The 55676-nt window shown below is 70.3% G+C and carries 56 protein-coding genes and 2 pseudogenes (2 of these 58 running past the window's edge); 30 read left to right on the plus strand and 28 right to left on the minus strand.

Annotated elements, in window-relative coordinates; genetic code table 11:
* The 3 genes from R3F55_03860 to R3F55_03870 all read left to right on the plus strand — a co-directional run.
* A protein-coding gene (locus R3F55_03860; GenBank protein ID MEZ5666567.1) for a TRAP transporter substrate-binding protein crosses the window boundary here: on the plus strand, window positions 1-91 show its 3' end. 917 nt of this gene lie to the left of the window's left edge; the window shows 91 of its 1008 coding nt (coding positions 918-1008); the start codon falls outside the window, past its left edge; it ends in the stop codon at window positions 89-91.
* Between the two features lie 101 nt (window positions 92-192).
* The gene (locus tag R3F55_03865) at window positions 193-687 is read left to right on the plus strand and encodes a TRAP transporter small permease (GenBank protein ID MEZ5666568.1); all 495 of its coding nucleotides are present in this window, start codon (window positions 193-195) and stop codon (window positions 685-687) included.
* Window positions 684-1988 (plus strand): TRAP transporter large permease, encoded by a 1305-nt coding sequence (locus R3F55_03870; GenBank protein MEZ5666569.1) that lies wholly within the window; start codon window positions 684-686, stop codon window positions 1986-1988. The genes R3F55_03865 and R3F55_03870 overlap by 4 nt, the downstream gene beginning before the upstream one ends.
* Before the next feature lie 8 nt (window positions 1989-1996).
* Here the strand turns inward: R3F55_03870 and R3F55_03875 are convergent, their stop codons facing one another.
* Window positions 1997-2659 (minus strand): RraA family protein, encoded by a 663-nt coding sequence (locus R3F55_03875; GenBank protein ID MEZ5666570.1) that lies wholly within the window; start codon window positions 2657-2659, stop codon window positions 1997-1999.
* A gap of 236 nt (window positions 2660-2895) precedes the next feature.
* On the opposite strand from R3F55_03875, the gene R3F55_03880 reads away from it, so the two are divergent.
* From R3F55_03880 to R3F55_03895, 4 genes are all read left to right on the plus strand, one after another.
* Window positions 2896-3936, plus strand: coding sequence for a substrate-binding domain-containing protein (locus tag R3F55_03880; protein MEZ5666571.1), 1041 nt, complete (start codon window positions 2896-2898; stop codon window positions 3934-3936).
* Window positions 3937-4099: 163 nt separating this feature from the next.
* Window positions 4100-5341 (plus strand): sugar ABC transporter permease, encoded by a 1242-nt coding sequence (locus R3F55_03885; protein MEZ5666572.1) that lies wholly within the window; start codon window positions 4100-4102, stop codon window positions 5339-5341.
* Window positions 5342-5358: 17 nt separating this feature from the next.
* Window positions 5359-6114, plus strand: a complete 756-nt coding sequence (locus R3F55_03890) for an ATP-binding cassette domain-containing protein (GenBank protein MEZ5666573.1) — start codon at window positions 5359-5361, stop codon at window positions 6112-6114.
* On the plus strand, window positions 6107-6952 hold the full coding sequence (locus R3F55_03895) for an amidohydrolase family protein (GenBank protein MEZ5666574.1): 846 nt from the start codon (window positions 6107-6109) through the stop codon (window positions 6950-6952). Before R3F55_03890 ends, R3F55_03895 begins: the two co-directional genes overlap by 8 nt.
* 12 nt (window positions 6953-6964) lie before the next feature.
* Here the strand turns inward: R3F55_03895 and R3F55_03900 are convergent, their stop codons facing one another.
* From R3F55_03900 to R3F55_03925, 6 genes are all read right to left on the minus strand, one after another.
* Complete coding sequence (locus R3F55_03900) at window positions 6965-8032, minus strand: malate/lactate/ureidoglycolate dehydrogenase (GenBank protein MEZ5666575.1); 1068 nt, start codon at window positions 8030-8032, stop codon at window positions 6965-6967.
* A complete protein-coding gene (locus R3F55_03905) occupies window positions 8032-8955 on the minus strand; it encodes a phytanoyl-CoA dioxygenase family protein (protein MEZ5666576.1) in 924 nt (307 codons plus the stop codon). The genes R3F55_03900 and R3F55_03905 overlap by 1 nt, the downstream gene beginning before the upstream one ends.
* Before the next feature lie 102 nt (window positions 8956-9057).
* Complete coding sequence (locus tag R3F55_03910) at window positions 9058-9969, minus strand: NAD(P)-dependent oxidoreductase (GenBank protein ID MEZ5666577.1); 912 nt, start codon at window positions 9967-9969, stop codon at window positions 9058-9060.
* A 68-nt stretch (window positions 9970-10037) separates the two neighbouring features.
* A complete protein-coding gene (locus R3F55_03915) occupies window positions 10038-11489 on the minus strand; it encodes a S41 family peptidase (protein MEZ5666578.1) in 1452 nt (483 codons plus the stop codon).
* A 12-nt stretch (window positions 11490-11501) separates the two neighbouring features.
* Entirely contained in the window at window positions 11502-11939 is a 438-nt protein-coding gene (locus tag R3F55_03920) for a hypothetical protein (protein MEZ5666579.1), read from the minus strand.
* Window positions 11940-12082: 143 nt separating this feature from the next.
* Window positions 12083-13216, minus strand: a complete 1134-nt coding sequence (locus tag R3F55_03925) for a type III PLP-dependent enzyme (GenBank protein MEZ5666580.1) — start codon at window positions 13214-13216, stop codon at window positions 12083-12085.
* A gap of 552 nt (window positions 13217-13768) precedes the next feature.
* Here R3F55_03925 and R3F55_03930 point away from each other — a divergent pair.
* The 6 genes from R3F55_03930 (at window position 13769) to R3F55_03955 (ending at window position 19903) form a co-directional block, all read left to right on the plus strand.
* Complete coding sequence (locus R3F55_03930) at window positions 13769-14830, plus strand: sugar ABC transporter substrate-binding protein (protein MEZ5666581.1); 1062 nt, start codon at window positions 13769-13771, stop codon at window positions 14828-14830.
* Window positions 14831-15065: 235 nt separating this feature from the next.
* Window positions 15066-16076, plus strand: a complete 1011-nt coding sequence (locus tag R3F55_03935; protein MEZ5666582.1) for an ABC transporter permease — start codon at window positions 15066-15068, stop codon at window positions 16074-16076.
* On the plus strand, window positions 16073-17044 hold the full coding sequence (locus tag R3F55_03940; GenBank protein ID MEZ5666583.1) for an ABC transporter permease: 972 nt from the start codon (window positions 16073-16075) through the stop codon (window positions 17042-17044). Before R3F55_03935 ends, R3F55_03940 begins: the two co-directional genes overlap by 4 nt.
* A complete protein-coding gene (locus R3F55_03945) occupies window positions 17041-18573 on the plus strand; it encodes a sugar ABC transporter ATP-binding protein (GenBank protein MEZ5666584.1) in 1533 nt (510 codons plus the stop codon). Before R3F55_03940 ends, R3F55_03945 begins: the two co-directional genes overlap by 4 nt.
* Window positions 18574-18625: 52 nt before the next feature.
* Entirely contained in the window at window positions 18626-19384 is a 759-nt protein-coding gene (locus R3F55_03950) for an SDR family oxidoreductase (protein ID MEZ5666585.1), read from the plus strand.
* Between the two features lie 84 nt (window positions 19385-19468).
* On the plus strand, window positions 19469-19903 hold the full coding sequence (locus R3F55_03955) for an NUDIX hydrolase (protein MEZ5666586.1): 435 nt from the start codon (window positions 19469-19471) through the stop codon (window positions 19901-19903).
* Window positions 19904-19930: 27 nt separating this feature from the next.
* Here R3F55_03955 and R3F55_03960 read toward each other — a convergent pair whose 3' ends face one another.
* Window positions 19931-20782, minus strand: a complete 852-nt coding sequence (locus R3F55_03960; protein ID MEZ5666587.1) for an NAD(P)-dependent oxidoreductase — start codon at window positions 20780-20782, stop codon at window positions 19931-19933.
* 179 nt (window positions 20783-20961) lie between these two features.
* Window positions 20962-21210: a ParB N-terminal domain-containing protein gene (locus tag R3F55_03965; GenBank protein ID MEZ5666588.1), complete on the minus strand. Its 249-nt coding sequence runs from the start codon at window positions 21208-21210 to the stop codon at window positions 20962-20964.
* Between the two features lie 184 nt (window positions 21211-21394).
* Here R3F55_03965 and R3F55_03970 point away from each other — a divergent pair, with 184 nt between their 5' ends.
* From R3F55_03970 to R3F55_04010, 9 genes and pseudogenes are all read left to right on the plus strand, one after another.
* Window positions 21395-22369: an ABC transporter substrate-binding protein gene (locus R3F55_03970; GenBank protein MEZ5666589.1), complete on the plus strand. Its 975-nt coding sequence runs from the start codon at window positions 21395-21397 to the stop codon at window positions 22367-22369.
* Window positions 22370-22480: 111 nt separating this feature from the next.
* Window positions 22481-22867, plus strand: a complete 387-nt coding sequence (locus tag R3F55_03975) for an ATP-binding cassette domain-containing protein (protein MEZ5666590.1) — start codon at window positions 22481-22483, stop codon at window positions 22865-22867.
* On the plus strand, window positions 22810-23016 hold the full coding sequence (locus R3F55_03980) for an ATP-binding cassette domain-containing protein (GenBank protein ID MEZ5666591.1): 207 nt from the start codon (window positions 22810-22812) through the stop codon (window positions 23014-23016). The genes R3F55_03975 and R3F55_03980 overlap by 58 nt, the downstream gene beginning before the upstream one ends.
* A gap of 137 nt (window positions 23017-23153) precedes the next feature.
* Window positions 23154-23930: an ABC transporter permease gene (locus tag R3F55_03985; GenBank protein ID MEZ5666592.1), complete on the plus strand. Its 777-nt coding sequence runs from the start codon at window positions 23154-23156 to the stop codon at window positions 23928-23930.
* Window positions 23931-23941: 11 nt separating this feature from the next.
* On the plus strand, window positions 23942-24613 hold the full coding sequence (locus R3F55_03990) for a VOC family protein (protein MEZ5666593.1): 672 nt from the start codon (window positions 23942-23944) through the stop codon (window positions 24611-24613).
* Window positions 24568-25607, plus strand: a pseudogene (gene mgrA, locus R3F55_03995) (L-glyceraldehyde 3-phosphate reductase). The gene R3F55_03990 and the pseudogene mgrA overlap by 46 nt, the downstream one beginning before the upstream one ends.
* Window positions 25608-25741: 134 nt before the next feature.
* Window positions 25742-25861: an SAM domain-containing protein gene (locus R3F55_04000; GenBank protein ID MEZ5666594.1), complete on the plus strand. Its 120-nt coding sequence runs from the start codon at window positions 25742-25744 to the stop codon at window positions 25859-25861.
* A 1318-nt stretch (window positions 25862-27179) separates the two neighbouring features.
* A complete protein-coding gene (locus R3F55_04005) occupies window positions 27180-27431 on the plus strand; it encodes a hypothetical protein (GenBank protein ID MEZ5666595.1) in 252 nt (83 codons plus the stop codon).
* A 32-nt stretch (window positions 27432-27463) separates the two neighbouring features.
* Complete coding sequence (locus R3F55_04010; GenBank protein ID MEZ5666596.1) at window positions 27464-28948, plus strand: tetratricopeptide repeat protein; 1485 nt, start codon at window positions 27464-27466, stop codon at window positions 28946-28948.
* Window positions 28949-28958: 10 nt separating this feature from the next.
* On the opposite strand, the gene R3F55_04015 is transcribed toward R3F55_04010, so the two are convergent.
* Together R3F55_04015 and R3F55_04020 are read right to left on the minus strand one after the other, a co-directional pair.
* Window positions 28959-30029, minus strand: coding sequence for an SDR family oxidoreductase (locus tag R3F55_04015; protein ID MEZ5666597.1), 1071 nt, complete (start codon window positions 30027-30029; stop codon window positions 28959-28961).
* Window positions 30030-30066: 37 nt separating this feature from the next.
* Entirely contained in the window at window positions 30067-31089 is a 1023-nt protein-coding gene (locus tag R3F55_04020; protein ID MEZ5666598.1) for a trypsin-like serine protease, read from the minus strand.
* A 168-nt stretch (window positions 31090-31257) separates the two neighbouring features.
* Between R3F55_04020 and R3F55_04025 the strand changes: the two genes are divergently transcribed.
* Both R3F55_04025 and R3F55_04030 read left to right on the plus strand, forming a co-directional pair.
* Window positions 31258-32046 carry an aldolase/citrate lyase family protein gene (locus R3F55_04025; protein MEZ5666599.1) on the plus strand — a complete coding sequence of 263 codons (789 nt, stop codon included), beginning with the start codon at window positions 31258-31260 and terminating at the stop codon, window positions 32044-32046.
* Window positions 32047-32085: 39 nt separating this feature from the next.
* Complete coding sequence (locus tag R3F55_04030) at window positions 32086-32835, plus strand: glucose 1-dehydrogenase (GenBank protein MEZ5666600.1); 750 nt, start codon at window positions 32086-32088, stop codon at window positions 32833-32835.
* 8 nt (window positions 32836-32843) lie between these two features.
* On the opposite strand, the gene R3F55_04035 is transcribed toward R3F55_04030, so the two are convergent.
* Window positions 32844-33203, minus strand: a complete 360-nt coding sequence (locus R3F55_04035) for a hypothetical protein (protein ID MEZ5666601.1) — start codon at window positions 33201-33203, stop codon at window positions 32844-32846.
* A gap of 263 nt (window positions 33204-33466) precedes the next feature.
* On the opposite strand from R3F55_04035, the gene R3F55_04040 reads away from it, so the two are divergent.
* From R3F55_04040 to phnE (R3F55_04060), 5 genes are all read left to right on the plus strand, one after another.
* Window positions 33467-35437 carry a response regulator gene (locus R3F55_04040; protein MEZ5666602.1) on the plus strand — a complete coding sequence of 657 codons (1971 nt, stop codon included), beginning with the start codon at window positions 33467-33469 and terminating at the stop codon, window positions 35435-35437.
* Between the two features lie 133 nt (window positions 35438-35570).
* Complete coding sequence (phnC, locus tag R3F55_04045) at window positions 35571-36395, plus strand: phosphonate ABC transporter ATP-binding protein (GenBank protein ID MEZ5666603.1); 825 nt, start codon at window positions 35571-35573, stop codon at window positions 36393-36395.
* Window positions 36396-36457: 62 nt separating this feature from the next.
* Window positions 36458-37381, plus strand: a complete 924-nt coding sequence (phnD, locus tag R3F55_04050) for a phosphonate ABC transporter substrate-binding protein (GenBank protein ID MEZ5666604.1) — start codon at window positions 36458-36460, stop codon at window positions 37379-37381.
* A gap of 56 nt (window positions 37382-37437) precedes the next feature.
* On the plus strand, window positions 37438-38397 hold the full coding sequence (phnE, locus tag R3F55_04055; protein ID MEZ5666605.1) for a phosphonate ABC transporter, permease protein PhnE: 960 nt from the start codon (window positions 37438-37440) through the stop codon (window positions 38395-38397).
* Window positions 38398-38432: 35 nt separating this feature from the next.
* On the plus strand, window positions 38433-39383 hold the full coding sequence (phnE, locus tag R3F55_04060) for a phosphonate ABC transporter, permease protein PhnE (GenBank protein ID MEZ5666606.1): 951 nt from the start codon (window positions 38433-38435) through the stop codon (window positions 39381-39383).
* A gap of 12 nt (window positions 39384-39395) precedes the next feature.
* Here the strand turns inward: phnE (R3F55_04060) and R3F55_04065 are convergent, their stop codons facing one another.
* From R3F55_04065 to R3F55_04110, 10 genes are read right to left on the minus strand one after another with little or no spacing between them, the layout of a single operon-like run.
* Window positions 39396-41471 carry a 3-hydroxyacyl-CoA dehydrogenase NAD-binding domain-containing protein gene (locus R3F55_04065; GenBank protein ID MEZ5666607.1) on the minus strand — a complete coding sequence of 692 codons (2076 nt, stop codon included), beginning with the start codon at window positions 41469-41471 and terminating at the stop codon, window positions 39396-39398.
* A gap of 32 nt (window positions 41472-41503) precedes the next feature.
* A complete protein-coding gene (gene ureG / locus R3F55_04070) occupies window positions 41504-42163 on the minus strand; it encodes an urease accessory protein UreG (GenBank protein ID MEZ5666608.1) in 660 nt (219 codons plus the stop codon).
* Window positions 42160-42861, minus strand: a complete 702-nt coding sequence (locus tag R3F55_04075; GenBank protein ID MEZ5666609.1) for an urease accessory protein UreF — start codon at window positions 42859-42861, stop codon at window positions 42160-42162. The genes ureG and R3F55_04075 overlap by 4 nt, the downstream gene beginning before the upstream one ends.
* Window positions 42845-43393: an urease accessory protein UreE gene (gene ureE, locus R3F55_04080; protein ID MEZ5666610.1), complete on the minus strand. Its 549-nt coding sequence runs from the start codon at window positions 43391-43393 to the stop codon at window positions 42845-42847. The genes R3F55_04075 and ureE overlap by 17 nt, the downstream gene beginning before the upstream one ends.
* A gap of 40 nt (window positions 43394-43433) precedes the next feature.
* On the minus strand, window positions 43434-43937 hold the full coding sequence (locus tag R3F55_04085; protein ID MEZ5666611.1) for a hypothetical protein: 504 nt from the start codon (window positions 43935-43937) through the stop codon (window positions 43434-43436).
* Between the two features lie 23 nt (window positions 43938-43960).
* Complete coding sequence (ureC, locus tag R3F55_04090) at window positions 43961-45673, minus strand: urease subunit alpha (GenBank protein ID MEZ5666612.1); 1713 nt, start codon at window positions 45671-45673, stop codon at window positions 43961-43963.
* 1 nt (window position 45674) lies between these two features.
* Window positions 45675-45992, minus strand: coding sequence for an urease subunit beta (locus R3F55_04095; GenBank protein ID MEZ5666613.1), 318 nt, complete (start codon window positions 45990-45992; stop codon window positions 45675-45677).
* Between the two features lie 10 nt (window positions 45993-46002).
* A complete protein-coding gene (locus R3F55_04100; protein ID MEZ5666614.1) occupies window positions 46003-46581 on the minus strand; it encodes a HupE/UreJ family protein in 579 nt (192 codons plus the stop codon).
* A gap of 19 nt (window positions 46582-46600) precedes the next feature.
* Window positions 46601-46903 (minus strand): urease subunit gamma, encoded by a 303-nt coding sequence (locus R3F55_04105; protein ID MEZ5666615.1) that lies wholly within the window; start codon window positions 46901-46903, stop codon window positions 46601-46603.
* Window positions 46904-46928: 25 nt separating this feature from the next.
* Window positions 46929-47744: an urease accessory protein UreD gene (locus R3F55_04110; protein ID MEZ5666616.1), complete on the minus strand. Its 816-nt coding sequence runs from the start codon at window positions 47742-47744 to the stop codon at window positions 46929-46931.
* A 159-nt stretch (window positions 47745-47903) separates the two neighbouring features.
* On the opposite strand from R3F55_04110, the gene R3F55_04115 reads away from it, so the two are divergent.
* On the plus strand, window positions 47904-48803 hold the full coding sequence (locus R3F55_04115) for a hydroxymethylglutaryl-CoA lyase (GenBank protein MEZ5666617.1): 900 nt from the start codon (window positions 47904-47906) through the stop codon (window positions 48801-48803).
* A gap of 4 nt (window positions 48804-48807) precedes the next feature.
* Here R3F55_04115 and R3F55_04120 read toward each other — a convergent pair whose 3' ends face one another.
* From R3F55_04120 to R3F55_04145, 6 genes and pseudogenes are all read right to left on the minus strand, one after another.
* Window positions 48808-49740, minus strand: a complete 933-nt coding sequence (locus R3F55_04120) for a DmsC/YnfH family molybdoenzyme membrane anchor subunit (protein MEZ5666618.1) — start codon at window positions 49738-49740, stop codon at window positions 48808-48810.
* 2 nt (window positions 49741-49742) lie between these two features.
* The gene (locus R3F55_04125) at window positions 49743-50483 is read right to left on the minus strand and encodes a 4Fe-4S dicluster domain-containing protein (protein MEZ5666619.1); all 741 of its coding nucleotides are present in this window, start codon (window positions 50481-50483) and stop codon (window positions 49743-49745) included.
* Window positions 50480-53300 (minus strand): annotated as a pseudogene (locus R3F55_04130) (molybdopterin oxidoreductase family protein). Before R3F55_04130 ends, R3F55_04125 begins: the two are co-directional and overlap by 4 nt.
* A gap of 148 nt (window positions 53301-53448) precedes the next feature.
* Window positions 53449-54375 carry a phytanoyl-CoA dioxygenase family protein gene (locus R3F55_04135; GenBank protein ID MEZ5666620.1) on the minus strand — a complete coding sequence of 309 codons (927 nt, stop codon included), beginning with the start codon at window positions 54373-54375 and terminating at the stop codon, window positions 53449-53451.
* Window positions 54375-55370 (minus strand): NAD(P)-dependent oxidoreductase, encoded by a 996-nt coding sequence (locus R3F55_04140; GenBank protein ID MEZ5666621.1) that lies wholly within the window; start codon window positions 55368-55370, stop codon window positions 54375-54377. The genes R3F55_04135 and R3F55_04140 overlap by 1 nt, the downstream gene beginning before the upstream one ends.
* Before the next feature lie 5 nt (window positions 55371-55375).
* Window positions 55376-55676 carry the end of a crotonobetainyl-CoA--carnitine CoA-transferase gene (locus R3F55_04145; GenBank protein ID MEZ5666622.1) on the minus strand. Its footprint extends 467 nt past the window's final position, so only the last 301 of its 768 coding nucleotides appear in the window; its start codon lies beyond the right edge, outside the window — the gene reads right to left on this strand; the stop codon is at window positions 55376-55378.

The raw sequence follows: 55676 nt of genomic DNA on the forward strand, positions 1-55676 counted from the left end.
GTCGCTGGCCGAGCCGGTGAAGGAGGAATACGCCGCCTCGCTGGGCGCCACCGAGGTCCTGCACGCGATCAACGCCGTCCAGGCCGACTGAGCGCCATTCCCGCCTGAACGCTTCGACCCGTCCGTCGCCGGCCGCGCCATCTGCGCGCGGCCGGTGGCGTGTCGGGCCGACGCGTGTGCCGGATCGCCGCCGTGAGCGCACTGACCAAGATCCTCGACGCCTATTACCGGCTGCTGAAACTGCTGCTGACGCTGTTGATGGGCGGACTGATCGTCCCGATCCTGATGCAGGTGCTGTCGCGCCATGTCGGCATCATCCCGCGCTTCATCTGGACCGAAGAGATCGCCCGCTTCTGCTTCGTCTGGGTGATCATGCTCGGCGCCATGGTCGCTGTGCGCGACGGCACCCACTTCGACGTCGACCTGCTGCCGGACCGGATTCCGCGCTGGCTCAACGCGGCCATCACACTGTTCGCGCATCTGGCGGTGTTCTGCGTCGCCATCACCTTCATCTACTACGGCTACGACTTCGCGGTGCTGGGGTCGCGCCAGCAGTCCGAGATTTCCGGCCTGCCGATGCTGACGATCTACATCGCCTGGCCGATCGCCGGCGTGACCTGGGTGCTGTTCCTGTTCGAGCGCATCGCTGCCGATATTCGCCGCTTCCGCACGGAGCAGCCGGCATGAGCGCCGGCGAGGTCGCCGCCATCCTGTTCTCGGTGTTCGGCGTGCTGATCGTGCTGCGCGTCCCGGTGGCCTTCGCGCTGGGTCTCGCCTGCGTGCCGGTGTTCTTCATCGAGGATCGCCTGACCCCGGTGATGCTGGCGCGCGAGATGTTCAAGTCGTACAACTCGTTCGTGCTGCTGGCGGTGCCGTTCTTCCTGCTGGCGGCCAACCTGATGAACTCGGCCGGCATCACCGAACGGCTGATCAACCTGTCCAAGGCGATGGTCGGGCACCTGCCGGGCGGGCTCGGCCACATCAACGTGGTCGTCTCGATGCTGTTCGCCGGCATCTCCGGCTCGTCGACCGCGGATGCGGCCGGCATCGGCTCGCTGCTGATCCCGGCGATGCAGAAGCAGGGCTACGACACCCGCTTCTCCGTTGCGGTCACCGCCTGCTCGTCGGTGATGGGCGTGATCATCCCGCCGTCGATCCTGATGGTGGTGTGGGGCGGGCTGATGTCGGTCTCGGTCGGCGGGCTGTTCCTCGCCGGCGTCATCCCTGGCGTGCTGATCGCGCTGTCGATGATGGCGACGGTGTACGTCTACGCCCGGGTCTACAACTATCCGGTCTATTCGCGCGCCTCGCTGCGCGACTTCGGCCAGGCGCTGGCCCGCGCGCTGCTGGCGCTGGCCACCCCCGCCATCATCGTCGGCGGCATCGTGCTCGGCTGGTTCACGCCCACCGAGGCCTCGGTGATCGCGGTGATCTATTCGCTGACACTGGGGCTGCTGATCTACCGCTCGATCCGGCCGCGCGAGGTGCCGAAGGTCCTTTACGACTCCGGCCGCTTCGCCGCGATCTCGCTGTTCTGCATCGGCACCGCGTCGGCCTTCGGCTGGATCCTGGCCTATTTCCGCATCCCGCAGGCGCTGGTCGACGTGATCGTCGGCTGGGGGCTCAGCGGCATCGGCATCGGGCTGGCCATCGCCGGGGCGTTCCTGGTGATCGGCATGTTCATCGACGCGATCCCGGCGATCATCATTCTCGGCACCGTGCTGCGCCCGGTGGCGGAGGCCGGCGGCATCCACCCGATCCACTTCGCCATCATCGGCGTGGTCAGCCTGGCCTTCGGGCTGGTGACCCCGCCCTACGGGTTGTGCCTGCTGATCGCCTGCTCGCTGGGCAAGATCAAGGTGGTGCAGGCGCTGCGCGACGTGTGCGTGCTGCTGATCCCGATGCTGCTGGTGCTGGTGCTGATCGTCGTGCTGCCGGACGTGATCATGGCGCTGCCGCGCTGGTTGATGCCGCAGTTCGTCAACTGAGCCCCGGCTCAGAGGATCCCGTACTTCGCGAAGACGTCCTTCAGCGGCTGGCCGGCGGCGAGGTCCTCGCGCATGGCGTTCTCGCTCGATACCTTCTGCAGTGCCAGGTCGATGGCCCGTTCCGCGACCGCGGCAGGCAGCACCACCACGCCGTCGACGTCGCCGAACACCCAGTCGCCCGGGTTGACGCGCACGCCGCCGCAGCGCACCGGCACGTCGATGCGCATGATCGTGCCGCGGCCCTTGCTGTCGAGCGGACCGATCCCGCCGGCGAACACCGGGAACTTCATGCCGCGGATCAGGCGCACGTCGCGGACCAGCCCGTCGGTGACGCAGCCGGCAGCCCGGCGCGCCACCGAAGCGGTCGACAGCAGTTCGCCCCAGGGCGCCACCCGCTCGCCGCGCGGGCAGGCGAGCACGGCGACGTCGTCCGGCTTCAGGTCGTCGACCAGCGCGATCTCCAGCTCATACGGGTTCTCGCCCGGCGTCTCGGCATAGACCTCCATGTAGAGCCCGGTGCGGGCGCGGCCGAACAGGACGAGGCTCTCGTCGAGTGGGCGCAGCGAGGGGTGCATCGCCTGCTCGGTGTGGCCCAGCCCATCCAGCGTGTCCGACAGCACGGCCGAATAGAGCCGCGCACGCACCGTTTCGATCAACGCCTGGTCGATCATCCCGAACTCTCCTTCCCAACCGTCCGGACGGGCCGGTCCGGCCTGCGTCCGCGCGCGACGATGCCACGCACGCCGCGGCGTGTGAATTCCCGCGGACCGGCCCGCAAGATGATTCCGGCCAAAACGTTTCGGATGATCCATTGTGTCGCACCGCACATGACTGTAAGCTTTGCGTAGGCGTGCGAAGACCGGTCTTCAGGCCGGCTGGCGCCTTGTGTTTGGGGAGGAGACGAACGATGACATCACAGCGGACGCTGGCCCTTTGCCTGTTGACCGGCAGCATGCTGGTCCCGGTTAGCGCGGCATTGGCCCAGGACAAGGTGATCGGGGTCAGCTGGCGCCACTTCCAGGAAGAGCGCTGGCGCATCGACGAGCGCGGCATTCTCGACGCGCTGGAAGGTCCCGGTTGGGAGTATGTCAGCGCCGACGCGCAGGCCGACCCGCAGAAGCAGATCACCGACATCGAGGGCCTGATCTCCAGCGGCGCCGACGTGCTGATCGTGCTGGCGCAGGACAGCTTCGCGGTGGTGCCGGCGATCCAGTCGGCGCAGGCCGCCGGCATCCCGGTCATCGCCTATGACGTGCCGGTGGACATGACCGACATCCTGTTCATCAGCTTCGACAACATCGCCGTCGGCCGGCTGATGGGCGAGGCGCTGGTTGCCGCCCAGCCCGGCGGCAACTGGGCGATCCTGAACGGCGACCCGTCGATGTCGATCGTCAACCTGTTCAAGGAAGGCCAGATGCAGGCGGTGCAGCCGCTGATCGACAGCGGCGCCATCACCGTCGTCGCCGAGCAGTTCATCGAGAACTGGAAGCCGGACGTCGCGCAGACCGCGATGGACCAGATCCTGACCATGAGCGGCAACGAGATCGACGCAGTGCTGGCGATGAACGACGGCATGGCCGGCGGCGCTGCCGCGGCGATGGCCGCCCAGGGCATGCACGGGGTGGCGCTGTCCGGGCAGGACGGCGACATCGCCGCGCTCAACCGCATCGCGCGCGGCGACCAGACCGTCTCGGTCTGGAAGAACTCCTATTCGCTCGGCCAGACCGCCGCCGTCGCCGCCGTCGCACTCGGCGAGGGCACGCCGATGGCGGAGGTTGCCGGCGCCCAGCCCTACGAGACGCCGTCAGGCCAGATGCAGAGCGCGATCCTGCTGGAGCCGATCGCCATCACCCGCGACAACCTCAATCTGGTCGTCGATTCCGACTGGATCAGCAAGGAAGACCTGTGCCAGGGCGTGACCGAGAACGCGCCCGCGGCTTGCCAATAGGGGGCGACCGGGGCCATGGGAGGCATGCGGCGTCCAGCCGGCGCCGCATGCTGACCGGGCGGCCGGTCCCGGCGGATGGCCGGGGCGGACCGGGGCGGGGCGGACTGGGCCGCGCCGACGGTCCCCCCGTCGCCGGCGACGCCGGTCACGCTCGTAACGCGCCATGACCATGACCCTGTCCGGCGGACCGGCCGGCGTGCAAACGCTGCAGCAGCGTGCGCGGCAGATCGCGCTCGCCACGGGTATCGACACGCGCCTGATCGCGCTGATGTCGATCATGGCGGTCGTCTGGGTCGCGCTCGATGCCGCCACCGGCGGCGTGTTCCTCAGCGCCCGCAACCTGTTCAACCTGTCGGTGCAGTTCGCTGTCGTCGGCATCATGGCGACCGGCATGGTGCTGGTGATCGTCACCCGCAACATCGACATCTCGGTCGGCTCGCTGCTCGGCTTCATCGGCGTGTGCGGCGCGTTGCTGCAGGTGCGCAGCCTCGGCCTCGACGACCCGAACGCCTGGTGGATCACCACGGTCGCGATGGTCGCCGGCGGCGTGCTGCTCGGCCTGATCAACGGCCTGGTCGTCGCCTATCTGCGGGTGCCGGCGCTGATCGTGACCCTGGCCGGACTGATGTTCTACCGCAATGCCGCCTATCAGGTGACCGAGGGCGTCACCATCGCGCCGCTGGACGAGACCTTCCAGATCATCGGCGGCGGCCTGAACGGCACCATCGGCGAGACCTGGAGCTGGATCGTCGGCGCCGCCGCGGTGGCCGCCATCGCCTGGGGCACGCTCGCCACCCGGCGCCGGCGCAGGAAATACGGCTTCCCGCTGCGCCACCCGGCGATGGAGGCGGCGATGATCGCCTTCTGGTCGCTGGTGGTGCTGGTGTTCGTCAACACCATGAACAACTACAACAAGCCGAACACCGAGGAGCCGATGGGCATCGCCGTGCCGGTGCTGATCCTGTTCGGCGTGGCGGCGACGATGTCGTTCATTGCCAAGCGCACCCGTTTCGGCCGTTACATCTATGCCATCGGCGGCAACCCGGACAGCGCCGAGCTGGTCGGCATCGACACCCGCAAGGTCGTCGTCTCGACCTTCACCCTGATGGGCTTCCTCGCCGGGCTGGCCGCCGTTGTAGTGACCGCGCGGCTGAACGCGGCCACAAACGCGACCGGCATCATGACCGAGCTGCAGGTGATCGCGGCCGCCGTGGTCGGCGGCACCTCGCTGGCCGGCGGGCTCGGCACCATCTTCGGCGCCGTACTCGGTGCGCTGTTCATCCAGAGCCTGGAGAGCGGGATGGTGCTGCTGCGGCTCGATTCCCCGGTGCAGAAGATGGTGATCGCCGTGGTGCTGGTCAGCGCGGTGGTGATCGACATGGCGTTCCGGAGGAAGCGGTCGTGAGCACCCCGCTGGTCGAGATGCGGCGCATCTACAAGACCTTCGGCGGCGTACACGCGGTCGAGGACGTCACCATCGATGTGCAGCCGGGCGAGGTGGTCGGCCTGCTCGGTCACAACGGTGCCGGCAAGACCACGCTGATCAAGATCCTGGCCGGGGTCTACACCGCCGATGCGGGCGACATCCTGCTCGACGGCCGCCGGGTCGAGATCCGCTCGCCGCGCGACGCCCGCGCGCTCGGCATCGAGACCATCCACCAGAGCCTGGCGCTGGCCGACAACCTCGACGCCACCGCCAACCTGTTCCTCGGCCGCGAGACCACCCGCTTCGGCATCCTCGACGAGGAGGCGATGGAGCACCAGGCGCGCCAGGTGCTGGACCGGTTGCGGCTGCGGCTGCCGTCGCTGCACGAGATCGTCGCCAACCTGTCCGGCGGCCAGCGCCAGGCGGTGGCGATCGGCCGTGCGATCCACTTCAATGCCCGGGTGCTGATCATGGACGAGCCGACCGCGGCGCTGGGACCGGAGGAGACGGCCAAGGTCGGCGATCTGATCAAGGCGCTGGCCGACGAGGGCATCGGCATCTTCCTGATCAGCCACGACATCCACGACGTGTTCGCGCTGTCGCATCGGCTGAGCGTGCTGAAGAACGGCCGGCTGGTCGGCACCGTCCGCACCGAGGACGTCAGCAAGGACGACGTGCTGGCGATGATCATCGCCGGCGAGCGGCGGGGCAGGGCGGCGGACGCGGTGCTGGCCGCCGAGGGCCATGGCTGAAGCCGCCGAACGGCGCATCGACGCCCACATCCATTTCTGGCAGCTCGCCCGCGGCGACTACACCGCGCTGACGCCGGCGATGCCGACGCTGCTGCGCGACCATTTGCCGGTCGACCTGGCCCCGCATCTCGAAGCCCACGACATCGGCGCCATCGTCGTCGTGCAGGCGGCGGAAACGGTGGCGGAAACCCGGTTCACACTGGGGCTCGGCAAGCGGTGGCCGTTCATCGCCGGCGTGGTCGGCTGGGTCGACCCGGCCGCGCCGGACCTGGCCGCGACGCTCGACGGCTTTTGCGGCGATCCGCGCTACAAGGGCGTGCGCCCGGTCCGCGACGACAACCGGTCGATGGCGTGGCTGGCCGACCCGGCCTTGGCGCCCGGCCTCGCCATGTTGGCGGCGCGCGGCCTCAGCCTCGACATCCTGGTGCAGCACCCCGACGAGCTGCCGCACGCCACCGCGATCGCGGCGCGGCACCCGGATCTCGCCATCGTGCTCGACCACTGCGGCAAGCCCGACATCGCCGGCGGCCGCTTCCGGCCCTGGGCCGACGACATCGCGGCCCTGGCCCGTCATGGCAACGTCGCCTGCAAGCTCTCGGGCCTGCTCAACTGCGCGCGCCCGGGCGCCGGCGCCGACGATCTGCATCCCTATGCCGCGCATGTGCTGGCCTGCTTCGGCGCGGACCGGGTGATGTGGGCCAGCGACTGGCCGCCGCTGACGCTGGCTGCCGACTATGGCCGCTGGTGCGACGTCAGCGACACCCTGCAGGCAGGCCTGTCGCCCGTGGATCGCGCCGCGGTGCGCGGCGGCACGGCGGCCCGCGTCTACCGCCTCTGACGCACAGACGCTTCAGCCCGCCAGTGCCGCGGGGTCGGCCCCGAAGCCTTCGGCCAGGCGGCGCAGTTCCGCCGCGGTGTTGGCGTCCAGCGGGATTCCCTCGGCACTTCGCCGGGCCGCGGTCTCGCGCTCGACGTCGCCGGGCATCAGCACCCGGTCGCCGGTGCCGGCCGGCGGTGCGCCGGTGACCCATGCGGTCAGCCGCTCCGCCTCGGCGATGTAGGCGTCGCCGGTGCCGAGCAGGTCCGGCGCCAGGTAGATCGACAGCATGTTGTTGAGCAGATAACGCGCATCGTCGCGGCCGGGATCGGTAGTACCGCCGCCGGTCAGCGCGCCGGCCAGCAGCTCGATCATCACCGACAGGCCGTGGCCCTTGTGGCCGCCGAACGGCAGGATGGCACCGCGCGGCGGGCCGTAGAACGCGGCCGGGTCGGTGGTCGGCCGCCCGTCGCCGTCGAGCACGAGGCCGGCCGGCAGCGCCTTGCCGGCGGCGCGCGCAACCTTGATCTTGCCCTCGGCGATGGCCGCAGTGGAGATGTCGAGAATGATCGGCGGGGCACCGCGCCGCGGCGCGCCGAAGGCCATCGGGTTGGCGGACAGCCGCGCCTCGGTGCTGCCGAACGGCGCCACCAGCATGCCGAATCCGGTGGTGTTGACATAGTGCATCGACACCAGCCCGGCCTCGGCCGCGCGCTCGGCCCAGTGCCCGATGCGGCCGAGATGGCCGGTGTTGCGCACCGCCACGACGGCAATCCCGCGTGTGCGCGCCTTGTCGATGCCGACCCGCACCGCCTCCTCGCCGATCGCCTGACCAAGGCCGCGGTCGCCGTCGACGACCGCGCCGACCTCGGTCTCGTGCGTGACCTTCGCCTTGCGGCCGGCGCGCACCATGCCGTCGGCGAGCCAGGGCACATAGGTGACCAGCCGGATCACGCCGTGGGAATCGTGGCCGGCCAGGTTGGCGCCGACCAGATGATCGGCCACCACCTTCGCCTCGTCCGGCGGGCAGCCGGCGCCCTGCAGGACGGCGGCTGCGACTGCGCGCAGGGGCTGCGGCGCGACGGCGATCGGCCGCGCCATCAGTAGCGCCGCGCCGCAGCGACCTCGTGGTGCGCGCCGTCGGCGCCGATGGCGAGCCAGGTCTCGGCCTTGTCCGGCAGCGGCGGATAGCCGAACACCACCGGTTCCGCGCCTTCGATGTCGAGCAGATAGCGGATCGCCGCATTGCTGCGGTCGTACAGGTCCTTGCCCAGGTGCTTGCGCTCCACCGTCTGTTGCGGCACGTCCCGGCGGCCGATCGCCAGGTGCAGCACCCGGCGCGGCTTGCCCGAGGTGTTGACGGTGCCGCCGTGCCAGCAGCAGCCGTTGATGACGGCAACCGATCCGGCCTTGCCGGTCACGTGGAACTCGCCGGGATAGGGGGCGAGCGGATCCTGCGGAATGCGCGGGCGCGTCGCCTCGTCGATCACCTGCTCGGTGACCTCGGCCAGGTTCACCTCGGGCACGTTCAGCGGCGACCATTTGTGCGAGCCCGGCACCACCCGGGTCGGCCCGTTGTCCTCGGTCATGTCGTCGAGCATGACCATCGAGTTGACCGCGCGCCAGTCGGTCGGGTGCACGCGGGGCACATCGGAGTGCAGCGGCTGTTGGCCTTCGCCCTTCAGCGGGTTGCGCGCGTTCAACGAGTAGGTGTGGATCTCGCCGAGCAGATAGTGGGCGGCGACCAGCGTCGGCCGGCAGGTCAGGCAGCGGTCGAACTCGGCAGACTTGTTGAACAGGTTGGACAGCCGCGGCGCGCCGGGTTCGATGTGCACCTCGTGCCCGCCCATCTCGCCCTCGATGCCGCGCAGGCGGTCGAACTCCGCCTTCATGGTGGCGACCTCTTCGGGGGTGAACACGTTCTCGGCGATGAAGAAGCCGTCGCGGTCGAACGCTTCCTTCTCCTCCGGTCGCAGTTCGAGATCGGTGATGCCGAGCGCCCGCAACGCCTGCGCCGTGTTCATGGCGGTTTCCTCCCGTTCGCGCGGTTGATCGAAACGTTTCGTTTTGAAAAGCTTAGCGCCGCGCGCGCCCGCGCGCAATCGAAGCGGCGCGCCGCGTGAGCCTCAGTCCTCGATATCGCGAATATGGGCGCCGTAACGCGAGGCGATCACCTGCGGCAGCACCGGGATGAACCGGTCGCCGTGGCCGAGCGCATTGGCCAGCGTGAAACTCTGCGCGGCGTGGGCGATGATCGGGGTCGGGACGTCGTCGGCCGCCGTCATGCGCAGGAAGGCACGCATGTCCTTGGCGCCGACCCACAGCGTGCCGCGATGCAGGCTGTCGTCGCCGTCCAGCACCCAGCGCATGGTGGAGCGGAACACCCGGCTGTCGCCGCCGCCGGTGGTGATGACGTCGTGCAGCATGTCCAGGTCGATGCCCAGCTTGGCGGCGGCGGCGATCGCCTCGGCATTGGCCGCGGCGATGGCCATGCAGATCGCGTTGTTGAACAGCTTGATGCGGTGGCCCATGCCGGGGCCGCCGATATGGAAGATGTTCTCGGTGAAGGTCTCCAGCACCGGCCTGACGCGCGCCAGCGCCTCGTCGCTGGCCCCGACCAACACGTTCAGGCGGCCCTCCTCGGCCTCCTTCGGCGTGCGGGTGAACGGGGCGTCGACCAGCGTCGCACCGACCTCGGCCAGCGCCGCACCGACGCGCAGCGTCTCGTCCGGCTCGGCCGTGGTGCAGTCGACCACGATCGAGCCGGGGCGGATCGCCGAGGCGACACCGTCGGCGCCGAGCACGACCCGGTCCACCTCGCGCGACGACGGCAGGCAAAGGAAGGTCACGTCGCAGGCTTCGGCCACCGCGGCCGGCGTCGCCGCCTCGGCGGCGCCGCGGCCGACCAGGTCATCGACCGGCTGGCGGTTGCGGTGGGCCATCACCGTCAGCGGAAAGCCCTTCTCCAGGATGTTGCGCGCCGCGCCGTGTCCCATCAGCCCGACGCCGATCCATCCCACTTTCGTCGTGTTCGCCATGCTCGCCTCCGTCCTCTGCGTTGCGCCGGATTCAGCACGGCGGCGGCGGCATGGCAACCGGGATCGGCTCAGCGGCCTTCGGCGAGCCCGTGGATCCAGGCCTGCAGCGCCGGCGTGTCGCCTATCTCGCCGTCCCACGGGATCTGGGGCACGATGGCCAGGTCGGCCTCGACGCCGCGTCCCATGAACGCCTTGGTCGAGAAGGCGAGGCTGGCCCAGCCGGACGGCAGCCGCACCTGGCGCAGCTCGCCATAGAGGCCGTGCGCGCGGGTCGGCCAGCCGACCAGCACCGCGTCGGGGTAGCCGAGCACGGTATCGATGAACAGCAGCGTCGAACTGAATGCAGCGCCGTCGGTCAGCAGGAACACCTGTCCGGCATAGGGCGCCGGCGGCATGTCGATGCCGGCCTCGGGCGTCGGGCCGCCCAGCGCGGCGACCGGCTCGCCGGCGGCCAGCGCGGCGTCGATCGCGGCGACCAGAATCTCGAAATAGGCGCGCGCTCCCGGGTCGTCATCCGTGCCGGCGCCGGCGAAGTAGGCGCGGTTGCCCGGCGAGGCGCGAACAAGGTCGGGCGCGCGTCCGCCCGATTCGATGCGTTGCCATGTGCGCACGTAGTCCTCGCCGAACAGGGCCATCGCGAACCCGTCGGCGAAGAAGCTGCTGCCGCCGCCGTTGCCGCGCAGATCGAACACCACATAGGGCGCATCGCGGCCGTCCCGCAGCATCGCCTGCACCGCCGCGGCATCCTCCGCGGCGATCTGGCCGGCGACGAAGGTCGGCAGCGCGATCCACAGCCCGCCGTCGCCGAGCCGGGTGGCGCCGAAGGGCGGCGGCGTGCCGAACGTCGCGTCGGCATAGGCCTGGCCGATTTCGCGGAACGAGGTCTCGCGCCAACGCAGCGCCGCCGTGACAGTGCGGCCGGCGTCGTCGAACGAGCAGCGCTCGGGCCGGACGAAACCGGGCTGGCCCTGGTCGACGAACAGCAGCGGCGCGAAGCGCATCGGGTCGGCCGGCTGCTCCGCGCGGCCCTGGAAGCGAAAGATGTTGGCTGCCGCCAGCGCATCCGCCGTCCTGCCGTCGCAGGAAACCACGGCCATGCCGTCGCGCACCTCGCCCGCATCTGCGGCGGCCCTGACCCGATAGGCGCCGTTGCGCCAGGCGGTGATGAAGCCGGGATACAGGGTCGGCGGGCGCGGCACGCTGGCCCATTCCGGGTTATCGCGTGCGCCCCAGATCTCCAGATGGTTGTCGGGCAGGGCGTTGGCATAGGCCATCAGCAGGTAGATGTAGGCGGTGACGCTGTCGGCCGACCGTGCCGCCGCGAGACCTTCGGCCAGCGCCGAATCGAGCCGCGCGGCAAAAGCCGGGTCGATCGCCGGGCCGGGATGGTCGGCCGCCAGGGTGTCGTGCATGAACTGCAGGTCGACGGCCGTCCGCTCCGGCCAGGGATTGTCCTCGGCGGCGGCGACGGCGCAGCCGGCAAACAGGGCGACGAGGGCGCCCGCGAGACGTCGGGGCATGGTCCAGCGCTCCTACTGCGCGCGGTTGAGCACCAGGGTGCACAACGCCGCCATCTGCGGCGACGGGCACGCGGCATTGACCAGGACCAGCTGGCCGCCGCGCCGTTCGAAATACCACAATTCCCCGGGCGGCGTGGGGCCTTCGCCGGCCGTCGACCAGTGCTGGCGCACCTCCAGCCGCAGCAGGTTTCCCTGCGTGAACCACGGGCCGGCGATGTAGTCGTAGCCGGCTCCGATCTGCAGGCTCTTCTGATATGTGCCGTCGTCGAAGAAGCCGTATTGGACGGCGAACGGAACGCCGGTCATCTGGTCGACGCTCTGCGCGGTCCAGGCGCCGACCACGTCGTTGGCGCCCTGTGCGGCGCCCTGTGCGGCGCTCTGCGTGGCGGCCGGTCCGGCGCCGGCGCACAGCACGGCAAGAATGAACGGAATGGCTCGTGTCGCTTGCATCTCGGCACCCCCCTGCCTGACGGGATCGTCACGATCCCCTTGTCAGGACATCGGGTGGCGGCAATGGCGATGCGATGCGGCAGGCTGTCTCGCGCCAGGTCGGGCAGGGCGGGGCCGGTCGGGCCCCGGCCCTGCCGAGCGGGTCAGATCACGTAGGTGCGCAACGGCGGGAAGCCGTTGAAGGCCACCGACGAGTAGGTGGTGGTATAGGCCCCGGTCGCCTCGATCAGCAGCTCGTCGCCGATCTCGAGCCCGATCGGCAGCGGGTACGGGTTCTTCTCGTACAGCACGTCGACCGAATCGCAGGTCGGCCCGGCGATCACGCACGGCGCCGTCTCCTCGCCGTCGTGCGGCGTGCGGATCGGATAGCGGATCGCCTCGTCCATGGTCTCGGCCAGGCCGCCGAACTTGCCGATGTCGAGATAGACCCAGCGGGTCGGATCGTCGGCCGACTTGCGCGAGATCAGCACGACTTCGGTCTTGATCGTGCCCGCGTTGCCGACCATGCCGCGGCCGGGCTCGATGATCGTCTCCGGCAGCCGGTTGCCGAAGTGGCGACGGATCGAATCCGTGATCGCCTCGGCATAGTTGGTCACCCCGGGGACGTCCTTCAGATAGCGGGTCGGGAAGCCGCCGCCGAGATTGACCATCTTCAGCGCGATGCCGCGCTCGAACAGGGTGCGGAAGATGTCGGCAGACTGCGCCAGGGCGCGGTCCCAGGCCGCCGGGTTGTGCTGCTGCGAGCCGACATGGAACGAGATGCCGTAGGCGGACAGCCCCTCGCGCTGGGCAGCTTCCAGAACCGGCACCGCCATTTCCGGCGCACAGCCGAACTTGCGGCTCAGCGCCCAGTCGGCCCCCTCTCCGTCGGTCAGGATACGGCAGAACACGCGTGCGCCGGTGGCCTGGCGCGCGATCTTCTCGACCTCCTCGACGCAGTCGACCGCGAACAGGTCGACACCGAGCGCGCGGGCGCGCGCGATGTCGCGCTCCTTCTTGATGGTGTTGCCGAAGGAGATGCGGTCGGGGGTGGCGCCGGCGGCCAGCACCATCTCGATCTCGGCGACCGAGGCGGTGTCGAAGCACGAGCCGAGCTCGGCCAGCAGGCGCAACACCTCGGGTGCCGGGTTCGCCTTCACCGCATAGAAGATGCGGGTCTCGGGCATGGCGCTTGCGAAGCGCAGGTAGTTGTCGCGGACGACGTCGAGGTCGAGAACCAGGCAAGGGCCTTCGGGTCGTCGCTCAGCCAGGAAATCCAATACGCGCTGTGTCGCCATCGGTAAGTGTCCCACTGCAAACCGGTGATGACCGGCCCCGGTCCGTACGGCGAGACGTGGTGGAGACGTCCCGGCCCGCACAGGCCGCGGCCTGTGTCGACAAGGGGAGCCGCTGCATGCGGAGCCCCGCTGGAGCGCCTTCGGTTTGGAGCGGGAGACCCGTTCCGCACGTGGGCAAGGATGGTGTGCCTCTTCAGCGACGCCGGCATATGGACAACCGGCGGAGAAAAAGCCCGCACCGTCGTTGCTTGCGAGCGCCTCGTCCGGATGGGACGCGATGCCGGCGCCTCTGGGCACGTGCGAATTAGGGCGATTGGGTAAATACGGCCGAGTGCCTTGAGAATCAATGAAGAAAGTCACATCGCCCGAAAAATTCACACGGCGGACACCGCATGGTCCAGATTCGCGGCGGTGCGGCGCCTTTGACGGTGCATTCCACCTTTGCGGGTGGCTATAGTTCGGCGCCCGGCCGCTCGGCCGGGTCGGGCGGAACGAAAAGGCCGGGCTTCGCGGCCAGGCATAGCCCATGAGAAACGGGAGGAGACATCAACCATGCAGGCAACCCTGACCACGATCCGGCGTGGCCGCCGGCGGCTGACCCTGGCGGCCTTCGCGGCGACGCTGCTCGCCGGGACGGCGGCCCAGGCCAGCGACACCCGCGTCGCGCTGGTGCCGGGCGGACCGCACCCCTATTTCGCAGCCTGGGAGCAGGCGGGCCAGGATGCGGCGCGCGACTTCGGGCTCGAGGCGGCCGACTTCAAGGTGCCGGCGGCCTGGGAGCTGAGCCTGCAGAACGAGATGATCGAGAGCCTGGTCGCCCAGGGCTACAACGCCATCCTGGTGTTCCCGGGCGATGCGGTCGGCACCAACAGCACGCTCAGCGAGCTAGCCGACTTCGACATCCCCTCGGCCGCGCTGGCCGGCTGCGTCGTCGACCCCACCGACGCGCTGTTCTGCCTGGGCACCGACACCGGCCATTCGGCCTATCTCGGCACCCAGGAGCTGATCCGCACGCTGGGCAACAGCGGCAAGATCGCCCATTTCACCGGCTTCCTGGTCGACCCGAACACGCAGCTGCGCATCGACGCCGTGCAGCAGGCGGTGGACGAGGCCAACGCCGCCGGCGGCGACTTCGAGGTCATCCAGGTGATCGCCGACATCGATGCGCCGGAGCCGGCCGACGAGAAGATCAACGCCTTCCTGGCTGCCAGCGGCGACCAGGTCGACGGGATCGTCACCACGGCGTGGATCCCCGCCGTCGTCGCCTCGACCGCGCTGCGCAACATCGGCGACAAGCGCATCGTCATGGTCGGCATCGACCACGACCAGGTCGTGCTCGACGCCATCGCCGACGGCTATGTCCACGGGACCATGCTGCAGAACCCGTACGGCCAGGCCTATATCGGCTCGTTCGCGATGGACCGGGTCCGCGCCGGCTGTACCTTCAAGGACGATGCCCCCTGGGCCTCGACCTCGCAGACCAACCGGTTCATCGATTCCGGCACGGCCTTCGTCGGCGCCGACCAGATCGCCAACTACCAGGACGCGATGGTGGCGGTGACCAAGGAGCTGATGGGCAGCTTCGAGGCCAGCTACCTGGATTGCCCGCAATAGGGCAGACCGCACGGCGGGACACGGGCCGCGGGCGTCGGCCCGCGTCCTGCCGGCAACCGCCTCCCAGCGTCGTGGTCGGGCTCGCCCCGACCGACCACGCCTTCACGCCTGCACTGACGGCGCGGCGTGGCTGCCCGGGAGGGGCCCGGGCATGACGCTGCAGGGGTGATACGCGTGGGGAGCCCGGGCACACCCGGTTTCCCGATCCGGTGCAATGAACCAAGAGACACGGCTCGTGGCCACAACGGCAGGACAGGGCAGCTCGCGCGCGCTCCACGGCCTGATCGGGTCGAACCTGATCGGGCTGGTGCTGGTGACCGCGCTGTTCGTGCTGCTGTTCAGCACGGCCACGGACGGCTTCCTGTCGAAATTCCACCTCTACAGCATGGGCCGCATCATGGCGGTCGACATCGTCATCGGCTTCTCGATGATGGTGGTGCTGGTGACCGGCGGGCTGAACCTGGCCGTCGGCGCGATCGGGGTCGGCGCCGCGATGTTCGCCGGCTTCCTGATGGAGGTGGTGGGACTACCGATCCTGCCGGCGCTGGCGCTGACGCTGGCCTTCGGCGCCCTGCTGGGCGCGGTCAACGGGCTGGCGATGGTGCTGACCGGCGTGCACAGCTTCGTCATCACCCTGGCCACCATGAGCATCTATTTCGGCGCGATGACCGTGCTGACCAAGGCGGAGCCGTTCAACCAGCTGCCGCAGGACTTCACCGACTTCGCCAAGATCAAGATGTTCGGCTTCGTCTCGCCGCTGCTGCTGGTCATGCTGGCGGCCGGCCTGCTGCTCGGCTGGCTGTTCAAGTTCACCGCTTTGGGCCGCGAGATGCTGGCCGCCGGCGCCAACGAACGCGCGGCCACCCTGTCGGGCGTGCGCGCCGGCCGCATGTTCGTCTATTGCCACACGCTGTCCGGCGCCCTGGCGGCGCTGGCCGGCCTGATGGTCTCCGCCCGCAACGGCGCCGCGCTGCCGTCGATGGCCGGGCAGATCGGCGCCGACTGGCTGCTGCCGGCCTTCCTGGCACCGGTGATCGGCGGCACACTGCTGACCGGCGGCTTCGTCTCGGTGACCGGCACGGCGCTGGGCGCGATCCTGGTCACCGTGCTCAGCAGCGGGCTGCTGCTGCTGCAAGTGGGCGAGTTCTGGGTGCAGGCATTCCTCGGCCTGATCCTGCTGGTGGCGGTCGTGCTCGACCGGGTGCGCAACCTGGTCGCCGAGCGGCGGCGGGTGGCGGCGCGATGAGCGGCCTGCGCCGGCTGTGGGCCCAGGACTGGACCGGCCTCGCGCTGGTCGTGGCGGCGGCCATCGTCGCGCTGGCGCTGGTGCGGCCGGCCTTCCTCAGCGCCCTCAACATCTATGTGGTGCTGATCGGCTTCTCGCTGTCGCTGCTGGTCTCGCTGTCGCAGATGGTGATCATCGCCATCGGCCAGATGAACCTTTCGGTCGGCGCCATCGGCGGGTTGGTGGCGATCGCCTTCGCCGGGATGATGGAGGTGTGGGGGCTGCCCTGGCCGCTGGCCTTCGTCGCCGGGCTGGCGATCGGAGTGGTGTGCGGCTTCGTCAACGGCTTCGTGACCGTGCTGACCGGGATCTCCGCTTTCGTCATCACGCTGGCGACGCTGTCGATCTACAAGGGCATCAACCTCGGCATCACCAAGGCGCAGCCGTTCTACGGCGTGCCGCAGGTGGTGAAGGACCTGGGCAACGAGTCGTTTCTCGGCGGCGCGGTCCCCTATCTGCTGGTGCCGCCGGTGCTGATCGCGCTGGCGATGGGGCTGCTGATGCGCCGCACCGTGTTCGGCCGGCAGATGCTGGCGGTCGGCGGCAACGCCCATGCCGCAGAGCTGTCCGGCATCGACCTGCGCCGCACCGTCGTCGGCGCCCACGTGCTCTCGGGCGTGCTGGCGGCGCTGGCCGGCATGCTGGCGGTGGCGCGCATCCAGATCGGCCAGCCGACCATAGGCGACGGCTGGCTGATCGTCTCCTTCGCCGCGCCGGTGCTGGGCGGCGCCGTGCTGACCGGCGGCCACGTCTCGGTCGCCGGCACCTGCCTGGGCGTGCTGCTGGTCACCCTGATCACCAATGCGCTGGTGCTGCTCGAGGTCGATCCGTTCCTGGTCCAGCTGCTGTTGGGCCTGATGATCCTCGGCGCGGTCTGGCTCAACCGTTATCGCGACGTGCGCGCCCGCCGCGCACCGGCCGTGCCATGAGCGACGGCGGCCCGCTGCTGGCGGTGCGCGGGGTCAGCAAGGCCTTTCCCGGCGTGCAGGCCCTCGACGCAGTCGACCTGACGCTGGAGCGGGGGCAGATTCACGCCCTTCTCGGCGAGAACGGTGCCGGCAAGTCGACGCTGATCAAGGTGCTGACCGGCGTGCACGCGCCGGACGCCGGCGCGGTGCTGCTGCGCGGCCAGGCCCAGCATTTCCACAGCCCGCACGACGCCATCGCAGCGGGAATCGGCGTGGTTCACCAGGAGCGCAACCTGATCCCGCGGTTCAGCGCCGGCGAGAACATCATGCTGGAGCAGCTGCCGACGGCGCGCGGGCTGGTCGACTTCGACGCGGTCCACCGCGAGGCGCGCAAGTGGCTGGACGCACTGAACCTGCACATCGACCCGCGCACCCCGGTCAACCGGCTGAGCGCGGCGCAGATGCAGCTGGTCGAGATCGCCAAGGCGCTGTCGATGCGCACCCAGGTGCTGCTGATGGACGAACCGACGGCCTCGATCACCCCGCACGAGACCGAGGTGCTGTTCCGCCTGCTGCGCGGGCTGCGCGACGACGGCGTCACCATCGTCTTCGTCAGCCACAAGCTGGAGGAGGTGTTCGAGATCTGCGACCACGTCACCGTGCTGCGTGACGGCCGCAACGCCTGCGAATCGCGGCCGCTGGCGGGCATGACCCGGACCGACGTGGTCCGCCTGATGATCGGCCGCGACGAACAGATCGCCCGACTGGCCGCCCGCCGCCGGGCCGAGGGACCGCCGGCGCTGGCCCTCGAAGGCGTCGCCACCGCCGCCGGCCATCGCGACATCGCGCTCAGTGTCGGCCGCGGCGAGATCGTCGGTCTGTACGGCCTGGTCGGCGCCGGCCGCAGCGAGCTGGCCAAGGCGATCGTCGGCGCCGACCGGATCACCGCCGGTACGCTGCGCATCGACGGCCGGCCGGCGACGATCCCCGACGTCTCGACCGCCGTTCATCGCCACCGCATCGGCTATGTCAGCGAGGACCGCAAGGGCGAGGGGCTGATCCTGGCGCACAGCGTGGTGCGCAACGTCGCGATGACCGTCTGGCGGCGGCTGGCCGGTGCCCATGCCTGGCTGGCCGGCACCACAGAACAGCGGGCAGCGGCGCCGCTGGTCGAGCGGCTGGCCATCCGCACGCCGAGCCTCGGCCAGCGCGTCGGCAACCTGTCGGGCGGCAACCAGCAGAAGGTCAGCGTCGCCAAATGGCTGGCGGCGGACGTTTCGATCCTGATCATCGACGAGCCGACGGTCGGAATCGACGTAAAGACAAAGGCCTACCTGCATGAATTGATTGGAGAACTCGCCGGTAACGGCACCGCGATCCTGCTGATCTCCAGCGACATGCCGGAAATGATTGCGCTGGCCGACCGCATCCTGGTGATGAACGAGTTCAGGCTGGTGGGTGAAATCGCCAACAGCCGCGACTATGATGCGGTCAGCCGCCGCATCATGGCGTGCATTCACGAAACCGAGGAGCTGGCGGAACCGGCCTGAATCCGGGCCATGCCCCTCGCGCAGAATCAGATTCGGAGCAGGAGGAAGTCCATTGGCTGGAAATGGTAGGATCGCCGTCGTCACCGGCGCGGGAACCGGCGTCGGCCGCGCCGTCGCGCTGGGCCTGCTGCGCAACGGCTATTCGGTCGGGCTGGTCGGCCGCCGGACCGAGATGCTGGAGGAGACCGCCTCGCTAGCCGGCGCCGACGGCGCCCGGGCACTGGCGGTGCCGGCCGACGTCACCGACGCTGCCGCGGTCCGCGCGCTGTTCGACACGGTCGTCGGCAAGTTCGGCCGGCTCGACCTGCTGTTCAACAACGCCGGCGCCGGCACGCCGCCGATTCCGTTGGAGGAGCTGACGCTCGAGCAGTGGCAGGGCGTTGTCGACGTCAACCTGACCGCGGCCTTCCTCTGCACCCAGCAGGCGTTCCGCATCATGAAGGCGCAGAACCCGCGCGGCGGCCGCATCGTCAACAACGGCTCGATCTCCGCCCATACGCCGCGGCCGCATTCGGCGCCCTATACCGCGACCAAGCACGCCATCACCGGCCTGACCAAGGCGGCCAACCTCGACGGCCGCGCCTTCGACATCTGCGTCGGCCAGATCGACATCGGCAACGCGCGCACCCCGATGACCGCGCGGATGGCGCAGGGCGTGCCGCAGGCCAACGGCACCATGGCGCCCGAGCCGGTGATCGATCCGGACCATGTCGCCAACGCGATCCTGTACATGGACAGCATGCCCCTGGATGCCAATGTCCTGACATTGACGGTGATGGCGACGCAGATGCCGTTCGTCGGCCGCGGCTAGGCCTGCAAGGCATTTGCGTGGCCGCGCCAAACGGCCCCAAGAACTCGCGTTGCCGAATCAGGATGAATCGGTGACAATGTATAGATGAGTGGCAAGAAACAGATTGCGGCGCTGCCTTTTGTCCTCGGCGAGCACGGCATCGAATTCTACCTGATCACCAGCCGCGAGACCGGTCGCTGGATCGTGCCCAAGGGCTGGCCCAAGAAAGGCCTGCGGCCGTGCGAGCTGGCCGAGCGGGAGGCTTTCGAGGAAGCCGGCCTGAAGGGGCGCATCGAGCGCAAGCCGAGCGGCCAGTTCAGCTATGTGAAGCGGCTGGAGGGCGGCAAGGAGATCGTCTGCGTCGTCGCCGTCTACGCCATGCTGGTCGAGGAGCAGGCGACCAGCTGGCCGGAGAAAGGGCAGCGACAGGGCCGCTGGGCCGGGCGCGCCGAGGCGGTGCGGCTTATCAGCGACCCGGAGCTGGCGGCGCTGATCAAGCGCTATCAGCCGAGCGCGACGCTGACGAAAAAGGCGGCCTGAGCCGCCTTCTGCCTCCCCGGCCGCCGCTCAGACGTGGTCGCGCCAACGGTGCTTCGGCTCGTAGCCGAGCATGCGCCTGGCCTTCTCGATCGACAGCAGCGTTTCGTTCGGGCCGAACTGGCGGTTGACCGGCACGCCCGGATAGACCTCGGCCAGCAGCTCGGCGTTGGGCCGGCTCATCACCGTGTCTGCGTTTGCGATGATGAAGTTCTCCGTGCCCTTCAGGTCGCACTCCAGCGCCAGCCGCACCGCCTGTGCCGCGTCGCGCGCGTCGATGTAGCCCCACAGGTTCCAGCAGCGGGCGCGCGGGTCGGCGTCGAAGGCCGGGAAGCGCGCATAGTCCTCCGGATCCATCACGTTGGAGAAGCGCAGGCCGACGATCTTCAGCTCGGGATCCCAGCGGCAGAACTGCTCCGCCATCGTCTCGCCCATCAGCTTCGACAGCGAATAGGCCGTCTCCGGCCGGGCCTTGTACTCTTCGTCGACCGGCACATAGGGCGGCGGCGTTTCGAACGGCAGGCCCTGCACTGTCTCGCTCGACGCCCACACCACGTTCTTGATCCCGAGCACGCGCGCCGCCTCGAACACGTTGTAGGTCGACACCGTGTTGGTCTCGAAGATTACGGCGTTCGGGGCCAGCCCCGGCGCACGGATCGCGGCCAGGTGCACGACCGCCTCCACCGTGGCCTTCAGCCGGTCGTCGATCGCCGAGAAGGCGGCGACGGTCTGGCCGTAGTCGGTCAGGTCGACCCGGCTGAACGTCCACGACGGGTCGGGCGGCGGCGCCAGGTCGACGGCAAGCACGTCATAGCCGTGCGCGATCAGGTCGCGAACGCAGGTGCGGCCGGCCTGGCCGCTGGCACCGGTGACGATGATCATGGAGCGTTTCCTCGTGTTCGGTCGGTACGGGCGAGGGCGTCGGCGCCCCCGGCCAGGGTCGGCACGGCCGCAGCCGAACCCGCAGTGCAAGGGGAACCCGTCGCCGCAGCTCGCGGTGGCGCACCGGGCGAACGGTCGCCACTCTAGCGATCATTCGGTCGCGCGCAAGCCGCGGCGGGTCAGAACTGCCGGGCCGCGACAACGAAGGCCGGCACCGCGGTCTCGCCGAGCGCGCGCACCGCCTCCAGCCGGTGCAGACCCTGCACCAGGACATAGCGGTCGCCGTCGCGGCGTACGCTGATCGGATTGGTCAGGCCGTGCTCCAGGATGTCCTCCGCCAGCGCATCGACCTTGCCGCCGTCGAGCGTGCCCTTGAACTTGGCGGGCACGTAGATGGCGGCGATCGGCACCGCGACGGCTTTCATCATGGCGACCTCCTGTCCGGGCGTTGCGTCCATCCGGACCGCAATATCTGATGGCAACCGCGATTGCCGCGCCTATTCTAGGCGCGATGTCGGTCGCCAGGGGAGGATGTTTGCGATGACTGAGAATGCGCCGTTTCCGCTTCGCCCGCAGGGCCCGCGCACCAGCCGGCGCGGATTTCTTGGCGGTATGGCTGCCGGCACCGCGCTGTTGAGCGTCGGTCGCGTCGCCCGCGGCCAGACCACCGAGATGCAGGTGCAGTACGACTGGCTGATGAGCAACGGCCAGATCGGCGATGCGGTGGCGCAGACCAACGGCTACTTCGCCGAGTACGGCCTGGACGTGACGTTCATCCCCGGCGGCCCCAACTCGGCGACCGTGCCGGCAGTCACCTCGCAGCAGGCGCTGATGGGGCAGTTGTCGGACAGCGGCCAGGGTCTGCTCGCCGCCTCGGCGGGCGCGCCGATCAAGATGTTCGCCGCGGGCTTCCGCCAGTCGCCCTTCGCCTATTTCTCGCTGCCGGCCAACCCGATCCATTCGGTGAAGGACATGGTGGGCAAGCGCATCGGCACCCAGCCAACCGCCCGCTTCGTGCTGGATGCGCTGCTGGCCAAGGAAGGTATCGACCCGGGCGATCTGGAGATCGTCACCGTCGGCTGGGATATGGGCCCGCTGGCCAACGGCCAGGTCGACGCGATCACCGCATGGGTCACCAACACCGCGGCCCTCTCGGTACTCGGCCCCGACCGCATCGCCCTGATGCAGTGGGATGCGGGGCTGCCGAGCTACGCCAACGCCTATTTCGCCACCGACGAGGCGCTGGCCGAGCACGGCGAGGCCATCGCCAACTTCATCCGCGCTGTGGCCAAGGGCTGGGCCTGGATGCACGACCATCCGGCGGAGTCGGTCGACATTCTCGTCGACGCCTATCCCGAGCTCGACCGCGCCATCGAGCACGAGACCGTCGCCAAGATCGTCGAGCTGTCGTTCGATTCCGTGACCAGGGAGCACGGCTGGGGCTGGTTCGAGCCGGCCGTGATCGGCGAGCAGATCGCCACCTACGAGTCGATCGGCCAGTTCACCGAGTCGGCTCCGACCGTCGACGGCTTCGTCTCGATGGCGATCCTGGAGGCGACTGCCGCGGATCGTGCCAAGCTCGGCTGACGTCGGTCCTGCGCCGGCGACGGACGACGCCGTTCGCCTGAGCGGCGTCGACGTCGCCTTCACACGCGCGGCGGCGAGACCGTCGCCGCGCTGGCCGGCATCGACCTCGACGTGCCGGCCGGCGCGTTCGTCGCCCTGATCGGGCCGTCGGGCTGCGGCAAGTCGACCCTGCTGCGAGGTAGTCGCCGACCTGGTGCGCTGCGCGCCGGCAGCGCCGCGGTCTTCGGCCAGCCGCCCGCTGTCGCGCGGCGGCAGCGCGACGTCGCCTTCTGCTTCCAGGACGCGACGCTGTTCCCCTGGCGCAGCGCCATCGACAACGTCCGCCTGCCGTTGCAGGTCGGCGTGCGGCGGCCGCCGCAGCGCCGACGCCAGGATCGCTGCTGGCGCTGGTCGGGCTGGCCGACCGAGCCGGCGCGCTGCCGCGCGAGCTGTCCGGCGGCATGCGCCAGCGCGTCGCGATCGCCCGCGCCCTGGTCAGCCGGCCGAAGCTGCTGCTGATGGACGAGCCGTTCGGCGCGCTCGACGAGATCACCCGCGATCACCTCAACGACGAGTTGCTGCGCATCTGGCGCGAGACCGCGCCACCGTGCTGTTCGTCACCCACAGCATCGCCGAGGCGGCCTATCTGGCCGAGGAGGTGGTGGTGATGGCGGCACGCGCGGTCGGATCGTCGAGCGGGTCGATCCTGCAGGCGCTCCAAGCCCGGCAACGCGATCGACCGCGATTCGACCGATTTCCTCGAGGTGTCGGCCCGGTTGCGCCGGCTGCTGGCGCAGGCAGGCGCATGAACGGCACTACCCGCACCCTGCTGCGCTGGGCGCTGCCCTGGATCGGCGGGTTGTCCGTCCTGGTCGCCTGGCATCTGATCATCGTTGTCTTCGACGTCAAGGAATTCGTCGCCCCGCGGCCTGACGCGGCCCTCATCAGCCTGTTCGACAAGGCGGCCGTCCTGCTGGAGAATTTCTGGCCGACGCTGATCGAGAGCGCCGCCGGCTTCCTGATCGGCAACCTGGTCGCGATCCTGCTCGCCATCGTCTTCGTCCACTCAAGACGCTGGAGGCGATGTATTTCCCCGGTCGCGGTATTCTTCAACACCATCCCGATCCTCGCCCTGGCGCCGGTGCTGGTGCTGATCTTCGGTCTCGGCATGCTGCCGAAGATCGTGATCGCCGCGGTGATCTGCTTCTTCCCGACCCTGGTCAACGTGATCCGCGGCCTGGAGGCGGTGACGCGGCAGGAACTGGAACTGATGCACGTGCTGAGCGCCAGCCGGGTGGAGGTGTTCTGGCGGCTGCGGGTGCCGCGCTCGCTGCCGTTCCTGTTCTCGGCCCTGCGCATTGCGGCGACCACCAGCGTGATCGGCGCGATCGTCGGCGAATGGATCGGCGCCAGCAAGGGCCTGGGCGCCCTGATCATCCAGGCCACGTTCAACTACCAGTCGCCGCTGCTCTATGCGACGCTGTTCGTCTCGTCGGGGCTGTCGCTGGTCTACTTCGCGCTGGTGCTTCTGGCCGAGCGCTATTTCATGCGCTGGCACGACGGCCGCGGGCTGCCGGGATAGGGAAGGGACTCATGCTCGGAACCACGGAACGCATCTCCGACGTCTGCCTGGTCTGCCGCGACATCGACGCCATGATCGCGTTCTACCGCGACCGGCTCGGCTTCCGGCTGCGGCGGCGGGCGGAAGGCTTCGCCGACTTCGCCTCGGCCGGGGTCACGCTGGCGCTGTGGGAGGCGCGGCATATCGAGACCCATATCGGCATCGCCGCCGGGCCGCGCAGCGGCACGCACAAGGTGATGGTCGCGGTCGAGGTGGCGGACGCCGCCACGGTCGACGCCCGCTTCCGCGAAATCGACCAGGCGGGCGTCCGCACCCATGGCGCGCCGCAGGCTATCCGTGGAACGCCTATGCGTTCTACATCGTCGATCCGGAGGACAACCTGTGGGAGGTCTATGCGTGGCTGCGCCCGCCGGAAGACTACGAGACCTTCGCGGGCTGACGGGCGCGCACCCGCGCTGCAGGAGCACCGGCGTATTAACGTTCGCCTTGACGCCTTGCCGGTGCTAAGTACGCCCCGATTCCAGTTCAAGCGGATCGGACCTGGAACAGCGCGGTGCCTGCGCTGCTGCCGGCCGCGTCCGTCGCCCATGGCGGCGTCCGCCCGGCGCCGCCGCCGAAGCCAACGAGGAACACGACGATGCCTAGCCCCTACATCGCGGCCGACAACCGCTACGAGCGCATGACCTACAACCGCTGCGGGCGCAGCGGGCTGAAGCTGCCGGCGCTGTCGCTCGGCCTGTGGCACAATTTCGGCGGCGACGTGCCGTTCGAGCTGGGCCGCAGCCTGCTGCGCGCCGCGTTCGACAGCGGCATCACCCATTTCGACCTTGCCAACAACTACGGCCCGCCGCCGGGATCGGCGGAGGAGAATTTCGGCCGGCTGCTGAAGAGCGACTTCGCGCCCTATCGCGACGAGCTGATCGTTTCGACCAAGGCTGGCTATCTGATGTGGCCCGGCCTATGGCAGTTCGGCAGCCGCAAGTACCTGCTGGCCAGCCTGGACCAGAGCCGGCGGATGGGTCTCGACTATGTCGACGTCTTCTACTCCCACCGCTATGACCCGAACACGCCGCTGGAGGAGACCATGGGCGCGCTGGCCCAGGCCGTGCGGCAGGGCAAGGCGCTGTATGTCGGCCTGTCGTCCTATAACGCGAAGCGCACGCGCGAGGCTGCGAAGATACTGCGCGACCTCGGCGCGCCCTGCCTGATCCACCAGCCGAGCTATTCGATGATCAACCGCTGGGTCGAGGAGGACGGCCTGCTCGACGCACTCGACGAGGCATCGGCTCGATCGCCTTCACCCCGCTGGCCCAGGGCATGCTGACCGACAAGTATCTGAACGGCATCCCCGCCGACAGCCGCGCGGCCAAAGGCAAGTCGCTGCGCCAGGATTCCTCAGCGAGGACAACCTGGCCCGGATCCGAGCGCTCAACGACATCGCCGGCCGGCGCGGCCAGACGCTGGCGCAGATGGCGCTGGCCTGGGTACTGCGTGGCGGGCGGGTGACCACGGCGCTGATCGGGGCCAGCAAGCCGGAGCAGATCACCGGCTGCATGGGCGCGCTGGCCAATGCCGACTTCACCGACGCCGAACTGGCCGAGATCGACCAGCATGCGGTCGAGGGCGGCGTCAATCCTGTGGGCGCTTTCGTCCGAGCGGCCGGGACCGGCACGCTAAGGGCTGGCGCCCGGCTTCGGCGCGGCGCAGGCCTATAGTCGGCGCGTTGGGTCCGGCCGTGATCCCCGGGCCGGGTGGGGGGCGGTACGCGCAATGGCGACCCGGTTTCGATATCGGGCAATGGCTTGCCGGGCTTGGCCTCGAAGGCCATGCGCCGGCTTTGCGAGCACCGGATCGACCGCAGCACCCTGCCGTTGCTGACCACCGACGACCTGCGGGAGATCGGCGTCGCTGCGCGCTGGGCGATCGCCTGAAGCTGATGGCCGCCATCCGCGGCGCTGGAGGCAACGATGGCCGCGACGCGGCGGCGACCGGCCCGGATTCGGCGACCGGCGAGGGGGCATGGAGGGTCGCGGCGCGAGGTGACCGTGCTGTTCGCCGACATCGCGGGTTACACCGACCTCAGCAGTCGGCTCGACCCCGAGCGCATCCACGCGGTGCTGTCGGCCTATTTCGAGGCGGTCGACGGCATCATCGGCGGCCTGGGCGGCACCATCGACAAGCATGTCGGCGACTGCCGTGGCGCTGTTCGGGCGCCGGTCGCACAGCGACGACGTTGCCCGCGCCGTGGCCGCCGCGGCCCGCATCCACGAGGCGATGCCCGCGGTGTCGCAGGCATGCGGCCAGCCGATCCGGGCGCATGTCGGCATCGCCACCGGCGAGGTCATCGCGTCGCGCACCGGCGATCAGCGCCACCTGGAATACACCGTCACCGGCGAGACGGTGAACCTGGCCTCCGCGCCTGACCGGGCTGGCCGGCGCCGGCGAGACGATCGTGTCCGATGGCGTGGCGCAGGCGCTGGGCGACCGGCTGGTCGGCCAGGCGCTGAAGCCGCGACCGGTCAAGGGTCTGCCGCAACCGGTCGCGCTCTGGCGGTCGCGGACTCGCGGCCGCCCAGGCGCAGAGCGAGCGGCCGATGTTCGGGCGCCGCGGGCGCTGGCGCAGTGCTCGACCGCGTTGCGCTCGGCGCTGGCGGACAGCCGCGGCACGGCGATCTACGTGCGCGGCGAGGCCGGCATCGGCAAGTCGCGGCTCTTGCAGGCCGCGCTCGACGAGCCCGCGGTCTCGGCTGCCGTGCGCCGCTGCCGGTGTTCGACTTCGGCACCGGGCTGGAGAGCGATGCGCTACCCAGCGCTCCGCCAGTGCCCGTGCACGGCGACCGCGCGCCGACGCCGCCGGTCCTTGCCGCCAGGACCTGCTCGGCCTGCCGCTCGCGCCGGGAGGAGCGCGCGCTGCTGGATGCGATGACCGCGGCGGCGCGGGCGGCGGCGCGCGGTCGGAAGGCTGGTCGAACTCACCCTCGCCGCGGCGGCGGACAAGCCGCTTGCGATCGGTGTCGAGGATGTCCCACTGGGCCGACGGCGGCGTGCTTGCCGCAATCGACATGCTGGCGCGACGGGCACCGGCACCGGGCGCCACCGTGCTGATCGTCCGTCGCGGCCGGAGGAGGACCCTCTGGCGGACCGGCGCCTCGCGCTCGACGGGCTTTCGCTGCTGGTCATCACGCTCGGACCCCTGCGCGACGCCGATGCCGAGGCCTTCGCCGCGAGCCTGCTGGATCGGGCACAACGGTGGTCGCGGCCTGCGTGCGCCGCGCGGAGGGCAACCCGCTGTTCCTGGAGCGGCTTGTGCGCCATGCCCGGTCCGGCGGCCTCGACGCCGCGATCCCCGGCACGATCCGCAGCGTGGTGCTGGCCCAGGCCGACCGGCTCGCTGCCGACGACCGCGCCGCCGTGCGGGCCGCCGCCGTCCTCGGCGACCAGTTCTCGATCGACGGCGTCCGCCACCTGCTGCGCGCCCCGACTATGCGCCCGACCGCCTGATCGGCGCGCGGTTGCTACGGCCCGACAAGGACATGCTGCAGTTCACCCACGCCCTGATCCGCGACAGCCTGTACTCCTCGATCCTGCATGCCGAGCGGCGCGCGCTGCACGGCCGCGCCGCGACCTGGTTCGCCGGCCGCGATGCCTCGCTGCACGCGGAGCATCTGGCCCGCGCGGAAGACCCGGCGGCCGTGGACGCCTTCGTCGCCGCGGCGCAGGCGCTCGCGCGCGACTACCGCCTGGAGGCGGCGCTCGACCGGATCCGGCGGGCTGCCGGGATTGCGGCGACTGCGTCGCAACGCTGCCGGCTGGCGATAGAGGAGGGCGCCCTGCTGCTCGAGCTCGGCACGCCGGGCGCGGCGGTCGAGGCCTACGACAGGGCGATCGAAATCGCGCCCGACCCGCATGCGCTGGCTGCGGCGCAACTCGGCATGGCAGCGGTGCTGCGGCTGATCGAACGGGTCGACGAATCGCTGCCGCTGCTCGACGCCGCGCAGCCGGCGCTGGAGGAAGCCGGCGACCACAGGGCGATGGCCCGACTGGAACATCTGCGCGGTAACCTGCTGTTTCCCCGCGGGCGTCCGGTGGAATGCCGCCAGGCGCACGAGCGGGCGCTGGCGCACGCCCGCGCCTGTGCCGACGCGGAGCTTGAGGCGCGTGCGCTGGGCGGCCTCGGCGATGCCGCCTATGCCACCGGCCATTTCACGCGCAGCAGGGACCACTTCGCGGCCTGCATAGCGGCAGCGCGCGATGCCGGAATCGGCCGCGTCGACGTCGCCAACCGCCCGATGCTCGCGATCATCCACGCGATCGCCGGCGAGCCCGACCGGGCAATGGCCGAGGCGACGGCCGCGATCGCCGCCGCGACGGCGGCGCGGCAGCCGCGGGCGGAGATCATCGCCCACCACATCGCCATGATGGTGCACCTGTGGTGCCTGCGCCCCGACCGGGTCGCCGCGCATTTCGACCGGGCGGAGGCGCTGGCGACCCAGCTCGGCGCGCGGCGCTTCAAGGCGGAGAACCTGACCTTCATGGGCGAGGCATGCCGGCTCTCCGGCGACAATTCCCGCGCCCTGGCCCTGCTCGGCGAGGCGGTCGCGATCACCCGCGAGACCGGCACCGACTATGTCGGCGCCATGGTGCTCGGCTATCAGGCCCTGGCGGCGCACGGCCGGCCGGAGATCCGGGACCCGGCCCTGGCCGAGGGCCAGGCCCTGATCAAGCCGGGCAGCATCGCGCACAACCCGATCTTTTTCGGTATCGCAGCGATCGAAGCGATGCTGCTGGCCGGACTGTGGCCGCGGGCTCGGCTCTATGCCGACGGCATGGAGGCCGCCTTTGCCGAAGAGCCGGTGCCGCTGATCGCCTTCCTCGCCCGGCGCGGTCGCCTGCTGGCAGACCTGGGCGAGCGACCCGGCGATCCCGGTCTGCGCGGCGAACTGGCCGACTGTCTCGCCGAAGGACGCCGGTTCGGCTACGCGGCGTTCCTGCAGGCCCTGGAGGCCGCGACGGACTGAGCGGTCGGCGCTACGGGATCAGCCGCTCCGCCCGCAGCCTGGCGAACAGGTCGGCGAACGACGTGCGCGTGGCGACATAGCCGGTGAAGCCGCGTTCGCGGCTCAGCCCCATGTCGCACATCACCTCGATGTCGCGGCCGAGGTCGGCATCGACATGCCACCACGGCGCCAGCCGCGTCACGTCCGGTTCGGCCAGGCCGTTGTCCGCGGCGATCCGGCGCCATGTGTCGGCGGCGTCGGCCATCATCTCGACCATCGGCTGGGCGCGGCCGGGGTAGGGCGCCACCGGCAGCCCGAACCAGGCGGCGATGTGCTGCCACATGATCCGCCAGCGGAAATAATCGCCGTTGGCGACGTTGAACGCCGTGTCCGCCGCTTGCGGCTCGGTCGAGGACCAGACCATGTGGGCGGCGACCTGGCGCGCGTCGGAAACGTCGGTCAGTCCGTCGTGCTGGGTCGGCGAGCCGGGGAACACGAACGGGCGACCGGTCGCCTTGCAGATGCTGGCATAGACCGCGACCGCTGTGCCCAGGTTCATGGCGTTGCCGGGCGCATAGCCGATGATGGTATGCGGGCGCGCCACCGACCAGCTGTGACCGCGCCGCCGCGCGCTGTCGAACAGCGCGTCCTCGTGGTCGTAGTAGAAATTGGGGCCCGGCAGGCGCGGCAGCGATTCCACCAGCGGCGTGTCGATCGGCCGCTTGGCGAAGTCCTCGAACGAGCCGAGATAGTGCTTCAGCCCGGTGACCAGCGCGACATGGCGCAGGTCGTCGCCGGGAATTGCGGCCAGCGCATTGCGGATCATGGCGCCATTGACCCGGCAGTTCTCTTCCTCGCTGGCGCAGCGCTTCCAGGTGGCGAAGAAGGCGTGGGTCACCGGGCCGGCCGCGGCCAGCGCCATCCGGGTTGCCGCGGCATCGGTAAGGTCGCAGTGGATCTCGCTGACCCCGGCAAGACCCGGGCTCTGCGCGCGGGCGGTGCCGACCACGTCCAAGCCGCCGTCGGCCAGCAGCCGCTCCGCCAGGTTGCGGCCGACCATGCCGGAAATGCCGAAGATCAGGGCCCGCCTGGCCTGTGCCATCGTCTCGTCGCCTCCGCTCGCTTTCGATGTGGCGCGGTCACTGCCAGAAGTTCTGCGCCGCCTGCCAGAAGGCGCGCGCATCGACCGCCATGTTGTCGTCGTACCGGCCTTCGGCATTGGGATAGGTCGCCGATTCCAGCGCGAGAATGCGATAGCCGTCGCCGTCGTCGATGAAAAGCGGCGAGCCGGAGTCGCCGGGCAGCGTGTCGCATTGGTGGTAGATGGTGCCGTCGTCCCAGACCTGCACGACCGGACATGACAGGTTGGCCGACAGGAACGCCATGCTGTCGCCGCTGTAGCCGCCCTGCTTGACGAACAGGGTGCCGCGGTCGACCTCGCGGGTCAGCCAGGCCTCGTCGAGCGCCTCGACGCGGAACCAGCCGAGTCGCTGGCCGATGGGCGCGTCGAGCACCAGGATCGCCCAGTCGTATCCGTCGACCTCGGACGTCTCGGTGTGCAGCTGGATGTCGAACTGCGGCGGCACGTAGAAGTCGATAATGCCGGCCTTGGCGACCGACTTCGGGCCGTCGGCGCCGGCCAGGAAGGTCAGCGGCCGGTCGATGCCGCGCGGTCCCTCGCCGCCGAACATGCAGTGCGCGGCGGTCAGCACGGTCGACGGACCGATCAGCGAGCCGGTGCACGACCCCCCGGATTCGAACGCGATGCGCCCGATCATCCGCCAGGGCAGTTCGGTCGAGTCCGGCCAGACCCGGTCGTCGTGGCCGAAGAACACCCGGCTCTGGTCGATGCCCGCGGCGCGGCAATCGGCGGTATCGGTATAGGGAATGCACACGCCGGTGCCGGCCGGCTCGTCGCATTCGCCGTCGCGGCTGTAGATGCACGATTCCGGGCCGGGCGGCGTGCCGGCACGGCGGCAGTCCCAACTGTCGGTTCCCTCCGCGCACAGCCCGGTGCCGTAGCCCTCGTCGCACTCGCCGTCATAGCGATACTCGCAGGTGTCGGTCTGCGCCCGCGCCGACTCCGGCGGCGAGCCCGCCAGCAGCGGCGCCGCCAGCAGCAGCGTGGCCAGCGCGTGCGCGCCCGTCTTCCTGGTCCCCATGTGCCGGTGTTCCGTTCCTCTCCCCATCCCTGCCGGAGTTTGGCCAAAGCGCGTCGCCCTTTCCATAGGCAATTCCGGCAAATCGACATGACGGGTTGTCGATTGACGTGGCGGCGATCGGCGCCGCACTGTCCTCGCCGACGGGCAAACCGCGACGGGAGGGGGGAAATGGCCGAGGGAAGCGTGCGCGCGCGGCTGGCGGCGGGCGACCGGTGCTTCGGCACCATGGTGTTCGAGCTGTTCACGCCGGGAATCGGCGCGATCCTGGCCAACGCCGGCTACGACTTCGCCATCTTCGACATGGAGCACAGCGGCGTCGGCATCGACACGATCAAGGCACAGGTCGCCTATGCGCGCGGGCTGGGCCTGGAGGCCTATGTGCGCGTGCCCGACGGCGCCTACAGCACCATCGCGCCGGTGATGGACGCCGGCGCCCGCGGCATCATGGTGCCGATGGTCGAGACCGGCGCACAGGCGCAGGCCATCGCCGACGCGGTGCGCTACCGGCCCGAGGGCCGGCGTGGGCTCGCCTTCGGCATCGCCCACGACGACTATGGCGGGCGACCGCCGGCCGAGACCATGGCCGACGCCAATGCGCGAAACGTGGTCATCTGCCTGGTCGAGACCCGCAAGGGGATCGACAATGCCGCCGATATCGTCGCGGTGCCGGGGGTCGACATCGGCTGGCTGGGCCATTTCGACCTGACCAACGACATGGGCATCACCGCGCAGTTCGAGCATCCCGATTTCCTGCGCGCGGCCGAAGGGTTCGGCCGCACCTGTGCGGCGGCCGGCAAGGCGGCCGGCATCCTCGACGCCAACCCGGCGATGCTGGAGCGTTTCGCCGGTTTCGGCTACCGCGCGCTCGGCTACGCCACCGACGTCGCCGCGCTGAAGCTGGCCTACCGCAACGGCCTGGAGATGCTGCGCGGCCTGCCGCGGCCCGCCGCCAACTGACTCCCCGAATCACCCAGGAACGACAGGAAGGGCAAGGACATGCGCTTGACCGACAAGGTGGCGCTGGTCACCGGCGCGGGCTCGGGCTTCGGCGCCGGCATCGCGCGCACGTTCGCACGCGAAGGCGCGAAGGTCGCCGTTGTCGATATCAACCGGGCCGGGGCGGACGCGGTTGCCGCCGAGATCGGCGAGGCCGCGGCCGCGATCACCGGCGACGTGGCGAACGGCGCGTCGGTGCAGGCGGCGGTCGACCAGACGCTGGCGCGTTTCGGCCGGCTCGACATCGTCGTCAACAACGCCGGCGTCAGCCATCGCAACCGGCCGATGCTGGAGGTCGACGAGGCCGAGTTCGACCGCGTGTTCGCGGTCAACGTCAAGGGCATCTTCCACATGGCCCATGCCGCGGTGCCGGTGCTGCGCCGCCAGGGCGGCGGCGTGATCCTCAATGTCGGCTCCACCGCCGGCATCCGGCCGCGGCCGGGGCTGACCTGGTACAATGCCAGCAAGGGCGCCGCCAACCTGATGACCAAGTCGATGGCGGTCGAACTCGCCCCGGACGGCATCCGGGTGTGCGGGCTGGCCCCGGTAATGGGCGAGACGGCGCTGCTGGAGACCTTCATGGGCGTGCCGGACACGCCGGAGAACCGGGCCCGGTTCGTCGCCACCATCCCGCTCGGCCGCATGAGCCAGCCGCAGGACATTGCCAACGCCGCCCTGTTCCTGGCCTCGGACGAGGCCGCCTTCCTGACCGGCGTGGTGTTGGAGGTCGACGGCGGCCGCTGCGTCTGAGCGCCGCGCTACTGCTGCAGCGAGCGCTCGAAGTCGTCGCCGAGATTCTGCATGAACGTGGCGATCGGCATGTCCGGCACGTTCGGGCAGATCTGCTGGAAGGCGTTGACCACGTCGGCCGATGCCTGCGCGAAGCCGGCTGCGGCCAGCGGTCCGTCCGCGTCGCCGCCGAAGCGGCCGTACATGTAGCCGATCGACCAGAACACCATCATGTTCGCACGGATGCGTTCCTCGCCCGGCTGCGATGCCAGCAGCTGGCTGCAGGTATAGACGAACGGATCCGCCTCTTCGGCCTGGCCAGCGGCCGGCAGCCCCGGCAGCAGCAGGACGGCCGCAGCCGCGCGGAGAAGGGTGGTCCGGACAGGCAATGTTTCGCTCCTCACCGAGTTCGTTCCGACCCTAGGCGGGATCGCACCCCATGGCCAGCCAAGAAGGGAGCCGCATACGGAAGTATATCGTACAGATTGTCTCTGTTGTTTGATTTGCTCGTCAATAGCGATAACTATCTGTCAACTGCAACTGAATATGCTTCGGCCAAAGAGGGCTGCGCAGTCGCCTTTCGGTTGCCGCGGAGCGATTGCATACAAGGATTTGAGCCGGACCGATGCTTGCACCTGCGCCTGCTGCCAGGATGACCACGGATACCGCGAGCGCCGCGGCGACGGCTCGGCCGACCGCAATCCTGGTCATCGACGACGATCGCGACGCGGTGGCGCAGGCGCGCCAGCACCTGGAGGCGAGCTCGGCGCGGCGGTTCACGGTCGCCGGCGCCGACCTGCTGGCCGACGGGCTCGTGCAGATCCAGTGCGAGCCGTTCGATGCGGTCGTGCTAGCCATCGCATTGCCAGACGCGAACGGGATGGACGGGGTCGACCGCATCCGCGAGATCGCGCCGACGCTGCCGGTGTTCGTCTGGTCCGACACCGGATCGGACGAAGCGGCGCTGGACGCGATCCGGGCGGGCGCCCAGGACTTCCTGGTCAAGGCGCCGCGGCTCTATCCGGCCTTGCCGCGGATCATGGGCTATGCGGTCGAGCGACAGCAGATGCTGCGCCAGACCCAGCAGCTCACCGACGAGCGCAAGCGGGCCGAAGTGCTGTTCTCGAAAATGCTGCAGGTGGTGAGCGACGCGGTCGTGGTGACCGACCGCAAGGGAGCGATCCAGCTTGCCAACCTGGCGATGCTGCGCCTGCTGGGCGTGGGCCTGCGCGACGCAATCGGCAAGCCGATCGGGCAGTTCCTCGGCGGCGGTACCGACATCAGCGCCCTGGACGGCATGTGGCTGCAGGCCGAGGTCGGCGACGTGCCGGCCACCGCCAGCGTCACCGTCGACGGCCCCGACGGGCCGATCCAGGCGCGGGCGACCAGCGTGTCGGTGGAGATGCAGCGCAAGCAGCGTTGCTTCCTGAGCAGCTTCGCCATGTCGCTGAATGCCGAGGCCGACGCGGAACTGGCGAATGCGCTGGAGGAGATGCAGGCCGACGTCGACGTGATCGCAGGGCGCATCCAGCTGGTCGGGCTGGAATCGGTGCGCGCCCGGCTGGGCAAGGACTGGGACCAGTTCGCCGACAAGGCGCGCCAGTATGCACGCGAGACGATCGACCGGCACCTCGCCCCCGGCGACGCCTTCCGCGAGACCCCGAAGGGCGATTTCCTGCTGGTGTTCAAGGACCCGGACGAGAACAAGGCGTGGAACTGCGCACAGCTGATCGCGCTGGAGGTCGAGCAGGCGATCCTGACGGCGGTGGTGGCGCAGAACGACCGCTTCGGGCTGACCGACGACGAGATCGATGCCATCGCGGGCGTATCGGGCAACGTGGCCGCGGCGACGCTCAGCCCCGACGACGCCGGCTCCATCGACAACCTGGCCCGCGCGGTCGAGGACCGGCTGCGCACGGCGACCGAACAGTTCAAGCAGAACCAACGCGCCACGTTGCAACAGGTGGAACGCACCGGCCGGCCGCGCTTCCTTGCCGTCTACACCGCCCAGCGCAAGCGCGCGCCCTTTGCCCTGTTCCAGTTCGACGAACAGAGCCAGCGCATGCTGGAGCGCCTGAAATCGAGCGTGGAGGGTGGCTCTGAGGCCGAGCGCCAGCTCAGCGTCATCTCGCTCGGCCGGGCCATCGACCTGCTGCTGGGCACCAGCGAGCGCGAGCTGCCGATGCTGTGCGTCGACCTGGCGGTCGGGCTGTTGCAGAACCCGGCGGAGCGGGATCGCTGCCTGTCGATCTGCGAGGTGCTCGACGACCGGACCCGGTTGCGGCTGGCGCTGTGCCTGACCGACATCGGCCTCAACATGCCCGACGCGCGGCTGCAGGAATGCGTGGCGCGGATCAAGCCCTACTGCCGGCTGCAGATGGCCGAGGTCAACCCGCGCATGATCGTCGCCCGCGACCCGTCGCAATTCGGCGTCTCTGTCATCCGTGTGCCCTACGACCAGTTCAAGCGGGCGGGCGCGCGCGACGGCGACGGCGGGCGGTCGCTGGCGATCCGGACGCAGCGCGTCGGCGTCAGGCTGCTGGTGACCGGGATCCCGAGCCTGGCGGAAAGCAACGTGCTCGGCCGCAACGGCGTCGACCTGATGAGCCTGCTGCAGACCTGAGGTCGCGCGGCCGTATGGCCGACCGTCACAGAAGATTCAAGCGCGTGTCACGCGACTGACGTCGGATCGACCGACACTCGTGCCGCTGCGCCCGACCGCGGAGTCAGGCGCCGGATGGCGGGCAGGAGTGGCGATGCTTTCGCTGGACAAACTGACCAAGCGCTTCGGTGCGACCAAGGCCGTCGATGCGGTCGACCTGCAGATTCCCGACGGCCAGATGGTCGGCGTGATCGGCCAGTCGGGGGCCGGCAAGTCGACACTGCTGCGGATGGTCAACCGGCTGTCGGACCCGTCTTCCGGCCAGATCCGCTTCGGCGATGTCGACGTCACCGCCTTGCGCGGGGCGGCGCTGCGCGACTGGCGCACCCGCTGCGCGATGATCTTCCAGCAGTTCAACCTGGTGAACCGCATCGACGTCCTGTCGAACGTGCTGATGGGCCGCCTCAACTATCACGGCACCGCGTCGGCTCTGTGCATGCGCTTCACCCGGGCCGAGCGCGCCCACGCGATCCGCGCGCTCGACCGGCTCGACATCGCCCACGCCGCGCTGCAGCGCGCCGACACCCTTTCCGGCGGTCAGCAGCAGCGCGTGGCGATCGCGCGCGCCCTGGTGCAGGAGCCGAAGATCCTGCTTGCCGACGAGCCGATCGCCTCGCTCGACCCGCGCAACGCGCGGATCGTGATGGATGCGCTGCGCAGCATCAATCGCGCCGACGGGAAGACGGTGATCTGCAACCTGCACACGCTGGATACTGCGCGGGCATATTGCGACCGCATCGTCGCGATGTACCGCGGCCGGGTGGTGTTCGACGGCGTGCCCGACGAGCTGTCGGCCGACGTGGTGCGCGCGATCTATGGCGGTGCCGACGCCGAGGAGTTCGACGAGGCGATCACGTCGACCGGCATGGTCCCGGCCCGCGAGCGCGCGCGGAATCCCGAGCACCGCGTCTGGCACTGATGTCCCCGCGGCAGGGCCGCGACGGATGCCCAAATCGTCAATCAAGCTGTGAGGTAGAGGGAATGATGAAGGTCAAGCTGGCCCTGGCAACTGCTGCGTTCGTTCTGGCAACCGGCGGATCGGCCTGGGCCGACTGGCGCGATCAGGTGCCGGTGTTCCGCGTCGGTCTGCTCGGCGGCGAGAACGAACAGGATCGCCTGGCACGCTACGAGCCCTGGCGCCAGCACATGGAGGCGCGCCTGGGCGTGCCGGTCGAACTCTATCCGGCGTCCGACTATGCCGGCGTGATCCAGGGCCTGGCCGCCGGCCAGCTCGAGTTCGGTGCGCTCGGCGCGTCGTCCTATGCGGCGGCGTGGCTGGAGACCAATGGCGGCGTCGAGCCGCTGGTGGTGGCGCGCGAGGACGACGGCACCACCGGCTACTACTCGGTGATGTACACGCTGGCCGACAGCGGCATCACCTCGATCGAGGACATGGAAGGCAAGTCGCTGGCCTTCGCCGATCCCGACTCCACCTCCGGCTATCTGATCCCGAAATTCCAGCTCGGCGACCTGCTCGGCGTCGACCCGGAGGAGGGCTACTTCTCCCGCACCGGCTTCGGCGGCGGCCACGAGCAGGCCGTGGTCGCGGTGCTGGAGGGTCAGTACGACGCCGGCGTCACCTGGACCTCGCTGCAGGGCGACCCGGCGACCGGCTACTCCCGCGGCAATCTGGCCGAGATGGTGGCCAAAGGCATGCTCGACATGAACCAGATCCGGATCATCTGGAACTCGACGCTGATCCCGAACGGTCCGAACGCGATCCGCAGCGACCTGCCGCAGGAGCTGAAGGACCTGGTTCGCGGCATCATCGTGGCGATGCCGCTGGAGAACCCGGAGGCCTATGAGGCGGCCGAGCGCGGCACCGGCCAGGGCTACGAGGTCGTCGACAACGCCTTCTTCGAGCCGATCATCGATCTGCGCAGCAAGCTGTCGGCCCAGCGCTGACCGAAAGACCGATGGCCGGGGTGACGGACGGGTCGCCCCGGCTTTCGTCTGTCCGGATGGCGACAAAATCCGCAAGCGACCGCGACGATCCGCCCGATGGCGCGGTCGCGGCGACGAACGGCGCAAACGGCAAGGACGACGCGGCGCTGCTGGCCGCGTTCGAGGCGCGCTACGGCCGCCGGATCGCCAGGCGGCGGCGGTCCGGCCTGATCGGCCTCGTCGTCCTCTGCCTGCTCTTCGCCGCTTCCGTCGTCGTCTCCGATTTCTATCCCGGCCGGCTGATCGACGGCTGGCAGGAACTGACCGGCTATCTCGGCCGGCTGGTGCCGCCGCTGTCGCCGGACCTGCTGTGGGAGGACGACCAGACCGCGGGGTCGTTCGCCTACTGGCTGTACAACCTCGGCGATTTCCTGCTGCTGCTGCTCGACACGGTGAACATGGCGATCGTCGCCACGCTGGCCGGGGCGGCGTTCGCCGTCGCGGCCAGCTTCGTCGCCGCGCGCAACCTGATGAGCAACACGCCGCTGTTCTTCCTGGCGCGACGGCTGCTGGAGATCGCCCGCGCGGTGCCGGAGCTGGTCTACGCGATGATGTTCGTCTGGTCGTTCGGCGTCGGGCCGGTGGCCGGCATCCTGGCCATCGCCATCCACACCGCCGGCGCGCTGGGCAAGCTGTTCGCCGAGGTCAACGAGAACGTCGATCCGCGCCCGGTCGAGGGCCTGCGCGCCGCCGGCGCCAACTGGTTCATGCTGATGCGATTCGCCGTGACGCCCCAGGTGCTGCCGAACTTCGTCTCCTATGCGATCCTGCGGTTCGAGATCAACATCAGAGCCGCCAGCATCATCGGGCTGGTCGGCGCCGGCGGCATCGGCTTCGAGCTGATCACCCGGCTGAAGAAGCAGCAATATATCGATGCCGGGCTGCTGGTGCTGATCATCGTGCTGGCCGTGGTGGTGCTCGACCTGATTTCCGAACGCGTACGCCGTCGCGTCATCGGCCGGGGGGTGGCGGCATGATCCGCCGTGGCGCACCTCCCGTCTCCGCGGCGGAAATGGCCGACATCGCCCGCCGGTTCCCCGGCGCCTTCCCGGCTTGGACGCGGCGGCGCCTGCTCGCCTGGGGTCTCGCCGCCGCGGCGCTCGCCTATTTCATCGGGCTGTGCCTGCACTTCGACCTCACCCCGGGCACGCTGTGGGACGGCCTGACCCGGGGCGACAAGGGCGTCATGGTCATTCTCGGCCAGATGGTCCCGCCCTGGCCGTTCACCGCTTCCGACGCCGACCCCGAACGCCTGGCCGTCTCGGTGCTGCTGGACCAGGCCGGTCTGCGCATCGATGCCCTGTTCACCGGCGCCGAGGTCGCGTTCAACGAAGACTGGACCGTGCTGGAGGAATGCAGCGTGGCGCTGCTGGAAACGCTCGCCATGGCGTTCCTCGGCACCTTCCTTGCCGGCCTGTTCGCGCTTGTGCTCGGCTTCCTCGGCGCCGGCAACATCGTCGGCAGCTGGCTGTTGCGATTCTCGCTGCGCCGGCTGTTCGACACGCTGCGCGGCATCGACCAGCTGATCTGGGCGCTGGTGTTCGTGCGCATGGTCGGGCTCGGGCCGATGGCCGGCGTGCTCGCCATCTTCGTCAGCGACACCGGCACGCTGTCCAAGCTGTTCGCCGAGGCGATCGAGAATGCCGAGCGCAAGCAGATGGAGGGTGTCCGGGCGACCGGCGCCACCAACCTGCTGGTCATGCGCTTCGGCGCGCTGCCGCAGGTGCTGCCGGTGTTCGTTTCGCAGGTGCTGTACTACATCGAATCCAACACCCGCTCGGCCACGGTGCTCGGCATCGTCGGCGCCGGCGGCATCGGGCTGCAGTTGTCGGAGCGGTTCAAGATTCTGAAGTGGGATCAGGTCGGGTTCATCATTCTGTTGATCCTGCTGGCGGTATTCCTGATCGACACCCTGTCGCGCCTGCTGCGCCAGCGCATCGTCGGCCGGCAGCGGATGGTCTGACGCACCGCCGCTTCAGGCCGCCTCCAGCTCCGCGAAACGCCGGCCGTCGGCGGCGAGGCTCGCCAGCAGCGGCGCCACCTGCCAGGCCGTCGGGTCGGCGGCGGCCAAGCGGTCGACCAGCGCGGACACTGCGGCGACGCCGACCTCGTCGGCCCAGAACAGCGGCCCGCCCCACGGGCGCGGGAAGCCGTAGCCGTTGAGGAACACGACGTCGATATCCGCGGCGCAGCGCGCGGTGCCCTCGGCCAGCACGTGGCAGGCCTCGTTGACCATCGCCGCCAGCAGCCGCTCGCGGATTTCCGCATCGTCGAACGGCCGGCGTACGATGCCGTGCTCCACCGCCGCTTCCGCGATCAGCGCGTCGACCGCCGGGTCGGGCAGCGCGGTGCGTCCGCCGGGCTCGTAGCGGTACCAGCCGGCGCCGGTCTTCTGGCCGGTGCGGCCGATCGCGCACAGCCGGTCGGCAAGGTCGGAATGGCGCAGGGTCGGGTTGGCCTCGCGCCAATGCCGCCGCACGCCGAGGCCGATGTCGAGGCCGGCCAGGTCGATGGCGGCGAACGGTCCCATGCGGAAGCCGAAGTCCTGCATCGCCCGGTCGACCTGCTGCGGCGCGGCGCCGTCCTCGACCAGATAGTCGGCGTGCCGGCGATAGGCGCTCCAGATCCGGTTGCCGATGAAGCCGTGGGCGTTGCCGGCACGCACCGCGACCTTGCCCATCCGTCGGGCGAGCGCGAAGGCGGTGGCGACGGCCCGCGCGTCGGCGCCGGCCGGCACCACCACCTCCAGCAGCTTCATCAGGTGGGCCGGGCTGAAGAAGTGCAGGCCGATCACCCGTGTCGGCCGGCCGGCCGCCTGGGCCAGCGCCGCCACGTCGAGATAGGAGGTGTTGGTGGCCAGCAGCGCGCCAGGGGCAAGGATACGGCCGAGCTCCGCGAACAGGGCGGTCTTGACGGCGAGGTCCTCGAACACTGCCTCGATCACCAGGTCGCAGGCGCCGAGCGCAGCCGGCGTCGTGGCCGTCGCAAGCCGTGCCTTGCGCGCCGCGGCCTCCGTCGCACTGATCCGGTCCTTGGCGGCATCGCCGTCGATCAGGTCGGCGACGGCGTCGCGCGCCCGCTCCAGCGCCGCGTCGTCGCTGTCGACCAGCGTCACCGGTAGGCCTGCCGCGAGCAGGCACAGCGCGATGCCGCGCCCCATGGTGCCGGCACCGACAACGCCGGCGGCTGTCACCGGCGCCGGTTCGGCCGCGACGGCACCACCCTGCGCCGCGCCCCGTTCCGCCAGGAAGGTGTGGCGCAGCGCACGTCCCTCGCGCGAATCCCGACAGGCGACGAACAGCGCGCGCTCGTGCGCCAGCCCGTCGCTCAGCGGCATCCGCGCCGCGGCGCGGATGGCGTCCAGTGCGCGCAGCGGCGCCTGCAGCCCGCGCGCGGCCCGGGTGACGTCCGCCTCGATCCGGTCCCAGTCGATGCCGGCATCGTCGACCGGCGCCTCGGCAAAGCGGTGCGAGACGGCGTGCCCATCCGCCAGGTCCTGCGCCAGGGCCGTCGCCGCCGCGACCAGCTCGCCATCGGCAATGCGGTCGACCAGGCCGAGTTCCGTCGCCTCGGCAGTGGCCACACGCCGGCCGGAGGTGATCAGGTCGATGGCGGCGGCAACGCCGGCCAGCCGCGGCAGCATCTGGGTTCCGCCGGCGCCGGGTACGACGCCGACATGGACCTCCGGGAAGCCGAGCATCGCGTCGGCGGCGGCGACCCTCCCCTGGCAGGCCAGCGCCAGTTCGAGCCCGCCGCCCAGAGCCGTGCCGTGGATCGCGGCGACGATCGGCTTCGCCGCGTTGCGCAGCGCGGCAACTACCACGGGTAACGTCGGATCGGCCGGCGGCCGGCCAAACTCGTTCAAGTCCGCGCCGGCAACGAAGGTGCGGCCGGCACAGCGCAGCACGCCGGCGACGAGGTCCTGCCGTGCCTCGAGCCGGGCCAGCGCATCGGCCAGTCCGGCACGGACGGCATGCGAAGCGGCGTTGACCGGCGGGTTGTCGATCGTGATCAGGCCGATCGCGCCCGCCGCTTCCAGGGAAACCGTCATCGCCGCACCTCGCCGCCCTCTGGCGGCCGAACCTATTCGCCGGCGGCGGCCGTTCCAAGCGCCGCGTCGGCCGTGTGCGCCAGCCCGCCGGTGCGCTCGATGAACGCCACGACCTCGGCCACGCCCTGGCCGGCGCGGATGTTGGCGAAGACGAACGGCCGCTCGCCGCGCATCCTGCGGGCATCGCGGTCCATCACCTCCAGGCTGGCGCCGACATGGGGCGCCAGGTCGATCTTGTTGATCACCAGCAGGTCGGAACGGGTGATGCCGGGCCCGCCCTTGCGCGGGATCTTGTCGCCGGCGGAAACGTCGATGACGTAGATGGTGATGTCGGCCAGTTCCGGGCTGAAGGTGGCGGCCAGGTTGTCGCCGCCGGACTCGATCAGGATCACCTCCAGCCCGGGGAACCGGGCGCACATGTCGGCGACCGCCACCAGGTTGATCGAGGCGTCCTCGCGGATGGCGGTGTGCGGGCAGCCGCCGGTCTCCACCCCCATGATCCGCTCCGGCACCAGCGCGCCGGACCGGGTCAGGAACTCGGAGTCCTCCTTCGTGTAGATGTCGTTGGTGATGGCGGCGATGTCGTAGCGGTCGCGCATCGCCTTGCACAGGGCGTCCATCAGCGCGGTCTTGCCGGACCCGACCGGCCCGCCGATGCCGACGCGCAGCGGGCCATGGGGAGATGTGGTCATGAGCGGAACAGCCTCACAGTCTGGGTTTCGTGTTGCATCGCGGCAATGTCGGCGGCCAGCGCACAGCCGCCGACATCGTCGAGCGTCGAGTCGGCCGCCTCGACCGCGACCTGCATGACCGTCGGCGCCAGGCTCGCGACCAGCCGCTGGCCGTCGGTCTGGCCCAGCGGGATCAGCCTCACCCCGGCGGAGACCAGGTTGGCGGCGAAGGCGTGGAGATAGGCCTCGACCGAAGGCAGCAAGGGTACGCCGTGGGCCGCCGCGGTGCAGCCGACGGCGACCGGGTAGGGCGGCGCCTCGCCGGTCACCGCGGCGAGGCGGGCGAGGTCCGGGTGCGGCCAGACATCCAGCGTCGTCCGCCAGAAGGCGCGGCCCTGGGTCAGGGTCTCCTCCCGCCGCTCGCGGCAGCCTGCCAGCGCCAGCGCCAGGTCGGAGGCCTCGGCCAGCGCCTCGTCCGTGCCGCCGGCGATCGCGCGCCAGGCGGCGGCGAACAGGATCGCGTCGTTGCGGCCGCTGCCGTGCGCGACGACGGTGCGGATCCAGTCGCCGAGCCCCGCCGCGTCGCGCAGCGGCTCGTGCTCGACCGCCCATTCCAGGCCGTGGCTGAAGCTGTAGGCGCTGACCGGATAGGACGGCGACAGCCAGCTCATCAGCCGGTAAAGCGCCGCGCCGGACAGCGGCTCAATGGCCGTGGCCATGCCCGTGACCGTGGCTGTGGCCCGATCCATGGCCGTGCGCGTGGCCATGGCCGTGATCGTGCCCATGATCGTGCCCGTGATCGTGGCCATGGACCTGGCCTTCGCCATAGGCGCCGCCCTCCGGGTCGAACGGCGCGCTGACATGCGCGACCGTGGCGCCGAGCCGGGCCAGCATGTCCTCGATCACATGGTCGCGGCGAATGCGCAGGCGGTCGCCGACGATCTGCACCGGCAGGTGCCGGTTGCCCAGGTGCCAGGCCATGCGCAGCCGATGCCCGTCGTCCGGGCTGCGTACTTCCGCCAGGTCTTCCGGAGCCGCGACCACCGCGACCAGGCGTCCGTCGCCGAGTTGCAGCGCATCGCCGTCGCGCAGGGTCGTGGCGCGCGGCAGGTCGACCAGGATGGCGAGCCCGCCCGCGGTGGTCAGCGCAATCCGACGCCGGCTGCGACGGTCGAAGTCGAGCTCCACCCGGTCGGCGGCGCGTTCGGCCTGCCAGGCGCCGGCGGCAACGACGGTGTCGGCGCGGATCATGCGCGCAGACTCGCCGCTGCCGTGCGCATACGGCAGCGGATCAACGTCGGCGTTTTCTGCGGCGCGGGTCGGGTTGCCGGCCGCTGACCAGCATCCACAGACCTGCGGCGATGCAGAGCGCCGGCAGGCCGACCATGTAGCCATAGACCGGCAGGTCGCCGAGCAGCGCCGCCCCGCCGATGGCGATTGCGAGCAGGACGCCGATGGCCAGCGCGCCCAGGCCGATCAGCCGCGACCGTCGCCTGACGCGCGGTTCCGTCGGATTGGCGATCGCCCAGTCCTGCCGGGTCCGTTCCGCCTGCCATGCTGCCGCGACGGCGCCACGCCAGCGCCGGAAGTTGCCGTTGCGCCGCCCGGCCATCCAGACCGCGCCCCCGCCGAGCGTCAGCACCGCCAGCGCATAGAGCCAGGCATGGTCCGGCGCCAGCCAGAGAAACAGGTACAGCCCGGCCAGTACCGCCAGCGCGGCGACCAGCAGGCCCGCTGCGATCAGCCTGCCGCGCCATGTGGTTGCGCGCAGCGAGGGGATTTCGAGGTCCGGCATCGGCGTTTGTCATGTCCGGCGCATCAGAACAGGAAATAGCGCTGCGCCATCGGCAGTACCTTGGCCGGTTCGCAGGTCAGCAGCTCACCGTTCGCGCGCACCTCGTAGGTTTCCGGGTCGACCTCGATTTCCGGCGTGGCGTCGTTCAGCACCATGCTGTGTTTGGAAATGCCGTTGCGGGTGTTCTTCACCGGCACCAGCGCCTTTTCCACCCCCAGCCGCTCGGCCAGCCCGCCGTCCGCCGCCGCCTGCGAGACGAAGGTGACCGCCGACGCCGTCATCGCCTTGCCGAAGGCGCCGAACATCGGCCGGTAGTGCACCGGTTGCGGCGTCGGGATCGAGGCATTGGGATCGCCCATCGGGGCGGCGGCGATGGTGCCCATCTTCAGCACCAGGTCCGGCTTCACGCCGAAAAAGGCCGGCGACCACAGCACGAGGTCCGCCAGCTTGCCGACCTCGACCGAGCCGATCTCGTGGGCCATGCCATGGGCGATGGCAGGGTTGATGGTGTATTTGGCGATATAGCGGCGCACGCGCAGATTGTCGTTGTCGCCGCGCTCCTCCTTCAGCCGGCCGCGCTGGCGCTTCATCTTGTCGGCGGTCTGCCAGGTACGGATCAGCACCTCGCCGACCCGGCCCATCGCCTGGCTGTCCGACGCGATGATCGAGAACGCGCCCATGTCGTGCAGGATGTCCTCGGCCGCGATCGTCTCCTTGCGGATCCGGCTCTCGGCAAAGGCCACGTCCTCCGGGATGTTCGGGTCGAGATGATGGCACACCATCAGCATGTCGAGATGCTCGTCGATGGTGTTCACCGTGTAGGGCCGCGTCGGGTTGGTCGACGACGGGATCACGTTCAGTTCGCCGCAGACCTTGATGATGTCCGGCGCATGGCCGCCGCCGGCGCCCTCGGTGTGGAAGGCGTGGATGGTCCGCCCCTTGAACGCGGCGATGGTGTTCTCGACGAACCCGCTCTCGTTCAGGGTGTCGGTGTGGATCATCACCTGGATGTCGTGATCGTCCGCGACGCCCAGGCAGCAGTCGATCGCCGCCGGCGTGGTGCCCCAGTCCTCGTGCAGCTTCAGCGCGCAGGCGCCGCCCAGGACCTGTTCGACCAGCCCCTTCGGCTGCGACGCGTTGCCCTTGCCGGCGAAGGCCAGGTTCATCGGGAACGAATCGGCCGCCTGGATCATCCGGCCCAGGTGCCAAGGCCCCGGTGTGCAGGTGGTGGCGTTGGTGCCGGTCGCCGGCCCGGTGCCGCCGCCCAGCATGGTGGTGACGCCCGACATCAGCGCGTCGTCGATCTGCTGCGGGCAGATGAAGTGAATGTGGCTGTCGAAGCCGCCCGCGGTCAGGATCTTGCCCTCGCCGGCGATCGCCTCGGTGCCCGGGCCGACCACGATGTCGACGCCCGGCTGGACGTCGGGGTTGCCGGCCTTGCCGATGGCCGCGATCCGCCCGTTCTTCAGGCCGACGTCGGCCTTGTAGATGCCGGTGTGGTCGACGATCAGCGCGTTGGTGATGACCGTGTCGACGGCACCGTCGGCGCGGGCGACCTGCGACTGGCCCATGCCGTCGCGGATCACCTTGCCGCCGCCGAACTTGACTTCCTCGCCGTAGATCGTGCGGTCCCGCTCGACCTCGATCACCAGCTCGGTGTCGGCCAACCGCAGCCGATCGCCGACTGTGGGGCCGTACATGTCCGCATAGGCGGCACGCCCGATGGTTGCCGGCATGTCAGTTCCCCCCGTCCAGCGGACCCATGACCTTCTGGTTGAAGCCCCAGACCGCGCGCTTGCCGGCGAACGGCACCAGCGTCACCGCGCGGCTCTGGCCGGGCTCGAAGCGCACGGCGGTGCCGGCGGCGATGTCCAGCCGCATGCCGCGCGCCTTGTCGCGGTCGAACTTCAGCGCCGGGTTGGTCTCGGCGAAATGGTAGTGGCTGCCGACCTGGATCGGCCGGTCGCCGCCGTTGGCCACGGTCAGCGTCACCGTCGGCTGGCCCTTGTTCAGCTCGATCTCGCCGGCGGCCGGGAACAGTTCGCCCGGGATCATCGCAGCCACCCTAGGCGCCGAAGGCCAGGGCTGCACCGGCGAGAGCGACGGCCGCCCCTGCCGCGCGCACGGCGGTGCGCCAGACCTTGCCCCGCGAGGCCAGCGCAAGGCCGATGCCGGCGGCATGCAATGCAGCCGTGGCCAGCGCGAAGCCGGCGCCATAGAGCAGTGCAGCGCCCGCTTCCGGCGCTTCGGTCCCGTGGGCATGGCCGTGGGCCAGCGCGAACAGGCCAACGATGCCGGCACCGGCCCAGAGCGGCAGGTTGGCCGATACGGCGACCATGGTGCCCAGCACGACGATCGACGCGGCAATCCCAGGCTCTATCGCCGGCAGCGACACGCCGGCGATGCCGAGCATCCCGCCCAGCAGCATCACGCCGACGAATACGCAGGGCCAAAGCCATAGCGCCTTGCCGCCCTTCGATGCGGCCCAAAGGCCGACCGCGACCATGGCCAGGATGTGATCGAAGCCGCCAAGCGGATGGCCGAGGCCGGCCATGAACGACGTGGTGGCGCCGACGCCGGTATGGGCAAACGCGGCGGTGGTGGCAAACAGTACCGCGCTGGCAGCCGCAGCGGCCGGAATCATGCGGATCATCATTTCCTCCTCAGCGGATCGGATTGTGCACGGTCACCAGCTTGGTGCCGTCCGGGAAGGTAGCCTCGACCTGGACGTCGTGGATCATCTCGGCAATTCCGTCCATCACCTGCTCGCGCGTGACGACGTGCGCGCCCGCCTCCATCAGGTCGGCGACGGAGCGGCCGTCGCGCGCGCCCTCGACCACGAAGTCGGTGATCAGCGCGATCGCCTCGGGATGGTTCAGCTTCACACCGCGTTCCAGCCGGCGCCTGGCGACCACGGCCGCCATCGCGACCAAGAGCTTGTCCTTCTCGCGCGGTGTCAGGTTCATCCCTCTCCCCCTGTGCCCGTTCTTCTCACAGCAGCCACGGCCGCGGCGGCGGCAGCCCGTCGCGCAACGCGCCCATCACCGCCAGCGCGGCCTGCCGCGTCGCGGCTGCATCGACGGCGATCATACGCACCACCAGCAGCCCGTCATAGGCGCTCGCGCCGCTGCGCACACCGTCGCGGCCGTCCAGCAGGTCCCGCACCGGGTCCAGCCGCCGCTCGGCATCCGGCGCCACATGCACGACCAGGGCCAACGCCGATCCGCCTGCGGCAGCTGCCGGCCGGTCGAGCAGGGCGTCGACCGCACCGTCGAGCCGCAGCGAATCCGCGAACACCGGCCGGCCGTCGCGCACGATGCGCCAACGGTCGCGCAGGATGGCGTGGCGCACCCGCTCGCCCATCGCGGCGCGGCCGAGCACGGTCAGCTCGGTAGCGGTCAGCGTGGCATCGGCGGCCATCGTCACCTCGGTCCGCCGGTCGAGCGCGGCGCGGTCGAACAGGATCGTCTCCTGCGGCAGCCAGTCGAGCCGCGCGCCGGCGCCGATCCGCAGTGCGTTGCGCATTTCCGCCACGCCGCCGGCGCTGCGATAGATCTTCTCCGCGGCCTGGCCGGACAGGGTCGCCGCAGCGCCCGCCGCCACGTCCACCGCCACGTGGAAGCGGTCACCGCCGGTCAGCCCGCCCGCCGTGTTGATGACGATGCCGGTCGGGGACATGCCGCCGTGCTGGCGCGGGAAGCGCAAGCGGGCGCAGCCGCTCTGATAGGCACGTGCCACCGTGGTGCCGCGCACCCCATGGGCAAAGGCCGCGTCGATCCGCCCGGCCGAGCGCTGGTGCGGCTGCACGGAATCGATGCAGTCGTGCCCGATGTCCGCGCAACTGTCCGACGATAGGAATGTGGTGCTGTGATTCAAGGCAGGTGCGGCTGGTCGGTTCCGTTCGGCGGCTTTGTCGCCCGCAGGCAAGATCGATACCATATCAGACCGACCGGCAAGGAGGACGCGATGGGCGGCCGCATCGAAATCGTCGAGGTCTCGCCGCGCGACGGCATCCAGAACGAGGCGACGGTGCTGTCGGCGCGGACCAGGCTGGCACTGATCGCACGGCTGGCGGATGCGGGCCTGCGCCGGATCGAGGTGGCGAGCTTCGTCAACCCGCAGCGGGTGCCGCAGATGGCCGACGCCGAGACGGTGATCGCCGGCCTGCCGGCGACGGTGCGCGGCATCGGCCTGGCCCTGAACGTGCGCGGGGTCGAACGGGCGCTGGCCACCGCCATCGCCGAGATCAACTTCGGGCTGGCGGCGACCGACGGCTTCGCCACCCGTAACCAGGGCCGGCCAGTGGCGGATATGCTCGAGGCATGGGGCGAGGCGGCGCGGCTGTGCCATGCGGCCGGCCGGCCGCTGACGGCCGTGCTCAGCACCGCCTTCGGCTGCCCCTATGACGGCGAGGTCGCGGTCGGGCGGGTCGCCGACATCGTGGCCGAGATCGCGGCCGCGGCACCGGCGTCGATCGCGCTGGCCGACACCATCGGCGCGGCGGTGCCGTCGGACGTGCGCGCGCGGGTGGCGGCGGCACGGGCGGCGGCGCCGGGCATCCCGATCACCTGCCACTTCCACAACACCCGCAACACCGGCCTCGCCAACGCCGTCGCCGCGGTCGAGGCCGGGGTGACGACGCTGGACGCCTCCGCGGGCGGGTTCGGCGGCTGCCCGTTCGCGCCGGCGGCGACCGGCAACATCCCGACCGAGGACCTGGCTTACATGCTGCAGCGCATGGGCTATGAGACCGGCGTCGACATCGATGCCCTGATCGCGACAGCGCACTGGCTCGGCGAACAACTGGGTCATCCGCCGCCGGGCATGGTCGCCCGGGCCGGTCCGTTTCCCCGCCGCGCCGCGTAGCGGATCAGGCCCGCTCGGCCCCGTAATAGAGGGTGACGCTGTGCCGGGCCTCGGCGAAGAACAGCCAGCGCTCGATCAGGATGCCGGGCAGGGCGATCAGCGCGGCGCCGCCGGCCAGGATGCCGGTCGCGACCGGGTCGCCCACCGCGACGGCCACCACGACCAGCGCCAGCGGCACCGCGCCGCCGATCGCGACCGCCAGGACGCGCAGCCGGCGGGCATGGCGGCGGGCCACCGCGAAGCCCATCTCGCGCATCACGTAGTTCTCTTCCGTGTGCGGCGGCTCGATCTGCCGCACCGCGCCCAGGTGGCCGAGGCCGGTCGCGGTGCCCGGGTCGCTGACGCTGCGGCCGCGGTCCATCGCCCGCCAATAGGCCACCTTGACCGCCCAGGCCAGCAGCAGGGCGGCAATCGCATTCCACCGGGCCCAGCCTTCGTCCAGCGCGAAGAAGCCGGCGAGCATCAGATAGAATAGGCTGCCGCTGGCCCAGGCGAACAGCAGGTACAGCACCGGCACGTAGCCGTTGTGCCAGTGCCGCACCGGCCGCAGCGAGGCGTAGATCATGCCGGTGCAGGCGACCGTCAGCGCGGCACAGGCGGCCGCGACCAGGCCCAGCCAGACCGGCGTCGGCGCCGGCGCGAACAGCCACACCACGGCATAGGCGATCATCGGCGCGAAGGTGACCAGCGCCATCACGCCCTCGCGCGACAGCCACGAGGTGCGCCATTGGCTCAGCGCCCGCCAGGCCCGCTCCGGATGGCCGAGGTGGAAGGTGGAGGCGACCAGCCCGGCCAGGCTCAGTGCGGCCGCCAGCAGCAGGCCGGCAAGCCCCGGCCCCCAGTCGGCGGTCATGCGGCCGAGGCCGAGCAGGGCGAGCAGCCCGTAGCCGGCGCCCGACGTCGTGGTGAACAGGATGACGGACAGCGCCGGGTGCATGGTCAGCCCAACGCCGCCAGCGCCCGGTCGAGCCAGCCGAGCAGGCCGCCCGGCTGCGGCGCGGCGGGCTCGGACGGCGGGGCGGCCGGCTCGACGGCGGCGCGCGGCCGCGGCGGCAGGTATTTGTTGGTCGGCCGGCAGCCCAGCTCCGGCATCAGGTCATAGCCGTTGCGCGCGCGCACCAGCCGCGACACCTCCGACTGCGGGTCGGCGAAGTCGCCGAAATGCCGTGCCGAGGTCGGGCAGGCGTTGACGCAGGCCGGCCGGCGATCCGCCTCCGGAATCGTGTCGTTGTAAATGCGGTCGACGCACAGGGTGCACTTCTTCATAACGCCGCCGGCATAGTCCATCTCCCGCGCGCCGTAGGGGCAGGCCCAGGCGCACAGGCCGCAGCCGATGCAGCGGTCCTCGTCGACCAGCACGATCCCGTCCTCGGCGCGCTTGTAAGACGCGCCGGTCGGACACACGGTCACGCAGGGTGCGGTGTCGCAATGCAGGCACGAGCGCGGGAAATGCACCGTCTGGCTGCCGGCGCCGGTGTCGACCTCGTAGCCGTGCACGCGATTGAGGAAGGCGCCGACCGGATGGGCGCCATAGGGGTCCATGTCGGACAGCGGCGCGGGGTGGCCGCCGGTGTTCCACTCCTTGCAGCTGGTCACGCAGGCCTGGCAGCCGACGCAGACGTCGAGGTCGATGACGAGACCGAGCCGCTTCGGCGGCGGCGCGTCGGGCAGGGCGGTCATCGCGGTCGTCCCTTCAGGCCGGGAACCAGGCTTCGCCAGTCGACCCGCGACTGCGCTCGCTGGCTGAATTCGGAACCGTAGCGCAGGGCGTCACGCGTCTGCGGTTCCCGCTCCTCCGCGGTCTCCGCAGCCGGCGGATCGATGCGCCGGATGGCGACGCGCAGGTCGTACCAGGCTGCCTGGCCGGTCAGCGGATCGGCGGCGGCATAGCGGCGGCCGTCCGCGTGCGCCGGCAGCAGTTCGTCGATCAGGTGGTTGAGCAGGAAGCCCTTGGTCGCTTCCGGTGCGTCGGGGTCGAGGCCCCAGGCGCCGGCCTTCTTGCCGATCGCGTTCCAGGTCCAGACGGTGCGCGCGTTGACCCCGCGCATCACGCGGACCTGCGCGCGGATCGCGCCATGGCGGCTCGACAGCTCCGCCCAGTCGTCGTCGGCGAGGCCGGCCTCCGCGGCCACGCCGACCGGCACATACAGCCGGTTGCGGGCATGGATCTGGCGCAACCAGGCGTTCTGCGAACCCCAGCTGTGGTACATCGCCATCGGCCGCTGGGTGACCGCGTGCAGGCCGAAGGCGCTGTCGTCGTTGACCTCGTCCTCCAGCGGCGGATACCAGAACGGCAGCGGGTCGAAGAAACGGGCGATCCGGGCGCGCTCGCCCTCGGGCGGCTGCACCGGGCCGTGGCCTTCGGCGGCCAGCCGGAACTTTGCAGCGGCTCGCTGTACAGCTGGATGGTCACCGGCTCGGCCTCGGGATGAACCCCATGCGCGCCGCATAGGCGAGATAGGCCGGGTTGCCGTGCTTGAAGAAGCGCTGCTCCGGCGCGATCTCGTCCTTCCAGAAGCAGCCGTTGGCGATGTAGCGCTCGAGCTGGTTCGGGTTCGGCGCGCCCTGGCCGTGACTGTCGCCGTCGGCGCCGCGCCAGCCGGCCAGCGGGCCGGTACCCGGCTTGCGCTCGTGGTTGGCGATGTAGTCGGCATAGCCGCCGGGATAGGCCGGGCTGCCATCCGCCTTGACCATGCCGGGCAGGCCGAGCCGCGCGCCGAGGTCCAGCAGCACGCTCTGGAACGGGCGCACGTCGCGGTCCGGCTGCAGCACCGGCTGGCGGATCGAGTCCGCCGGGCCGTCGGCGTCGCAGATCGGCCGGTCGAGCAGCGAGATGCAGTCCCACCGCTCCAGATAGGTGGTGTCGGGCAGCACGATGTCGGCATAGGCCACGGTCTCCGACAGGAAGGCGTCGGAATAGACCACGTGCGGGATGCGATACTCCCCGGTCTTCGGGTCGGTCGCGGTCAGGTGCTCGACCACGCCCTTGATGTTCATCGACGAGTTCCAGGCCATGTTGGCCATGAACATGAACAGGGTGTCGACCGGGTAGGGGTCGCCCTTGCCGGCGTTGGGGATGACCAGGTGCATCAGCCCGTGCAGGCCGAGCGGCGCCTCCCAGGAGAACGCCTTGTCCAGCCGGCACGGGCGTCCGTCCGCATCGACCAGCAGGTCCTCCGGCCCGCGCGGGAAGCCCAGCGGCATCCCCGGCAGCGGCGCGCCGGGCTTGACCTGGTCCGGCCTGCCGGCCGGCTGCGGCGCCGGCGGAATCGGCCGCGGGAACGGCGGCTTGTAGCGGAACCCGCCCGGCGCATCGATGCTGCCCAGCAGCACCTGCACCAAGTGCAGCGCGCGGCAGGTCTGGAAGCCGTTGGAATGGGCCGAGATGCCGCGCATGGCGTGCATCGCCACCGGCCGGCCGACCATCCTTTCGTGGGTCTTGCCGGTCCAGTCGGTCCACGACTGGGCGATCGCGAAGTCCGAACCGAAGGCGGCGTCGGCGAGTTCGCGGGCGATGCGGCGGATGGTGCAGGCCTCGAGCCCGGTGCGGCCGGCGACCGCCTCCGGCGCATAGGCCGGGTCGAGGCAGCGGTCGGCGACCAGGGCGAAGGCGGGCCGTGCCGCGCGCCCGTCCGGCAGCGTGAAGCGTCCCTGCAGCGCCGCATCCATCGCCGCCTCGGCGTGCGGCAGGGCGGCGCTTGCGCGCCGGCTCCAGACCAGCGGGCGACCGTCGCCGTCGCGCGCGACCAGGCCGTGCTCTGCTCCGCCGGGGGCGTCGACCACCAGCCAGCCGGCATTGGTGAAGCGCAGCAGGTAGTCGACGTCGACGGAACCGGTGCGCAGCAGTTCCTGCGCCAGCGCCATGGCGAACAGGCCGTCGCTGCCCGGCGTGATGCCGAGCCATTCGTCGGCAATGGCGGAATAGCCCGTGCGCACGGGGTTGACCGAGACGACCTTGGCCCCGTTGCGCTTCATCCGCGACAGCCCGATCTTGATCGGGTTGCTGTCGTGGTCCTCGGCGACGCCGAACAGCAGCAGGTAGCGCGCACGCTCCCAGTCCGGTTCGCCGAACTCCCAGAACGAACCGCCGATGGAGTAGAGCCCGGCCGCCGCCATGTTGACCGAGCAGAACCCGCCATGGGCGGCGAAGTTCGGCGTGCCGAACTGCTGTGCCCACCAGCCGGTGAACGACTGGCTCTGGTCGCGCCCGGTGAAGAAGGCCAGCTTGCGCGGGTCGCTGCGGCGGATGTCGGCGAGCCAGCCGGTCACCGTCGTCAGCGCCTCGTCCCAGGAGATCTCCTCGAACTCGCCGGCGCCGCGCGGCCCGGTGCGCCGCAGGGGCGCGGTCAGCCGCGCCGGGGCGTGCTGGTGCATGATTCCGGCGGCGCCCTTCCCGCAGATCACGCCGCGGTTGACCGGATGGTCGCGGTTACCCTCGATGTAGCGCAGCCGCCCGTCCTGCAGGTGCACCTTGATGCCGCAGCGGCAGGCGCACATGTAGCAGGTCGTCGTCTTGACCGTGTCGCCGATCGGCGCATCCAGCGCGATCGGTCGAAGCTGTTCCCGCTTTTCGAACAAGCCGTCGCCTCCCCGTCGCCCCTTTATCGGAGGCGGGAAGGGCGCCGGTCAATCCGCCCGGCCGGAATCAGACGACGGTGAGAAACTCGGTCGCGGCGACCTGCTCCGGTGCCATCGTGCGCAACGGTGCGCCGGGAATGCGCAGGACGGCGCCGCCGCCGCCATATTCGGCGTGAACGCCGTAGTTGAACAGGGCGATGGTGCGGTCGTGATGACGGGGCTTGCCGGCGGTGTGCATGCCGGTGGTGTCCTCGATCACCACGTCGCCCGCCTTGCAGGTCAGCAGCCGCATGCGCTCGGCGCCCCAGTCGGCGACCACGCGGTCGCGCTCGAACCGCGCGAACGGGTCGATACCGGCGGTGGCGCCGTTATGGCTGCCCAGCACGAACTCGTGCGCCGCATCGGGATCGTCGTCGCTGTCGGTCAGGAACAGCAGCGCCTTGCACATCTTGGTGCTGTTGCCGTCGACGTGGAACAGCTCGGTGTCGCAGCGCGGCAGGCCGTTGGCGAAGCTCTTGCGCATCTTGGCGTAGGTCAGCGCCGGCCAGCAGCCGAGATAGCAACCGACGATGCCGAGGATGCGGCGGTGCAGCGCGACGGTCAGCAGTTCCGGGAAGGTCATCAGCGGGTCGGCGATCTGCACCATGCTGGCGTGACGCCGCATGTAGTCCTCACCGCGCGCGACCTCCTCGGCGGTGAGCCGCGGCATCGCCTCGTAATCGTTCGGATCGGCGTCGGGCTCTACCCGCCGCGGCGCCAGAAGGCCGCGACCTGCGGCCGACAGCCGGTCGACACCGGCGCGCACCGAGGCGACCACTTCGGGCGCGAGCAGGCCGCGCAGCAGGGTGTAGCCGCGGCCGCGCAGTTCGCCCACCGCCTCGGCCTCGTCGACCTCGGCAGCGGCAAGCAGCGGCGCGAACCCGGCCAGCTGCGCCGCACGCGCGCCGACCGAGCTGTCGAACAGGGCGTCGGAGATGTTCAGCGGGTGTGCCATCACGCCTCGGCGAAATAGTTCTGCTTGCTGAGATGTTCCGCCCGGTTGGTCCGGTACCACGCCCACGTCCGCGACAGCCCTTCCTCCAGGCTGACCGCCGGGTCGTAGCCGACCGTGGCACGGGCATGATCCAATTCCATCACCCGGCGCGGGAAGCCGCCGGGCTTCGACGGATCGAACCGGGCGTTGAACGGGGTGACCCGCTGCAGGGTCTCGACCAGCTCGCGGATCGTCACGCCCCGCGGCCCGCCGATGTTGATGAAACCGTCGCCGGTGCCGCGCACGCAGGCCAGGATGATGCCGCGCGCGGCATCCTCGGCAAAGACGAAGTCGCGCACCGCGCTGCCGTCGCCCCAGATCTCCACCGGATCGTCGCCGCGCGCCACCTTGGCCATCAGCGTCGGGATTACCATGGCGTTGTCCGGGTCGAAATTGTCGCCCGGGCCGTAAACGTTGGACGGCCGTACCACGGCGAAGTTCCGCAGCCCGTACTGGATGCGATAGGCCTCGACCTGCATCTCGGCCATCCGCTTGGCCCAGCCGGGGAACATGTCCATCGGCGGCAGCGCCGGGTCGTGTTCGGCCTCGCGGAACACCTCGCCGGGGCTGTAGGCGCCGATCGAGCTGGTGTAGACGACGTGGTCAACGTTGTTGCGCCGCGCCGCTTCCAGCATGTTGGTGTTCATCATCAGCAGCGGCACGAAGAAGCTGGCCGGGCGCGACTGGGTCACCTTGACCGAGCCCTTGATGCCGGCGACGTGCAGCACCAGGTCCATGTCGGCGGTGAGGTCGAGGCACAGGCCGAGATCGCTGAGGTCGCCGTGGACGTAGCGGGCGCCGTGTACCGGCTGCAGCCGGTCGAGCGACACGCTGGTCACCTCCGCGCCGCCCTCCAGCAGCAGCCGCACCACCTCGCGGCCGATCATGCCGGTACCGCCGGTGACGAGTGCGCGCCGCCCTTCGATCGCGCGCAGGATATCCGCGGGCAGGCTCATCGCGGCTACTCGACGACGAAGTAGGAGACGCGCGAGGCGTGCGGGAAGCGCTTCAGGCGCACGGCGTTCAGGCCGAACACCTCCATCAGCGCCAGCGTCTCGCCGGGCGAGTCCGGATCGTTCAGCTCGTCGAAGCCCAGCACGCTGCCCTTGACCAGCCGCGGCCGGATCAGCTCCAGGCAGCGCTTGGTCGGCGCGTAGATGTCGAAGTCGAAATAGGCAAGGGAAACAATGGTTTGCGGGTTCTCGACGATGTACTTCTCCACCGTCTCGCAGGCATCGCCCTGGCACAGCATGGTCTTGCGG

The sequence above is a fragment of the Alphaproteobacteria bacterium genome, assembly GCA_041396705.1.
Classification (GTDB): domain Bacteria; phylum Pseudomonadota; class Alphaproteobacteria; order CALKHQ01; family CALKHQ01; genus CALKHQ01.

Bases quoted from the DNA above. Each gene is read 5' to 3' on its own strand.
- R3F55_03925 (MEZ5666580.1), bottom strand. From the start codon at position 13,216: ATGGCGACACAGCGCGTATTGGATTTCCTGGCTGAGCGACGACCCGAA.
- R3F55_04065 (MEZ5666607.1), bottom strand. From the start codon at position 41,471: ATGACGGTTTCCCTGGAAGCGGCGGGCGCGATCGGCCTGATCACGATC.
- R3F55_04105 (MEZ5666615.1), bottom strand. From the start codon at position 46,903: ATGAACCTGACACCGCGCGAGAAGGACAAGCTCTTGGTCGCGATGGCG.
- R3F55_03895 (MEZ5666574.1), top strand. From the start codon at position 6,107: ATGGCTGAAGCCGCCGAACGGCGCATCGACGCCCACATCCATTTCTGG.
- R3F55_03870 (MEZ5666569.1), top strand. From the start codon at position 684: ATGAGCGCCGGCGAGGTCGCCGCCATCCTGTTCTCGGTGTTCGGCGTG.
- phnE (MEZ5666605.1), top strand. From the start codon at position 37,438: ATGGCGACAAAATCCGCAAGCGACCGCGACGATCCGCCCGATGGCGCG.
- R3F55_03915 (MEZ5666578.1), bottom strand. From the start codon at position 11,489: ATGCCCCGACGTCTCGCGGGCGCCCTCGTCGCCCTGTTTGCCGGCTGC.
- R3F55_03960 (MEZ5666587.1), bottom strand. From the start codon at position 20,782: ATGATCATCGTCACCGGTGCCAGCGGCCAGGCCGGCCGCACCTGCGTT.
- R3F55_03885 (MEZ5666572.1), top strand. From the start codon at position 4,100: ATGACCATGACCCTGTCCGGCGGACCGGCCGGCGTGCAAACGCTGCAG.
- phnD (MEZ5666604.1), top strand. From the start codon at position 36,458: ATGATGAAGGTCAAGCTGGCCCTGGCAACTGCTGCGTTCGTTCTGGCA.
- R3F55_04030 (MEZ5666600.1), top strand. From the start codon at position 32,086: ATGCGCTTGACCGACAAGGTGGCGCTGGTCACCGGCGCGGGCTCGGGC.
- phnE (MEZ5666606.1), top strand. From the start codon at position 38,433: ATGGCCGACATCGCCCGCCGGTTCCCCGGCGCCTTCCCGGCTTGGACG.
- R3F55_03890 (MEZ5666573.1), top strand. From the start codon at position 5,359: ATGCGGCGCATCTACAAGACCTTCGGCGGCGTACACGCGGTCGAGGAC.
- R3F55_03955 (MEZ5666586.1), top strand. From the start codon at position 19,469: ATGAGTGGCAAGAAACAGATTGCGGCGCTGCCTTTTGTCCTCGGCGAG.
- R3F55_04095 (MEZ5666613.1), bottom strand. From the start codon at position 45,992: ATGATCCCGGGCGAACTGTTCCCGGCCGCCGGCGAGATCGAGCTGAAC.
- ureE (MEZ5666610.1), bottom strand. From the start codon at position 43,393: ATGATCCGCGCCGACACCGTCGTTGCCGCCGGCGCCTGGCAGGCCGAA.
- R3F55_04020 (MEZ5666598.1), bottom strand. From the start codon at position 31,089: ATGGGGACCAGGAAGACGGGCGCGCACGCGCTGGCCACGCTGCTGCTG.
- R3F55_04010 (MEZ5666596.1), top strand. From the start codon at position 27,464: ATGCTGCAGTTCACCCACGCCCTGATCCGCGACAGCCTGTACTCCTCG.
- R3F55_03930 (MEZ5666581.1), top strand. From the start codon at position 13,769: ATGCAGGCAACCCTGACCACGATCCGGCGTGGCCGCCGGCGGCTGACC.
- R3F55_04100 (MEZ5666614.1), bottom strand. From the start codon at position 46,581: ATGATTCCGGCCGCTGCGGCTGCCAGCGCGGTACTGTTTGCCACCACC.
- R3F55_03965 (MEZ5666588.1), bottom strand. From the start codon at position 21,210: ATGATGAAAGCCGTCGCGGTGCCGATCGCCGCCATCTACGTGCCCGCC.
- R3F55_03900 (MEZ5666575.1), bottom strand. From the start codon at position 8,032: ATGGCGCGGCCGATCGCCGTCGCGCCGCAGCCCCTGCGCGCAGTCGCA.
- R3F55_03980 (MEZ5666591.1), top strand. From the start codon at position 22,810: ATGCGCCAGCGCGTCGCGATCGCCCGCGCCCTGGTCAGCCGGCCGAAG.
- R3F55_03910 (MEZ5666577.1), bottom strand. From the start codon at position 9,969: ATGGCGAACACGACGAAAGTGGGATGGATCGGCGTCGGGCTGATGGGA.
- R3F55_03875 (MEZ5666570.1), bottom strand. From the start codon at position 2,659: ATGATCGACCAGGCGTTGATCGAAACGGTGCGTGCGCGGCTCTATTCG.
- R3F55_04115 (MEZ5666617.1), top strand. From the start codon at position 47,904: ATGGGCGGCCGCATCGAAATCGTCGAGGTCTCGCCGCGCGACGGCATC.
- R3F55_03940 (MEZ5666583.1), top strand. From the start codon at position 16,073: ATGAGCGGCCTGCGCCGGCTGTGGGCCCAGGACTGGACCGGCCTCGCG.
- R3F55_03945 (MEZ5666584.1), top strand. From the start codon at position 17,041: ATGAGCGACGGCGGCCCGCTGCTGGCGGTGCGCGGGGTCAGCAAGGCC.
- R3F55_04015 (MEZ5666597.1), bottom strand. From the start codon at position 30,029: ATGGCACAGGCCAGGCGGGCCCTGATCTTCGGCATTTCCGGCATGGTC.
- R3F55_04135 (MEZ5666620.1), bottom strand. From the start codon at position 54,375: ATGGCACACCCGCTGAACATCTCCGACGCCCTGTTCGACAGCTCGGTC.
- ureG (MEZ5666608.1), bottom strand. From the start codon at position 42,163: ATGACCACATCTCCCCATGGCCCGCTGCGCGTCGGCATCGGCGGGCCG.
- R3F55_04075 (MEZ5666609.1), bottom strand. From the start codon at position 42,861: ATGGCCACGGCCATTGAGCCGCTGTCCGGCGCGGCGCTTTACCGGCTG.
- ureC (MEZ5666612.1), bottom strand. From the start codon at position 45,673: ATGCCGGCAACCATCGGGCGTGCCGCCTATGCGGACATGTACGGCCCC.
- R3F55_03970 (MEZ5666589.1), top strand. From the start codon at position 21,395: ATGGCTGCCGGCACCGCGCTGTTGAGCGTCGGTCGCGTCGCCCGCGGC.
- R3F55_04140 (MEZ5666621.1), bottom strand. From the start codon at position 55,370: ATGAGCCTGCCCGCGGATATCCTGCGCGCGATCGAAGGGCGGCGCGCA.
- R3F55_03920 (MEZ5666579.1), bottom strand. From the start codon at position 11,939: ATGCAAGCGACACGAGCCATTCCGTTCATTCTTGCCGTGCTGTGCGCC.
- R3F55_04040 (MEZ5666602.1), top strand. From the start codon at position 33,467: ATGACCACGGATACCGCGAGCGCCGCGGCGACGGCTCGGCCGACCGCA.
- R3F55_03985 (MEZ5666592.1), top strand. From the start codon at position 23,154: ATGAACGGCACTACCCGCACCCTGCTGCGCTGGGCGCTGCCCTGGATC.
- R3F55_03905 (MEZ5666576.1), bottom strand. From the start codon at position 8,955: ATGAACACGGCGCAGGCGTTGCGGGCGCTCGGCATCACCGATCTCGAA.
- phnC (MEZ5666603.1), top strand. From the start codon at position 35,571: ATGCTTTCGCTGGACAAACTGACCAAGCGCTTCGGTGCGACCAAGGCC.
- R3F55_04025 (MEZ5666599.1), top strand. From the start codon at position 31,258: ATGGCCGAGGGAAGCGTGCGCGCGCGGCTGGCGGCGGGCGACCGGTGC.
- R3F55_03990 (MEZ5666593.1), top strand. From the start codon at position 23,942: ATGCTCGGAACCACGGAACGCATCTCCGACGTCTGCCTGGTCTGCCGC.
- R3F55_04085 (MEZ5666611.1), bottom strand. From the start codon at position 43,937: ATGCCGGACCTCGAAATCCCCTCGCTGCGCGCAACCACATGGCGCGGC.
- R3F55_04125 (MEZ5666619.1), bottom strand. From the start codon at position 50,483: ATGACCGCCCTGCCCGACGCGCCGCCGCCGAAGCGGCTCGGTCTCGTC.
- R3F55_04120 (MEZ5666618.1), bottom strand. From the start codon at position 49,740: ATGCACCCGGCGCTGTCCGTCATCCTGTTCACCACGACGTCGGGCGCC.
- R3F55_03880 (MEZ5666571.1), top strand. From the start codon at position 2,896: ATGACATCACAGCGGACGCTGGCCCTTTGCCTGTTGACCGGCAGCATG.